General features: G+C 60.0%; 52 protein-coding genes, 1 tRNA gene and 1 rRNA gene (1 of these 54 running past the window's edge). 43 read left to right on the forward strand and 11 right to left on the reverse strand.

Annotated features, from left to right (window positions below):
• Window positions 1-163 precede the first annotated feature (163 nt).
• Window positions 164-279, forward strand: a 5S ribosomal RNA gene (gene rrf / locus HX823_RS00715).
• A gap of 356 nt (window positions 280-635) precedes the next feature.
• Here the strand turns inward: rrf and HX823_RS00720 are convergent.
• Window positions 636-720: transfer RNA gene (locus HX823_RS00720), tRNA-Leu, on the reverse strand.
• Window positions 721-828: 108 nt separating this feature from the next.
• On the opposite strand from HX823_RS00720, the gene queA reads away from it, so the two are divergent.
• The 6 genes from queA to HX823_RS00750 all read left to right on the forward strand — a co-directional run bounded on the left by queA (window position 829) and on the right by HX823_RS00750 (window position 6,902).
• Complete coding sequence (gene queA, locus HX823_RS00725) at window positions 829-1,878, forward strand: tRNA preQ1(34) S-adenosylmethionine ribosyltransferase-isomerase QueA (protein WP_033898643.1); 1,050 nt, start codon at window positions 829-831, stop codon at window positions 1,876-1,878.
• A 5-nt stretch (window positions 1,879-1,883) separates the two neighbouring features.
• A complete protein-coding gene (tgt, locus tag HX823_RS00730) occupies window positions 1,884-2,999 on the forward strand; it encodes a tRNA guanosine(34) transglycosylase Tgt (RefSeq protein WP_003175976.1) in 1,116 nt (371 codons plus the stop codon).
• Window positions 3,000-3,042: 43 nt separating this feature from the next.
• A complete protein-coding gene (gene yajC, locus HX823_RS00735; protein WP_003175975.1) occupies window positions 3,043-3,381 on the forward strand; it encodes a preprotein translocase subunit YajC in 339 nt (112 codons plus the stop codon).
• A gap of 62 nt (window positions 3,382-3,443) precedes the next feature.
• Entirely contained in the window at window positions 3,444-5,312 is a 1,869-nt protein-coding gene (secD, locus tag HX823_RS00740) for a protein translocase subunit SecD (RefSeq protein WP_038848819.1), read from the forward strand.
• 9 nt (window positions 5,313-5,321) lie between these two features.
• A complete protein-coding gene (secF, locus tag HX823_RS00745; RefSeq protein WP_038848816.1) occupies window positions 5,322-6,236 on the forward strand; it encodes a protein translocase subunit SecF in 915 nt (304 codons plus the stop codon).
• A gap of 123 nt (window positions 6,237-6,359) precedes the next feature.
• Window positions 6,360-6,902: a glycine zipper 2TM domain-containing protein gene (locus HX823_RS00750; RefSeq protein ID WP_010207894.1), complete on the forward strand. Its 543-nt coding sequence runs from the start codon at window positions 6,360-6,362 to the stop codon at window positions 6,900-6,902.
• A gap of 57 nt (window positions 6,903-6,959) precedes the next feature.
• Here the strand turns inward: HX823_RS00750 and suhB are convergent, their stop codons facing one another.
• The gene (gene suhB, locus HX823_RS00755) at window positions 6,960-7,775 is read right to left on the reverse strand and encodes an inositol-phosphate phosphatase (protein ID WP_003175971.1); all 816 of its coding nucleotides are present in this window, start codon (window positions 7,773-7,775) and stop codon (window positions 6,960-6,962) included.
• A gap of 145 nt (window positions 7,776-7,920) precedes the next feature.
• Here suhB and trmJ point away from each other — a divergent pair, with 145 nt between their 5' ends.
• The 21 genes from trmJ (at window position 7,921) to HX823_RS00860 (ending at window position 26,620) form a co-directional block, all read left to right on the forward strand.
• Window positions 7,921-8,691 (forward strand): tRNA (cytosine(32)/uridine(32)-2'-O)-methyltransferase TrmJ, encoded by a 771-nt coding sequence (gene trmJ / locus HX823_RS00760; RefSeq protein ID WP_092249224.1) that lies wholly within the window; start codon window positions 7,921-7,923, stop codon window positions 8,689-8,691.
• Between the two features lie 2 nt (window positions 8,692-8,693).
• Window positions 8,694-9,476 (forward strand): serine O-acetyltransferase, encoded by a 783-nt coding sequence (cysE, locus tag HX823_RS00765; RefSeq protein WP_033898636.1) that lies wholly within the window; start codon window positions 8,694-8,696, stop codon window positions 9,474-9,476.
• 176 nt (window positions 9,477-9,652) lie between these two features.
• Window positions 9,653-10,144 carry a Fe-S cluster assembly transcriptional regulator IscR gene (iscR, locus tag HX823_RS00770; RefSeq protein WP_003194020.1) on the forward strand — a complete coding sequence of 164 codons (492 nt, stop codon included), beginning with the start codon at window positions 9,653-9,655 and terminating at the stop codon, window positions 10,142-10,144.
• A gap of 50 nt (window positions 10,145-10,194) precedes the next feature.
• Entirely contained in the window at window positions 10,195-11,409 is a 1,215-nt protein-coding gene (locus HX823_RS00775) for an IscS subfamily cysteine desulfurase (protein WP_016971998.1), read from the forward strand.
• Between the two features lie 99 nt (window positions 11,410-11,508).
• Window positions 11,509-11,895 carry a Fe-S cluster assembly scaffold IscU gene (gene iscU / locus HX823_RS00780; protein ID WP_028617851.1) on the forward strand — a complete coding sequence of 129 codons (387 nt, stop codon included), beginning with the start codon at window positions 11,509-11,511 and terminating at the stop codon, window positions 11,893-11,895.
• A 28-nt stretch (window positions 11,896-11,923) separates the two neighbouring features.
• Window positions 11,924-12,247, forward strand: coding sequence for an iron-sulfur cluster assembly protein IscA (gene iscA, locus HX823_RS00785; protein ID WP_003175963.1), 324 nt, complete (start codon window positions 11,924-11,926; stop codon window positions 12,245-12,247).
• Window positions 12,248-12,255: 8 nt separating this feature from the next.
• Window positions 12,256-12,777, forward strand: a complete 522-nt coding sequence (gene hscB / locus HX823_RS00790; RefSeq protein WP_095013455.1) for a co-chaperone HscB — start codon at window positions 12,256-12,258, stop codon at window positions 12,775-12,777.
• A 53-nt stretch (window positions 12,778-12,830) separates the two neighbouring features.
• Window positions 12,831-14,693: a Fe-S protein assembly chaperone HscA gene (gene hscA, locus HX823_RS00795; protein ID WP_177073910.1), complete on the forward strand. Its 1,863-nt coding sequence runs from the start codon at window positions 12,831-12,833 to the stop codon at window positions 14,691-14,693.
• 3 nt (window positions 14,694-14,696) lie between these two features.
• Window positions 14,697-15,038 (forward strand): ISC system 2Fe-2S type ferredoxin, encoded by a 342-nt coding sequence (gene fdx, locus HX823_RS00800; RefSeq protein ID WP_015885743.1) that lies wholly within the window; start codon window positions 14,697-14,699, stop codon window positions 15,036-15,038.
• 14 nt (window positions 15,039-15,052) lie between these two features.
• The gene (gene iscX, locus HX823_RS00805) at window positions 15,053-15,253 is read left to right on the forward strand and encodes a Fe-S cluster assembly protein IscX (RefSeq protein WP_016977667.1); all 201 of its coding nucleotides are present in this window, start codon (window positions 15,053-15,055) and stop codon (window positions 15,251-15,253) included.
• Between the two features lie 92 nt (window positions 15,254-15,345).
• Window positions 15,346-15,771 (forward strand): nucleoside-diphosphate kinase, encoded by a 426-nt coding sequence (gene ndk / locus HX823_RS00810; protein WP_003175956.1) that lies wholly within the window; start codon window positions 15,346-15,348, stop codon window positions 15,769-15,771.
• Window positions 15,772-15,800: 29 nt separating this feature from the next.
• On the forward strand, window positions 15,801-16,949 hold the full coding sequence (rlmN, locus tag HX823_RS00815; RefSeq protein WP_177073911.1) for a 23S rRNA (adenine(2503)-C(2))-methyltransferase RlmN: 1,149 nt from the start codon (window positions 15,801-15,803) through the stop codon (window positions 16,947-16,949).
• Window positions 16,950-16,961: 12 nt separating this feature from the next.
• Window positions 16,962-17,720 (forward strand): type IV pilus biogenesis/stability protein PilW, encoded by a 759-nt coding sequence (gene pilW / locus HX823_RS00820; RefSeq protein ID WP_177073912.1) that lies wholly within the window; start codon window positions 16,962-16,964, stop codon window positions 17,718-17,720.
• Window positions 17,720-18,715, forward strand: a complete 996-nt coding sequence (locus HX823_RS00825; protein WP_177073913.1) for a RodZ family helix-turn-helix domain-containing protein — start codon at window positions 17,720-17,722, stop codon at window positions 18,713-18,715. Before pilW ends, HX823_RS00825 begins: the two co-directional genes overlap by 1 nt.
• A gap of 2 nt (window positions 18,716-18,717) precedes the next feature.
• Window positions 18,718-19,827 carry a flavodoxin-dependent (E)-4-hydroxy-3-methylbut-2-enyl-diphosphate synthase gene (gene ispG / locus HX823_RS00830; RefSeq protein WP_003175952.1) on the forward strand — a complete coding sequence of 370 codons (1,110 nt, stop codon included), beginning with the start codon at window positions 18,718-18,720 and terminating at the stop codon, window positions 19,825-19,827.
• Between the two features lie 23 nt (window positions 19,828-19,850).
• A complete protein-coding gene (hisS, locus tag HX823_RS00835) occupies window positions 19,851-21,140 on the forward strand; it encodes a histidine--tRNA ligase (RefSeq protein WP_038848797.1) in 1,290 nt (429 codons plus the stop codon).
• 41 nt (window positions 21,141-21,181) lie between these two features.
• Window positions 21,182-21,823: a tetratricopeptide repeat protein gene (locus HX823_RS00840; protein ID WP_016977673.1), complete on the forward strand. Its 642-nt coding sequence runs from the start codon at window positions 21,182-21,184 to the stop codon at window positions 21,821-21,823.
• A complete protein-coding gene (bamB, locus tag HX823_RS00845) occupies window positions 21,816-22,967 on the forward strand; it encodes an outer membrane protein assembly factor BamB (protein ID WP_033898622.1) in 1,152 nt (383 codons plus the stop codon). Before HX823_RS00840 ends, bamB begins: the two co-directional genes overlap by 8 nt.
• Window positions 22,968-23,101: 134 nt before the next feature.
• On the forward strand, window positions 23,102-24,571 hold the full coding sequence (gene der / locus HX823_RS00850; protein ID WP_016977675.1) for a ribosome biogenesis GTPase Der: 1,470 nt from the start codon (window positions 23,102-23,104) through the stop codon (window positions 24,569-24,571).
• Between the two features lie 121 nt (window positions 24,572-24,692).
• Window positions 24,693-25,841, forward strand: coding sequence for a pyridoxal phosphate-dependent aminotransferase (locus HX823_RS00855; RefSeq protein ID WP_177073914.1), 1,149 nt, complete (start codon window positions 24,693-24,695; stop codon window positions 25,839-25,841).
• Complete coding sequence (locus HX823_RS00860) at window positions 25,829-26,620, forward strand: amidohydrolase (protein ID WP_177073915.1); 792 nt, start codon at window positions 25,829-25,831, stop codon at window positions 26,618-26,620. Before HX823_RS00855 ends, HX823_RS00860 begins: the two co-directional genes overlap by 13 nt.
• Before the next feature lie 176 nt (window positions 26,621-26,796).
• Here the strand turns inward: HX823_RS00860 and leuA are convergent, their stop codons facing one another.
• The 4 genes from leuA to HX823_RS00880 form a co-directional block, all read right to left on the reverse strand.
• On the reverse strand, window positions 26,797-28,476 hold the full coding sequence (gene leuA / locus HX823_RS00865; RefSeq protein WP_016977678.1) for a 2-isopropylmalate synthase: 1,680 nt from the start codon (window positions 28,474-28,476) through the stop codon (window positions 26,797-26,799).
• A gap of 324 nt (window positions 28,477-28,800) precedes the next feature.
• Window positions 28,801-29,622: a M23 family metallopeptidase gene (locus HX823_RS00870; RefSeq protein WP_061433992.1), complete on the reverse strand. Its 822-nt coding sequence runs from the start codon at window positions 29,620-29,622 to the stop codon at window positions 28,801-28,803.
• A gap of 3 nt (window positions 29,623-29,625) precedes the next feature.
• Window positions 29,626-31,005 (reverse strand): exodeoxyribonuclease VII large subunit, encoded by a 1,380-nt coding sequence (xseA, locus tag HX823_RS00875; protein ID WP_177073916.1) that lies wholly within the window; start codon window positions 31,003-31,005, stop codon window positions 29,626-29,628.
• A gap of 9 nt (window positions 31,006-31,014) precedes the next feature.
• Complete coding sequence (locus HX823_RS00880) at window positions 31,015-31,905, reverse strand: LysR family transcriptional regulator (protein WP_177073917.1); 891 nt, start codon at window positions 31,903-31,905, stop codon at window positions 31,015-31,017.
• Between the two features lie 99 nt (window positions 31,906-32,004).
• On the opposite strand from HX823_RS00880, the gene HX823_RS00885 reads away from it, so the two are divergent.
• The 4 genes from HX823_RS00885 to guaA all read left to right on the forward strand — a co-directional run bounded on the left by HX823_RS00885 (window position 32,005) and on the right by guaA (window position 36,707).
• A complete protein-coding gene (locus HX823_RS00885; RefSeq protein ID WP_177073918.1) occupies window positions 32,005-32,772 on the forward strand; it encodes a sulfite exporter TauE/SafE family protein in 768 nt (255 codons plus the stop codon).
• 154 nt (window positions 32,773-32,926) lie between these two features.
• A complete protein-coding gene (locus tag HX823_RS00890; protein ID WP_021492272.1) occupies window positions 32,927-33,475 on the forward strand; it encodes a hypothetical protein in 549 nt (182 codons plus the stop codon).
• Window positions 33,476-33,579: 104 nt separating this feature from the next.
• Window positions 33,580-35,049, forward strand: coding sequence for an IMP dehydrogenase (guaB, locus tag HX823_RS00895; RefSeq protein ID WP_016977684.1), 1,470 nt, complete (start codon window positions 33,580-33,582; stop codon window positions 35,047-35,049).
• 80 nt (window positions 35,050-35,129) lie between these two features.
• Window positions 35,130-36,707, forward strand: a complete 1,578-nt coding sequence (guaA, locus tag HX823_RS00900) for a glutamine-hydrolyzing GMP synthase (RefSeq protein WP_016977685.1) — start codon at window positions 35,130-35,132, stop codon at window positions 36,705-36,707.
• A 64-nt stretch (window positions 36,708-36,771) separates the two neighbouring features.
• On the opposite strand, the gene HX823_RS00905 is transcribed toward guaA, so the two are convergent.
• Together HX823_RS00905 and HX823_RS00910 are read right to left on the reverse strand one after the other, a co-directional pair.
• A complete protein-coding gene (locus HX823_RS00905; RefSeq protein WP_177073919.1) occupies window positions 36,772-39,075 on the reverse strand; it encodes an autotransporter outer membrane beta-barrel domain-containing protein in 2,304 nt (767 codons plus the stop codon).
• Between the two features lie 269 nt (window positions 39,076-39,344).
• Entirely contained in the window at window positions 39,345-40,244 is a 900-nt protein-coding gene (locus HX823_RS00910) for an alpha/beta hydrolase (protein ID WP_256349942.1), read from the reverse strand.
• Window positions 40,245-40,441: 197 nt separating this feature from the next.
• On the opposite strand from HX823_RS00910, the gene HX823_RS00915 reads away from it, so the two are divergent.
• Together HX823_RS00915 and HX823_RS00920 are read left to right on the forward strand one after the other, a co-directional pair.
• Complete coding sequence (locus HX823_RS00915) at window positions 40,442-40,696, forward strand: helix-turn-helix transcriptional regulator (RefSeq protein ID WP_016977688.1); 255 nt, start codon at window positions 40,442-40,444, stop codon at window positions 40,694-40,696.
• The gene (locus HX823_RS00920; RefSeq protein WP_177073920.1) at window positions 40,680-41,915 is read left to right on the forward strand and encodes a type II toxin-antitoxin system HipA family toxin; all 1,236 of its coding nucleotides are present in this window, start codon (window positions 40,680-40,682) and stop codon (window positions 41,913-41,915) included. The genes HX823_RS00915 and HX823_RS00920 overlap by 17 nt, the downstream gene beginning before the upstream one ends.
• 16 nt (window positions 41,916-41,931) lie before the next feature.
• Here HX823_RS00920 and treR read toward each other — a convergent pair whose 3' ends face one another.
• Window positions 41,932-42,636 (reverse strand): trehalose operon repressor, encoded by a 705-nt coding sequence (gene treR / locus HX823_RS00925; RefSeq protein ID WP_033898611.1) that lies wholly within the window; start codon window positions 42,634-42,636, stop codon window positions 41,932-41,934.
• Between the two features lie 238 nt (window positions 42,637-42,874).
• On the opposite strand from treR, the gene treP reads away from it, so the two are divergent.
• The 5 genes from treP to HX823_RS00950 all read left to right on the forward strand — a co-directional run bounded on the left by treP (window position 42,875) and on the right by HX823_RS00950 (window position 50,216).
• A complete protein-coding gene (treP, locus tag HX823_RS00930) occupies window positions 42,875-44,317 on the forward strand; it encodes a PTS system trehalose-specific EIIBC component (RefSeq protein ID WP_038848771.1) in 1,443 nt (480 codons plus the stop codon).
• 115 nt (window positions 44,318-44,432) lie between these two features.
• Window positions 44,433-46,079 carry an alpha,alpha-phosphotrehalase gene (gene treC, locus HX823_RS00935; RefSeq protein WP_177073921.1) on the forward strand — a complete coding sequence of 549 codons (1,647 nt, stop codon included), beginning with the start codon at window positions 44,433-44,435 and terminating at the stop codon, window positions 46,077-46,079.
• Window positions 46,080-46,148: 69 nt separating this feature from the next.
• Window positions 46,149-47,369, forward strand: a complete 1,221-nt coding sequence (locus HX823_RS00940) for a carbohydrate porin (RefSeq protein WP_177073922.1) — start codon at window positions 46,149-46,151, stop codon at window positions 47,367-47,369.
• A gap of 49 nt (window positions 47,370-47,418) precedes the next feature.
• Window positions 47,419-49,935 (forward strand): phosphoenolpyruvate--protein phosphotransferase, encoded by a 2,517-nt coding sequence (gene ptsP, locus HX823_RS00945; RefSeq protein ID WP_177073923.1) that lies wholly within the window; start codon window positions 47,419-47,421, stop codon window positions 49,933-49,935.
• A gap of 2 nt (window positions 49,936-49,937) precedes the next feature.
• Window positions 49,938-50,216, forward strand: a complete 279-nt coding sequence (locus tag HX823_RS00950; protein WP_177073924.1) for a PTS transporter subunit EIIB — start codon at window positions 49,938-49,940, stop codon at window positions 50,214-50,216.
• A 122-nt stretch (window positions 50,217-50,338) separates the two neighbouring features.
• On the opposite strand, the gene mltF is transcribed toward HX823_RS00950, so the two are convergent.
• Complete coding sequence (gene mltF / locus HX823_RS00955; protein WP_033898602.1) at window positions 50,339-51,799, reverse strand: membrane-bound lytic murein transglycosylase MltF; 1,461 nt, start codon at window positions 51,797-51,799, stop codon at window positions 50,339-50,341.
• A 286-nt stretch (window positions 51,800-52,085) separates the two neighbouring features.
• Here mltF and purL point away from each other — a divergent pair, with 286 nt between their 5' ends.
• From purL to HX823_RS00970, 3 genes are all read left to right on the forward strand, one after another.
• Window positions 52,086-55,982 carry a phosphoribosylformylglycinamidine synthase gene (gene purL, locus HX823_RS00960; protein ID WP_038848646.1) on the forward strand — a complete coding sequence of 1,299 codons (3,897 nt, stop codon included), beginning with the start codon at window positions 52,086-52,088 and terminating at the stop codon, window positions 55,980-55,982.
• A gap of 4 nt (window positions 55,983-55,986) precedes the next feature.
• On the forward strand, window positions 55,987-56,298 hold the full coding sequence (locus HX823_RS00965; protein WP_177073925.1) for an NGG1p interacting factor NIF3: 312 nt from the start codon (window positions 55,987-55,989) through the stop codon (window positions 56,296-56,298).
• Between the two features lie 311 nt (window positions 56,299-56,609).
• Window positions 56,610-56,918, forward strand: coding sequence for a DUF6124 family protein (locus tag HX823_RS00970; protein ID WP_256349943.1), 309 nt, complete (start codon window positions 56,610-56,612; stop codon window positions 56,916-56,918).
• Window positions 56,919-57,016: 98 nt separating this feature from the next.
• Here HX823_RS00970 and HX823_RS00975 read toward each other — a convergent pair whose 3' ends face one another.
• Window positions 57,017-57,265 carry an EF-hand domain-containing protein gene (locus HX823_RS00975; RefSeq protein WP_177073926.1) on the reverse strand — a complete coding sequence of 83 codons (249 nt, stop codon included), beginning with the start codon at window positions 57,263-57,265 and terminating at the stop codon, window positions 57,017-57,019.
• A gap of 339 nt (window positions 57,266-57,604) precedes the next feature.
• On the opposite strand from HX823_RS00975, the gene HX823_RS00980 reads away from it, so the two are divergent.
• Window positions 57,605-57,671, forward strand: the start of a protein-coding gene (locus HX823_RS00980; protein ID WP_177073927.1) for a hypothetical protein. 221 nt of this gene lie beyond the right edge of the window; only the first 67 of its 288 coding nucleotides appear in the window; the start codon lies at window positions 57,605-57,607; its stop codon lies beyond the right edge, outside the window.

Below are 57,671 nucleotides of genomic sequence, written 5' to 3' on the forward strand. Positions count from 1 at the left end.
CCTGACCATATAACACCCAAGCAATTTGACTACTCTAACGAGCATCAGATTGCGGTGTGTGAAGACGATAGAACCGAAAGTTCGAATCTCACAAAACACCGAAAGCTGTCACATACCTAATTTGCTGAAGCGAGGCACATGCCGCGACTCAGTACCCGAATTTCTTGACGACCATAGAGCATTGGAACCACCTGATCCCATCCCGAACTCAGCAGTGAAACGATGCATCGCCGATGGTAGTGTGGGGTTTCCCCATGTGAGAGTAGGTCATCGTCAAGATTAAATTCCGAAACCCCATTTGCGAAAGCAGATGGGGTTTTGTTTTGGGCGGTCGAAAAGTCCTGAAAAGCCCGGAATGACCGCTTCCATAGGCGTTTTCAGCTCTGCATTAGTAAGGGTTTTTTATAAGGGGCAGCAGCGCTGGCACTCAAATACGCTGAGCGCTCTCCAGTAGCTTCTAGAGGCACATGGGCGCGCGATGAATGGTAAGCGAGCATTGCGCTGACAGGGCGCGTCAGAGCGCGCCTGGAGAGGGGCTTGGAATGGTGCACCGCTCACAAAAGAGCAACTTTGCAGGTGACGCACTTTTCTACAGACGAAAAAAAAGACCTTGAATTTCAAGGTCTTTTTTAAGATGGTGCCCCGAGGGAGACTCGAACTCCCACTCCTTTCGAAAACGGATTTTGAATCCGCCGCGTCTACCAATTCCGCCATCAGGGCTCAATGGCGGCGAAGTATAGAGATGAGATTACCGTTGGTCAATCACCTTTCATGGTCAATTTTCACTATTTCCGCTAGACTTCCCGGCCCTGCTAGACGAACTCCATCATGCGCGTTGCTGACTTTACTTTTGAACTCCCTGATTCGCTGATCGCTCGCCATCCTTTGGCCGAGCGTCGCGCCAGTCGACTGCTGACCCTGGACGGGGTGAGTGGCGCCCTCGCACACCGTCAATTCACTGATTTGCTTGAGCATTTGCGCCCAGGCGATCTGATGGTGTTCAACAATACCCGGGTGATTCCGGCGCGGCTGTTTGGCCAGAAAGCTTCCGGCGGCAAGCTGGAAATTCTGGTGGAGCGGGTGCTGGACAGTCATCGCGTACTGGCTCACGTGCGCTCCAGCAAGTCGCCGAAGCCGGGTTCCAGCATCCTCATCGATGGCGGTGGCGAAGCCGAGATGGTTGCGCGTCATGATGCGCTGTTCGAACTCAAGTTTGCCGAAGAGGTATTGCCGCTGCTGGAGCGCGTCGGCCATATGCCGTTGCCGCCCTATATAGACCGCCCCGACGAAGACTCGGACCGCGAACGCTATCAGACGGTGTACTCCCAGCGCCTCGGCGCCGTTGCCGCGCCGACTGCGGGCCTGCACTTCGATCAGCCGCTGCTGGATGCGATTGCCGCCAAGGGCGTCGAGACCGCCTATGTGACCCTGCACGTGGGGGCCGGTACGTTTCAGCCGGTACGTGTGGATAACATCGAAGACCACCATATGCACAGCGAGTGGTTGGAGGTCAGCCAGGACGTCGTGGACGCTGTCGCGGCGTGCAAGGCGCGTGGTGGGCGAGTAGTCGCCGTGGGAACCACCAGCGTGCGCTCGTTGGAAAGCGCGGCGCGTGACGGCGTGCTCAAGCCGTTCAGCGGCGACACCGATATCTTTATCTTCCCAGGCCGGCCCTTCCATGTGGTCGATTGCCTGGTGACCAACTTCCATTTGCCCGAATCCACGCTGTTGATGCTGGTATCGGCATTTGCCGGTTACCCGGAAACCATGGCCGCTTATCAAGCCGCCATCGCCAACGAGTACCGTTTTTTCAGCTACGGTGATGCGATGTTTATCACCCGTAACCCGGCGCCACGCGGCCCAGAGGGAACCTTATGAGTCGTATGTCGTTTGAACTGCTTGCCACTGACGGCAAGGCCCGACGCGGTCGCCTGACCTTTCCGCGCGGCACCGTCGAGACCCCGGCTTTCATGCCGGTCGGCACCTACGGCACCGTCAAGGGCATGCTGCCGCGCGACATCGTCGCCACCGGCGCCGAGATCATCCTCGGCAACACCTTCCACCTGTGGCTGCGCCCGGGCACGGAAGTGATCAAGAAGCACGGCGACCTGCATGACTTCATGAAGTGGCAAGGCCCGATCCTGACCGATTCGGGTGGTTTCCAGGTGTTCAGCCTGGGCGCCATGCGCAAGATCAAGGAGGAGGGCGTGACCTTCGCCTCGCCGGTGGACGGTTCCAAGGTGTTCATGGGGCCGGAAGAGTCGATGCAGGTGCAGCGCGACCTGGGTTCCGACATCGTGATGATTTTCGACGAGTGCACGCCTTACCCGGCTGACGAAGACGTCGCACGAATTTCCATGGAGTTGTCCCTGCGTTGGGCCCAGCGTTCGAAGAATGCCCACGGCGACAACACCGCTGCGCTGTTCGGTATTGTCCAGGGCGGCATGCACGAAAGCCTGCGCAAACGCTCGCTGGAAGGCCTCGACAAAATCGGCTTTGACGGCCTGGCCATCGGCGGTTTGTCGGTGGGCGAGCCCAAGCACGAAATGATCAAGGTGCTGGATTACCTGCCGGGCCTGATGCCGGCTGACAAACCTCGTTACCTTATGGGCGTTGGCAAACCGGAAGATCTCGTAGAGGGTGTGCGCCGCGGTGTGGACATGTTCGATTGCGTGATGCCAACCCGTAATGCCCGCAATGGGCATCTGTTCATCGATACAGGCGTGCTGAAGATCCGTAACGCGTTCCATCGCCATGATGATTCGCCGCTGGATCCCACCTGTGATTGCTACACCTGCCAGAACTTCTCCCGTGCTTATCTGCACCATCTGGACAAGTGTGGGGAAATGCTGGGTAGCATGTTGAATACCATCCACAATTTGCGTCACTACCAAGTCCTGATGGCTGGTTTGCGCGAGGCTATTCAACAGGGTACATTGGCCGCCTTCGTCGATGCCTTCTATGCCAAGCGCGGGCTTCCTGTGCCGCCCTTGGACTGAGTTTTCCGACCCTAAGATTCACTATTTGCAACTGGAGTGCTAAATGAGCTTTTTTATCTCTAACGCCATGGCTGATGCCGCTGCGCCTGCTGCCGCCGGCCCTATGGGCGGTGGTTTCGAGTGGATTTTCCTGGTCGGCTTCCTGGTCATCTTCTACCTGATGATCTGGCGACCACAGGCCAAGCGTGCCAAAGAGCAGAAAAATCTGCTGGGCAGCCTGCAGAAAGGTGACGAAGTTGTGACCACCGGCGGCATCGCTGGCAAGATCACCAAGGTTTCCGATGCTTTCGTGGTACTGGAAGTTTCCGACACCGTAGAAATGAAGTTCCAGAAGGGCGCCATCGCCGCCACGCTGCCAAAAGGCACGCTCAAAGCGATCTGAGTAACAACCTTTACCAATCGACGGGGCGCGCAAGGCGCCCCGCGTTATAAGCGGGCGGCGTGATGCTGAACAAATACCCTCTGTGGAAATACGTACTGATCCTGGCGGTGCTGGCGATCGGTTTTATTTATTCCGCTCCCAATCTCTATCCTGATGACCCGGCGATCCAGATCACTGGCGCCAGCACTTCGCTGCAGGTCAATCAGGCCGATCTGGAACGCGCGAGCAAAGCGCTCACTGACGCGGGTATCCAGGTCAAGGCGGCAACATTGGCTGCTGATGCGAAAGGCGGTTTGTTGCGCCTGACCAAGCAAGAAGACCAATTGCCGGCCAAAGACGTCGTGCGCAAGGCCATGGGTGACGACTACGTCGTCGCACTCAACCTGGCACAGACCACGCCACAATGGCTGCGCAGCATTGGCGCGCATCCGATGAAGCTGGGTCTGGACTTGTCCGGTGGTGTGCACTTCCTGTTGGAAGTCGACATGGACAAAGCCCTCGACGCCCGCCTGAAAGTCTACGAAGGCGATGTGAAGAGCCTGCTGCGTAAAGAGCGCCTGCGTTATCGCAGCCTGCCGCAGCTCAACGGTGCCATTCAGTTGGGTTTCTCTGATGAGGCTTCTCGTGAACAGGCCCGTGCGCTGATCCGTAAAAATTTCAACGATTTCGATATCGTACCGGCTGACCTGAATGGCCAGGCTGTGCTGCGTCTGGCGATGAGCCCGGCGAAGATTGCGGAAATCCGCGAATACTCCATCAAGCAGAACTTGACCACGGTACGTAACCGCGTCAACGAACTGGGTGTAGCCGAGCCGATCGTTCAGCGCCAGGGTGCCAACCGCATCGTGGTTGAGCTGCCGGGCGTACAGGACACTGCTGAAGCCAAGCGTATCCTGGGTAAAACCGCCAACCTGGAATTCCGTCTGGCGGCTGAGCCGGGTGCTACCCGTGCGACTGCCGAAGAATTCGAGTTCCGTGAAGGCAACCGTCCTCCAGCGCTGATCGAGCGTGGCTTGATCATCACCGGTGACCAGGTGACTGACGCCAAGGCTGGTTTCGGCGAGCACGGTACCCCTGAAGTGAACATCCGCCTGGATGGCCATGGCGGCGAACTGATGAGCCGCGCCACGCGCAGCAACGTCGGTCGCAGCATGGCGGTGATCTTCATCGAGCAACGCCCGGTGACCACCTACACCAAGCAAATGGTCAACGGTGTCGAGAAAGACGTGCCGGTACAGACCTTCAAGGAAGAGAAGAAGATCATCAGCCTGGCGACCATCCAGTCGCCGCTGGGTGCTCAATTCCGTATCACCGGCCTGAACGGCCAGGGCGAATCCTCGGAACTGGCCCTGCTGCTGCGTGCCGGTGGCCTGGCTGCCCCGATGTACTTCGCTGAAGAACGTACCATCGGTCCGAGCCTGGGCGCCGACAACATTACCAAGGGTATCGACGCGGCCTTGTGGGGCATGCTGTTCGTGTCCCTGTTCATCATCGCCATCTACCGCTTCTTCGGCATCATCGCCACCGTGGCCCTGGCGGGCAACATGGTCATGTTGCTGGCCCTGATGTCGCTGCTGGGCGCTACGCTGACCCTGCCAGGTATCGCCGGTATCGTACTCACCATGGGTATGGCGGTAGACGCCAACGTACTGATCTTCTCGCGGATCCGTGAAGAGATCGCGGCGGGCATGACCGTACAGCGTGCAATCAACGAAGGCTTCGGCCGGGCATTTACCGCGATTCTCGACTCCAACCTGACCACACTGTTGGTCGGCGGGATTCTCTTTGCCATGGGCACCGGCCCGGTCAAAGGTTTTGCGGTGACCATGTCCCTCGGTATCTTTACCTCGATGTTCACGGCCATCATGGTGACCCGCGCAATGGTCAACCTGATCTTTGGCGGGCGTGACTTCAAGAAGTTGTGGATTTAAGGGGCTGCCATGTTACGTACAATCAACTTCATGGGCGTTCGCAACGTTGCGTTCGGCGTCACCGTGCTCCTTACCGTTCTGGCGTTGTTCAGCTGGTTCCATAAGGGCCTGAACTACGGTCTGGACTTCACTGGCGGTACGCTCATCGAGCTGACCTACGAGAAGCCGGCCGATGTGACCCTGGTGCGCAATGAGCTGGTCAAGGCCGGCTATCACGAAGCCGTCGTGCAGAGTTTTGGTGCGACCACCGACCTGCTGGTGCGTATGCCAGGGGAAGACCCGCAACTGGGTCACCAGGTAGCCGAGGCCTTGCAGAAGGTCGGCGGCGACAACCCGGCATCGGTCAAGCGCGTCGAGTTCGTAGGCCCGCAGGTCGGTGAAGAGCTGCGCGACCAGGGCGGCCTCGGCATGCTTCTGGCGCTGGTCGGCATCATGATCTACCTGGCGTTCCGCTTTCAGTGGAAGTTCGGTGTCGGCGCCATCGTGTCGCTGATCCACGACGTGATCGTGACCGTGGGCATCCTGGCGTACTTCCAGGTGACCTTCGACCTGACCGTACTGGCGGCCGTGCTGGCGATCATTGGTTACTCCCTCAACGACACCATCGTGGTATTTGACCGGGTTCGTGAGAACTTCCGTGTACTGCGCAAGGCGTCGCTGATCGAGAACATCAACATCTCCACCACCCAGACTCTGCTGCGGACCATGGCCACATCGATCTCCACCTTGCTGGCGATCGCAGCGCTTATGATCTTCGGTGGTGACAACCTGTGGGGCTTCTCCCTGGCGCTGTTCATCGGCGTTCTGGCGGGTACCTACTCGTCGATCTACATCGCCAACGTGGTACTGATCTGGCTGAACCTGAACAGCGAAGACCTGATCCCTCCGGCCAGCACTGGCAAGGAGGTCGACGACCGTCCTTGATGGGCGTTTGTTGATCCGCTGAGACAAGAAAGGCGCGAGTATTGAACTCGCGCCTTTTTTTTTGCTCCAAGGCTGGGTATAGCGCGGACGTTTCGGTCCGCTTGTGATGGTCAGGAGGTTCACGTGAACAAGTCGTTGCTGGTTGGTGCGGTATTGGGTGCTGTCGGTGTGACTGCCGGGGGTGCTGTTGCCACCTACAGCCTGGTAAAAAGCGGCCCTGAGTATGCGCAAGTGCTGGCGGTGCAGCCGGTTAAAACCCAGATAAAAACTCCCCGTGAGGTCTGCAAGGACGTCACCGTGACCCGGCAGCGTCCGGTGCAGGATCAGCATCAAATCGCTGGTACGGTCGTAGGTGCCCTGGCGGGTGGCTTGCTGGGCAACCAGATCGGTGGTGGTAACGGTAAGAAGCTGGCCACAGTGGCCGGTGCTGTCGGTGGTGGTTATGCCGGTAACAAGGTTCAGGAAGGCATGCAGAACCGTGACACCTACACCACCACGCAAACCCGTTGTAACACCGTTAACGACATCAGTGACAAGGTGGTCGGGTATGACGTGCGTTACAACCTGGATGGCAAGGAAGGTTCGGTGCGTATGGAGCGCGACCCAGGCAGCCAGATTCCAGTCGACAAAGAAGGTCGTTTGATCCTGGGTCAGAACCAGCAGTAACCGGTTCTACAGGCATAAAAAAAGCACCCCTTGGGGTGCTTTTTTGTGCTCGCTCGCTTAGCGCTTCAGCGAAGCCGGCAGGTGCGGCTGGATCGCCGTCAGGACTGCCTTGAAGCATTTGGTGTTGCCCGCAACCACGTGGCCTTTCTCAAGGAAATCGTGACCGCCGGTGAAGTCGCTCACCAAACCGCCCGCTTCCTGGATCAGTAGCGCGCCCGCAGCCATGTCCCACTCGGACAGGCCCGACTCCCAGAACGCATCGAAGCGACCAGCGGCAACGTAAGCCAGGTCCAGGCTCGCTGCGCCCGCGCGACGGATGCCGGCAGTCTGGCCAACCAGGGCGCGGAACATGCCCAGGTAGTTTTCCAGGTTGTCCATCTGATCGTCCCGGAACGGGAAGCCGGTGCCCAGCAGGGCGCCGTCCAGGCTGGTGCGACCGCTGACGCGCAGGCGACGACCATTCAGCTGGGCGCCACGGCCACGGCTTGCGGTGAATTCTTCCTGGCGAACTGGGTCCAGAACCACGGCGTGTTCCAGGCGACCACGGTATTTGCACGCAATGCTCACGGCAAAGTGCGGGATGCCGCGCAGGAAGTTGGTGGTGCCATCCAGTGGGTCGATGATCCACAGATAGTCTTCGCCTTCACCGCTCCCTTTGTGCAAACCGGTTTCTTCGCCGAGGATGCCGTGGGTAGGGTAGGCCTTGCGCAGCGCGTCGATGATTTTCTGTTCGGCGGCGCGATCCACCTCGGATACATAATCCTTGGCGTCTTTTTCGTCGACCTTGATGGTATCCAGGCGCTCGATGGAGCGGAAGATCAATTCACTGGCGCTGCGGGCGGCGCGCAGCGCGATATTCAGCATGGGCTGCATGGATGTGTCACCTAAGGTTGTTAAAGAAAGCCGAGCATTCTAGCAGAAACTTTCTTCAGGTGAAGGACGACGTTAGCTTTCATGGCATAACCTTAGGCTGTTCTGTAAGATTTGCTCCCCTTTCCCGTGTCCGAGAGCGCCTCCCTTGCTGCAAAACATTCGTGTCGTCTTGGTCAATACCAGTCATCCCGGCAACATCGGCGGGGTGGCGCGAGCCATGAAAAACATGGGGCTGACGCGTCTGGTGCTGGTAGACCCGCGCGTGTTCCCGCACCACGAGGCCGATGCCCGCGCATCCGGCGCCAATGACCTCCTTGAAAAAGCCCAGGTCGTCGCCACCCTGGAAGATGCCTTGGTCGGCTGCAACCTGGTGCTCGGCACCAGTGCCCGCGACCGTCGTATCCCCTGGCCCTTGCTGGATCCGCGTGAGTGCGGCACCAAAGTGGTCGAGGAGGCTGCCGGCGGCGCTGAAATCGCCTTGGTATTTGGCCGTGAAGACTCCGGCCTGACCAATGAAGAGCTGCAGCGATGTCATTACCACGTGCACATCCCATCAGACCCTGAATTCAGCTCGCTGAACCTCGGGGCGGCGGTGCAGGTATTGACCTACGAAGTGCGCATGGCTTGGCTGGCCGCTGCGGGTCAGCCGAGCAAGGTTGAGAAGGACGAGGTCGCGTCGACCAAAAGTGGCGAGTTGGCCACCATGGACGAGCTGGAGCGGTTTTATGAGCACCTGGAGCAAACCCTGGTGGCCATTGAGTTCCTCGATCCGGAAAAGCCACGGCACTTGATGGCACGCCTGCGTCGTCTTTACGGACGTAGCTCGGTCAGCCGGGCTGAAATGAATATATTGCGTGGCATCCTCACGGAAACCCAGAAAGCGGCCCGTGGCGAGCTTCTTAAGCGGAAGGATTAAAAATGTTCGAGCGTTTGCGAGAAGATATCCAGAGTGTTTTCCACCGTGACCCGGCGGCGCGCAACGCCTTTGAAGTGCTGACCTGCTACCCAGGCATGCACGCCATCTGGATCCATCGCCTGTCCGGTGCTTTGTGGGGCATGGGCTGGAAATGGCTGGCGCGGTTAGTGTCGAACTTCGGTCGCTGGCTGACTGGGATCGAGATTCATCCAGGCGCCAAGGTCGGCCGTCGCTTCTTCATCGACCATGGCATGGGCATCGTGATTGGCGAGACTGCCGAGATCGGCGATGACGTGACCCTTTACCAGGGCGTGACGCTTGGCGGCACCAGTTGGAACAAGGGCAAGCGCCACCCAACCTTGGGTGATGGCGTGGTGGTCGGGGCGGGGGCCAAGGTGCTTGGCCCGTTCACCGTCGGCGCGGGCGCCAAGGTCGGCTCCAATGCGGTAGTAACCAAAGCTGTGCCGCCGGGTGCAACCGTTGTGGGTATTCCTGGGCGGATCATCGTCAAGCCGGAAGTTGGCGACGAGCAGGAAGCCAAGCGCAAGGCCATGGCTGAGAAGATTGGCTTCGATGCCTATGGCGTCAGCGAAGACATGCCCGACCCCGTGGCGCGCGCCATTGGCCAGTTGCTGGATCACCTGCAGGCAGTAGATGGCAAGCTGGACGGCATGTGCGGCGCGTTGAAGGACTTGGGCAGCCCCTACTGTGCGAAAGATCTGCCGGAGCTTCGCGAAGAAGACTTCGCCGAAATCAAGGACGAAGCCTCCACCAAGGCAGGCTAAGTGTTTGCTGTTGATCGGCGCAGCCCCGGTTGCGCTGGTCGATCCCACCCCATCCTGCTATGATTCGCGCGCCCTTTTTACGGGTAATCCTGACTAAAGTACTAGGTCTTATAGTTGACTTAAATACTCGGGAATCGCATACTTGCCCCCATTCTGAAACACCTTGGTACTTGTCCATGAGACTGACTACAAAAGGCCGATACGCGGTGACTGCCATGCTCGACCTGGCTTTGCACGCGCAAACTGGGCCGGTGTCCCTGGCCGATATCTCCGAGCGCCAAGGCATTTCCCTGTCCTATCTCGAGCAACTGTTCGCCAAATTGCGTCGTAGCAACCTGGTTTCCAGTGTTCGCGGTCCAGGCGGCGGCTATCAGTTGTCCCGCGACATGCAGGGTATCCAAGTGGCTCAGGTGATCGACGCGGTCAACGAATCCGTCGACGCTACCAAATGCCAGGGCCTGGGTGACTGCCACGCCGGCGACACCTGCCTCACACACCACCTGTGGTGTGACTTGAGCCTGCAGATCCATGAGTTTTTGAGTGGTATCAGCTTGGCTGATCTTGTGACTCGCCGTGAGGTGCAAGAAGTAGCCCAGCGTCAGGACCAGCGCCGTTGCAACACCAAGGCGCCGCGTCTGGACAAGATCGAAGCGTCCGCCGTCGAGTGACAGCCGAAGAGCTAACGGCACGCCAGCCAGCCTGATTTAGGAGAAAGTCCATGAAATTGCCGATTTACCTTGATTACTCAGCGACCACCCCGGTTGATCCGCGTGTCGCGCAAAAGATGAGCGAATGCCTGCTGGTTGACGGAAACTTCGGTAACCCGGCCTCCCGTTCCCACGTATTCGGCTGGAAAGCCGAGGAAGCGGTCGAAAACGCTCGTCGCCAGGTCGCTGACCTGGTTGGCGCAGACCCGCGTGAAATCGTCTGGACCTCCGGTGCTACCGAGTCCGACAACCTGGCTATCAAGGGCGCGGCGCATTTCTACGCGACCAAGGGCAAACACCTGATCACCACCAAGATTGAGCACAAGGCTGTCCTCGACACCATGCGCCAACTGGAACGTGAAGGTTTCGAGGTCACCTACCTTGAGCCAACCACCGACGGTATCGTCACCCCGGCCATGATCGAAGCGGCCCTGCGTGAAGACACCATTCTGGTTTCCGTGATCCACGTGAACAACGAAATCGGCACCATCAACGACATCGCGGCCATCGGCGAGCTGACTCGCTCGAAGGGCATCCTGCTGCACGTCGACGCTGCTCAGTCCACCGGCAAGGTCGACATCGACCTGTCGAAGCTGAAAGTCGACCTGATGTCGTTCTCTGCCCACAAGACCTACGGTCCTAAAGGCATCGGCGCCCTGTACGTGAGCCGCAAGCCTCGCGTGCGCATCGAAGCCACCATGCACGGCGGCGGTCACGAGCGCGGCATGCGTTCGGGCACCCTGGCGACCCACCAGATCGTCGGCATGGGCGAAGCCTTCCGCGTAGCCAAGGAAGACATGGCTGCCGAAAACATCCGCATCAAAGCCCTGAGCGACCGCTTCTACAAGCAGGTCGAGGGTCTTGAAGAGCTGTACATCAACGGCAGCATGACCGCCCGTGTACCGCACAACCTGAATTTGAGCTTCAACTACGTTGAAGGCGAGTCGCTGATCATGGCGCTTAAGGACCTGGCGGTTTCGTCCGGTTCGGCCTGCACCTCGGCGTCCCTTGAGCCTTCGTACGTACTGCGCGCCCTGGGCCGCAACGACGAACTGGCGCACAGCTCGATCCGCTTTACGTTCGGCCGCTTCACCACCGAAGAACAAGTCGACTACGCCGCGCAAAAAGTCTGCGAAGCCGTCAACAAGCTGCGCGTTCTGTCGCCGCTGTGGGACATGTACAAAGACGGCGTCGATATTTCCAAGATCGAGTGGGCGGCACACTAACTATAGAAGCCGCCACCCCAGCTCTGTAGCAACGTGGCGGAAAACGCAGGCGTTTCTACAGGGTTCCAGAGCGGCCCTGATGAGTGAGGATTCAGTACCATGGCTTACAGCGAAAAGGTCATCGACCACTACGAAAACCCGCGCAACGTCGGCAAGATGGACGCGGAAGACCCAGATGTCGGCACCGGCATGGTCGGCGCCCCGGCGTGCGGCGATGTGATGCGCCTGCAGATCAAGGTCAACGACGCTGGCGTTATCGAAGATGCCAAGTTCAAGACCTACGGCTGCGGTTCCGCCATCGCCTCCAGCTCCCTGGCGACCGAATGGATGAAAGGCAAGACCCTGGATGAGGCTGTCACCATCAGCAACACCCAGCTGGCCGAAGAACTGGCCCTGCCGCCAGTGAAAATCCACTGCTCGGTACTCGCAGAAGACGCCATCAAGGCGGCCGTTCGCGACTACAAGCAGAAGAAAGGCTTGATCTAAGCATTTGGCGACGAGTAAGGAGTCAACGATGGCTATCAGCATGACAGAAGCGGCTGCACAGCACATTCGCCGCTCCCTGAATGGGCGCGGTAAAGGTGAGGGGATTCGCCTGGGTGTTCGCACCACAGGCTGCTCCGGCCTTGCCTACGTGCTGGAGTTTGTCGACGAGGTGGTTGCGGAAGACCAGGTGTTCGAAAGTCACGGCGAGAAAGTGATCATCGACCCTAAAAGCCTGACTTACCTGGACGGCACCGAACTCGATTTCGTCAAGGAAGGGTTGAACGAAGGCTTCAAGTTCAACAACCCCAACGTACGCGGTGAATGTGGCTGCGGCGAAAGCTTCAACATCTGAGGCTATTCGTGGGTACTCCTTGTCATTTCGCTTTATTCGAGCTGCAGCCGAGTTTTCGCCTGGACCTTGAGCAGCTTGCCACGCGCTACCGAGAATTGGCGCGTGGGGTGCATCCGGACCGCTTCGCTGACGCTTCCGAGCGTGAGCAGCGCCTGGCGCTGGAGCGGTCGGCCAGCCTCAACGAAGCCTATCAGACCCTGAAAAACCCGCCCAAGCGCGCACGCTACCTGCTTGCGATGAACGGTGGCGAGTTGCCGCTTGAAGTGACGGTGCACGACCCGGACTTCCTGATGCAGCAGATGCAGTGGCGCGAAGAGCTCGAAGAGTTGCAGGACGAAGCCGATCTGGCTGGCGTCGCAGTCTTCAAGCGTCGTCTGAAAACGGCCCAGGATGAGCTCAACGAAAGCTTCGCAGCCTGTTGGGATGATGCAGCGCAACGTGAACAGGCCGAACGCCTGATGCGGCGCATGCAGTTCCTCGACAAGCTCACCTACGAAGTGCGCCAGCTAGAAGAGCGCCTCGACGATTAACCCCGTGTGCTGCCCGTGATGCACGCCTGATAGACAGATAAGACCTGATTACCATGGCCCTACTGCAAATCGCCGAACCCGGCCAAAGCCCTCAACCGCACCAGCGTCGCCTGGCGGTCGGGATTGACCTGGGCACCACCAATTCCCTGGTTGCTGCCTTGCGCAGCGGCCTGTCCGAGCCGTTGCCCGACGCTGACGGCCAGGTGATCCTGCCGTCTGCCGTGCGCTACCACGCTGATCGCACTGAAGTCGGTGACTCGGCCAAGTTGGCCGCGTCTACTGATCCTCTGAATACTGTGTTGTCGGTCAAGCGCTTGATGGGTCGTGGTCTGTCCGACGTCAAGCAACTGGGCGACCAGCTGCCGTATCGCTTTGTCGGCGGTGAATCCCACATGCCGTTCATCGACACTATCCAGGGCCCGAAAAGCCCGGTGGAAGTGTCGGCCGATATCCTAAAGGTGCTGCGCCAGCGCGCGGAAAAAACCCTGGGTGGCGAACTGGTTGGTGCGGTGATCACCGTTCCGGCTTATTTCGATGATGCACAGCGCCAAGCCACCAAGGATGCGGCGAAACTCGCCGGCTTGAACGTGCTGCGCCTGCTCAATGAGCCGACTGCGGCGGCCGTGGCTTATGGCCTCGACCAGCACGCAGAAGGCCTTGTCGCTATTTACGACCTGGGCGGCGGCACCTTTGATATTTCTATCCTGCGCCTGACCGGCGGCGTCTTCGAAGTGCTGGCCACCGGTGGTGACAGCGCCCTGGGCGGCGATGACTTCGACCACGCCATTGCGGGCTGGATCATCAGCAGCGCCGGCTTGTCGGCCGATCTGGATCCGGGCGCGCAGCGTAACCTGCTGCAAACCGCCTGCGCCGCCAAGGAAGCGCTGACGGAGGCTGCAACCGTTGGAGTTTCCTACGGCACCTGGTCGGCCCAACTGACGCGCGAAGCCTTTGATGCGTTGATCGAACCGATGGTTGCCCGCAGCCTGAAAGCTTGCCGCCGTGCCGTGCGTGACTCCGGTATCGAGCTGGAAGATGTCGGCGCCGTGGTCATGGTCGGTGGCTCCACCCGTGTGCCGCGCGTGCGTGAAGCCGTCGCCGAAGCCTTCGGTCGCCAGCCGCTGACGGAAATCGACCCGGATCAAGTGGTCGCCATTGGCGCTGCAATCCAGGCCGATACCCTGGCGGGCAACAAGCGCGACGGCGGCGAATTGCTGCTGCTCGACGTGATTCCGCTGTCCCTGGGGCTGGAAACCATGGGCGGCTTGATGGAGAAGGTGATTCCACGCAACACCACCATTCCCGTCGCCCGCGCCCAGGACTTCACCACGTACAAAGATGGCCAGACGGCCATGATGATCCACGTGCTGCAAGGTGAGCGCGAGCTGATCAGCGACTGCCGCTCCCTGGCGCGTTTTGAATTGCGCGGTATCCCGGCGATGGTCGCGGGTGCGGCGAAGATCCGCGTGACCTTCCAGGTCGACGCCGATGGCCTGTTGAATGTGGCCGCGCGTGAGCTGGGTTCAGGCGTTGAGGCGAGCATCCAGGTCAAGCCGTCCTACGGCCTCACCGACGGTGAAATCGCCAAGATGCTCAAGGACTCGTTCCAATATGCCGGTGACGACAAGGTCGCCCGTGTATTGCGTGAGCAGCAAGTCGACGCCCAGCGCCTGCTCGAAGCGGTGCAGGGCGCCCTGGAAGCTGACGGCGAGCGCCTGTTGGATGCCGAAGAGCGCATGGTCATTGACCTGCAGATGCAGGAACTGGCCGAACTGATGAAAGGCGACGATGGTTATGCCATCGAGCAACAGACCAAGCGCCTGTCGCAAGTGACCGATGCTTTTGCCGCCCGTCGTATGGACCAGACGGTCAAAGCCGCCCTGGCGGGACGCAACCTGAATGAAATCGAGGAATAATTAATGCCGCAGGTCATTTTTCTGCCACACGCCGAGCATTGCCCGGACGGTATGGTCGTGGAGGCTGAGACCGGCAAGTCCATCCTCGAAGTTGCCCATGACAACCACATCGAGATCGAAAGCGCCTGCGGCGGTGTGTGCGCTTGCACCACGTGCCACTGCGTCATCCGCGAGGGCTTCAACAGCCTTGAAGAGGCTGATGAGCTGGAGGAGGACTTTCTCGACCGCGCATGGGGCCTGGAGGCGACTTCGCGTCTAAGCTGTCAGGCAAAGGTCGGCACGGAAGACATCACTGTCGAAATTCCGAAATATTCCCTCAACCACGCCGCCGAAGCGCCGCATTGATTCAAGGAAGTGTCATGAGTCTTAAATGGGTTGATGTGCAAGAGATCGCTATCCTGTTGGCGGATGCCAACCCGGATCTGGATCCTTACTCCCTGAACTTTGTAGCTTTGCGTGACATGGTCATGGCGTTGCCAGGGTTCGAAGATGAGCGTGATCGCGGCGGTGAGAAGGTTCTGGAAGCTATCCAGACTGCCTGGAAAGAAGAACAGGACTGACGCCTCCCTTTACGCAGTTAGGCAATACCCAATAACCCGCGTATAATTCGCGGGTTTAATTTTTCGTAAATTACCGTTTCTGGAGTTACACCATGGCTGTTCAACGTACTTTCTCCATCATCAAGCCTGACGCTGTTGCAAAAAACGTCATCGGCGAGATCACCACTCGTTTCGAAAAAGCCGGCCTGAAGGTTGTAGCTTCGAAACTCAAGCAACTGTCCAAGGCTGAAGCTGAAGGCTTCTACGCTGAGCACAGCGCTCGTGGTTTCTTCGGCGACCTGGTTGCCTTCATGATCTCCGGTCCTGTTGTTGTTCAGGTTCTGGAAGGCGAAAACGCTATCGCTCTGAACCGTGAGCTGATGGGCGCTACCAACCCTAAAGAAGCGGCTGCCGGCACCATCCGTGCTGACTTCGCTGAATCCATCGACGCCAACGCTGTACACGGCTCGGATTCCGAAGCTGCCGCTGCTCGCGAAATCTCGTACTTTTTCGCTGCTACTGAAGTAACCGCTCGCTAAGCATCGGCTTAAAGAGTGAGGGTGAATCCATGACTACATCGACTGTTAAAACCAACCTGCTGGGTCTGACTCAGCCGGAAATGGAGAAATTCTTCGACTCAATCGGGGAGAAGCGTTTCCGTGCCGGTCAGGTAATGAAATGGATTCACCATTTTGGTGTCGATGATTTCGACGCCATGACGAACGTCAGCAAGGCCCTGCGCGACAAGCTCAAGGCCATTGCTGAAGTGCGTGGTCCCGAAGTGGTCAGCGAGGACATCTCCAGCGACGGCACCCGTAAGTGGGTGGTGCGCGTGGCGTCCGGCAGCTGCGTCGAGACCGTGTACATTCCCCAGGGCAAACGCGGCACCTTGTGCGTTTCGTCCCAGGCAGGCTGTGCCCTGGACTGCAGTTTCTGCTCCACCGGCAAGCAAGGCTTCAATAGCAACCTCACCGCCGCCGAAGTCATCGGCCAGGTGTGGATTGCCAACAAATCGTTTGGCAGCGTCCCGGCGACCGTCGACCGTGCCATCACCAACGTGGTGATGATGGGCATGGGTGAGCCGCTGCTGAACTTCGACAACGTCATTGCGGCCATGCACCTGATGATGGACGACCTGGGCTACGGCATCTCCAAGCGCCGTGTAACCCTGTCGACCTCCGGCGTGGTACCGATGATCGATGAGCTGGCCAAGCACATCGACGTCTCCCTGGCGTTGTCGCTGCATGCACCGAATGACGCATTGCGTAACCAATTGGTGCCAATCAACAAGAAGTATCCGCTTAAGATGCTGCTCGAATCTTGCCAGCGTTACATGGCGACCCTGGGCGAAAAACGCGTGTTGACCATTGAGTACACCATGCTCAAGGACATCAACGACAAGGTCGAACACGCGGTCGAGATGATCGAATTGCTCAAGAACACCCCGTGCAAGATCAACCTGATTCCGTTTAACCCGTTTCCCCATTCTGGCTACGAGCGGCCGAGCAACAACGCCATCCGCCGTTTCCAGGATCAACTGCACCAGGCCGGCTACAACGTCACCGTCCGCACCACCCGTGGTGAAGACATCGATGCCGCCTGTGGTCAATTGGTCGGGCAGGTGATGGACCGTACCCGCCGCAGCGAACGTTATATCGCCGGGCGTGAGTTGAAAGCCGCTGACGATTTACCGCTGATTGCTGTGAATCGAATCTGAGAGAGGATCTCTATGCCCTTGCGCCTTGCGCTGCTCTTGCTTGTTACCGGTCTTGCGGCCGGTTGTGTTTCATCGGGCCATGAGAGCCCTTTGCAAACCGGTAAAGGCCGTGACGAGGCGCGGGTTGCCTATGTGCAACTGGGCTTGGGTTACCTGCAACAAGGCATGAGCGAGCAAGCCAAGGTGCCGTTGAAAAAGGCGCTGGAGCTGGACGGCGACGATGCCGACGCCAATGGCGCACTGGCCCTGGTGTTCCAGGCCCAGGCCGAGCCTGAACTGGCCGAACAGTATTTCCACAAGGCCCTGGCCTCCCGTCCTGCCGACCCGCGGCTGCTGAACAATTACGGCAGCTTTCTGTCCGAGCAGAAACGTTATGACCAGGCTGCCCTTTATTTCCAGCAAGCCAGCGCCGATACCCTCTATCCTGAGCGTTCACGGGTGTTCGAGAACCTTGGGGTGACCTCGATGCGCCTCGGTCAGCGCGACAGCGCCCGCCAGCAACTGGAAAAAGCCCTGCATTTGAACGGTCGCCAGCCTCGGGCGTTGCTCGAAATGGCTGAGTTATCCTTTGATGACAGGCATTATGTGCCGGCACGTGACTATTACGAGCGTTTTAGCCTGCTCAGCGGGCAAAATGCACGTAGTCTATTGCTCGGTGTGCGCCTGGCGACGGTTCATGAAGAACGCGACACGGCCGCACGTTTTGGCCAGCAACTCGAACGACTCTATCCCGGTACGCCGGAATATCAGCAATACCTGTCGGAGCAATGATGAAAGCGGCGCACCCGGAAGTTGTAGCAGCTAATCGCGTAAACCCAGGCGACACCTTGCGTCAGGCCCGCGAAAGCAATGGTTGGTCGCTGGCGGAAGTGGCCCTCAAGCTCAATTTGACCACGACGTCCCTGGGCAACCTGGAAGCTGGCGCGTTCGATAAGCTGCCTGGGCACACCTTTGCCCGCGGCTATATCCGCGCCTACGCCAAATTGCTGGGGATCGACCAGGCCATACTGGTCCAGGAGTTCGACCAATTCACCGGCACCGACTCCCAGGGCAGCAATGTCCACGGCCTGGGGCGTATCGAAGAGCCAGTGCGGGTTTCCCACACGATTTTGCGCATTGTCAGCCTGTTGCTGCTGATCGCGGTCATTGGTGGCGGTTTCGTCTGGTGGCAAGACCAGACCTCCCAGCGCACCAAGGACCTGACCAGCAACGCCATGGAGCACGTTGAGGTCGAAAGCGCTGACGGCACCACCCAGATTCATCCGCTGGACGAGCCGGAAGACCAGGCTGTTGCCGAAAGCCAGGCTGCGCCTGAAGCACCGGCGGCCACCGATCAGCCAGCACCGGAAACTGCGCCAGCCGCGACTGCTGCGGTACCGGCCCCTGCGACACCCGCTACGCCGGTCCACACTCCGGCTGCCCCGGTTGCTCAGGCCCATACCCCGGCCGCACCCGTGCAGACGCCGACAACTACGCCGACAGCCCCTGCGATATCCCCGCCCACCACCCCTGCGTTGATCGCCGGTGATGGCCGTGTACAGATTACCTTCGTCGCTGACTGCTGGACGCAAGTCACCGATGGCAACGGCAAAGTGCTGTTCAGCGGTCTGAAGCGTAAGGGAGATACGCTCGACCAGGGCGGCAAGCCTCCTTTGACGCTGCGTCTGGGCTTTGCCCGTGGCGCGCAAGTGGCCTACAACGGCCAGCCTGTGGACGTGGCGCCGTTCACCAGTGGCGAGACCGCTCGCCTGAAGTTGGGACAATAGTCATGCACGGCGAATCTCCAATCAAACGTCGCGTATCGCGCAAGATCTGGGTCGGCTCGGTGCCGGTGGGTGGCGATGCCCCCATCGCGGTACAAAGCATGACCAACAGCGACACCAATGACGTGGCCGCCACCGTTGCCCAGATCAACCGTCTGGAAGCTGCGGGCGTCGACATCGTGCGCGTCTCCGTGCCGGACATGGACGCTGCCGAAGCTTTCGGCCGCATCAAGCAACTGGTCAAGGTGCCATTGGTTGCCGACATTCACTTCGACTACAAGATCGCTTTGCGCGTGGCCGAGCTGGGTGTGGACTGCCTGCGCATCAATCCGGGCAACATCGGTCGCGAAGACCGTGTGCGCGCCGTGGTGGATGCTGCCCGTGACCGTGGCATTCCGATCCGTATCGGCGTCAACGCCGGTTCCCTGGAAAAAGACCTGCAAAAGAAATACGGCGAACCGACTCCGGCGGCGCTGGTTGAATCGGCGCTGCGCCACGTTGAACACCTTGAACGCCTGAATTTCCAGGACTTCAAGGTCAGCGTAAAGGCCTCCGACGTGTTCATGGCGGTAGAAGCCTACCGCCTGTTGGCCAAGGAAATCGTGCAGCCGCTGCACCTGGGTATCACTGAAGCAGGCGGTTTACGCTCAGGCACAGTGAAATCTGCGGTGGGTCTCGGTATGCTGCTCGCCGAAGGGATTGGCGATACCATCCGCATCTCGCTGGCAGCAGACCCTGTAGAGGAAGTGAAAGTCGGTTACGACATTCTCAAATCCCTGCGTTTGCGTTCCCGTGGCATCAATTTCATTGCCTGCCCGAGCTGCTCGCGGCAGAACTTCGACGTGGTGAAAACCATGAACGATCTGGAATTGCGCCTTGAAGACCTGCTGGTGCCGCTGGATGTTGCGGTGATCGGCTGTGTGGTCAACGGGCCGGGCGAGGCCAAAGAGGCCCATGTGGGCCTGACCGGTGGTACGCCGAACCTGATCTACATCGACGGCAAGCCGTCGCAGAAGTTGACGAATGACAATCTGGTGGATGAGCTGGAAAAGCTGATCCGCGAGAAAGCGGCCGAAAAGGTCGCGGCTGACGCAGCGCTGATCGCGCGCGGCTGATTGAACGAATTTAAGGATTTGATGTGAGCAAGTCTCTGCAAGCCATTCGTGGCATGAACGACATCCTGCCGGAACAGACGCCGCTGTGGCGCTATTTCGAGGGCACTGTCGCGCGCCTGCTGGATAACTACGGTTACAAGCAGATCCGCATGCCGATCGTCGAGTTCACCGAGCTGTTCAAGCGCTCCATCGGTGAAGTGACCGACATCGTCGAAAAAGAGATGTACACCTTTGAAGACCGCAACGGCGACTCCCTGACCCTGCGTCCGGAAGGCACCGCTGCGTGCGTGCGTGCCGTGCTTGAGCATGGTCTCACCGGTGCTGGCCAGCCACAGAAATTGTGGTACATCGGCCCGATGTTCCGTCACGAACGCCCACAGAAAGGCCGTTATCGCCAGTTTCACCAGATCGGCCTGGAAGTGTTCAACATCGACGGCCCGGACATCGACGCCGAGCTGATCGTGCTGACCTGGCGCCTGTGGGGCCTGCTGGGCATCCGCGACGCGGTCAAGCTTGAACTCAACAGCCTGGGCACCAGCGAATCCCGTGGTCGCTACAAAGTGGCCCTGGTCGAGTACCTGTCCGCCCACCTGGACAAGTTGGACGAAGACAGCCAGCGCCGTCTGAAGACCAACCCGTTGCGCGTCCTCGATACCAAGAACGCCGACACCCAGGCCGTGCTGGTCAACGCGCCGAAAATGGCTGATTACCTGGACGACGAGTCCCGTATCCACTTCGAGGGCCTCAAGGCTCGTCTGGAAGCGGCCGGTATTCCGTTTGTGATCAACACCAAGCTGGTGCGTGGCCTCGATTACTACAGCAAGACCGTATTCGAATGGGTCACCGATAAACTCGGCGCCCAGGGCACCGTGTGTGCCGGTGGCCGTTACGACGGCCTGGTCGAGCAGATGGGCGGCAAACCGACCACCGGCGTGGGCTTCGCCATGGGCATCGAGCGGCTGATCCTGCTGCTGGAAACCCTGGAGCAGGTCCCGGAAGAGATCGCCCGTCAGGTGGACGTGTACCTCTGCGCCTTTGGCGAGGCCGCCGAACTGGCTGCCCTGGCCCTGAGCGAAAAGGTCCGCGACCAACTGCCAAACCTGCGCCTGCAGGTCAATGCCGGTGCCGGCAGCTTCAAGAGCCAGTTCAAGAAGGCCGACAAGAGCGGTGCGCTGTATGCGCTGATCCTCGGCGAAGACGAACTGGCCCAGCAAGTGATAGGTTTCAAACCCCTGCGTGGCCAGGGCGAGCAACAGAACATTGCCTTTGATGCGCTCGCTGCGCACTTGGCCACCTGCGTTGTGCAGGGTTGAAGCTGTCGAACAGCCGAATTTAGCGATTAAGGAGTATTGGGGTGTCGAGTTCTGATGATGATCAACTGGCCGAGTTCAAGGACTGGTGGCAGCGTAACGGCAAGCCCCTGGTTACTGGCGGTCTGCTGGCTTTAGTGGTGGTGTTCGGCTGGCAAGCCTGGACCAAGTATCAGGCCAACCAGTCCCAAGGCGCCTCGATCCTCTATCAGCAATTGCTGGAAACCACCCTGACGCCGGACGGTAAGCCCGATCCTGCGCAGGTTGCAGACCTGGCCGGCAAGCTGAAGAACGAATTCGGCGGTAGCACCTACGCCCAATACGGCAGCCTGTTCGTCGCGAAAGTCGCGGTCGACACCGGCAAGCTGGACGACGCCGCTGCAGAGCTGAAGGCTATCGCCGACAAGCCGACCAACCCGACCCTGGGTGAAATCGCACGTCAGCGCCTGGCTCAGGTATTGGCGGCACAGAACAAGGCTGACGAAGCACTCAAACTGCTCGACGGCGATGCTGACAAGGCATTTGTAGCCACTCGCGAAGAGCTCAAGGGCGACCTGTTGGTCCAATTGGGTCGTACCGACGAAGCCAATGCTGCGTACCAAAAAGCCAAGGCGGCGCTGTCTGATGAAGCGGCGGTCGGTGGCTTACAAATCAAGCTGGACGACTTGGCCAAAGGGGATGCGTGACGTGATCCGTTGGAAACATGCAGCATTGCTGGCTCTGGCCGTTCTGGCCGCGGGTTGCAGCAGCAACAGTAAAAAAGAACTGCCTCCGGCCGAGCTGACCAGCTTCAAGGAAGAAGTGGTCCTGCAAAAGCAGTGGAGCCGCTCCATCGGTGACGGTCAGGGCGAAACCTACAACATGTTGGTGCCGGCAATCGACGGTGACAACATTGTGGCCGCTGACGTGACTGGCGTGGTGATCTCCATGGATCGCATGAACGGTGACGTGAAGTGGAAGAAAGACCTCGAGTTGCCAGTCTCCGGCGCCGTCGGCGTGGGTTACGGCATGGTGATGCTCGGCACGCTGAAAGGCGAAGTCGTGGCCCTGGACTCCAGCACCGGTGAAGAGAAATGGCGCGCTCGCGTGACCAGTGAAGTCCTCGCACCGCCTGCTACCAACGGCGATATCGTCGTGGTGCAAACCCAGGACGATCGTGTAATCGGCCTCGACGCCAGCACCGGCGAACAGCGTTGGTTGTATGACAGCACTCCAGCGGTGCTGACCTTGCGCGGTACCAGTGGTCCGATTGTGACCAACAATCTGGCCGTTGCAGGTCTGTCGACCGGTAAAGTGGTCGCTCTGGATACCCAGAACGGCGTGCCGGCCTGGGAAACCCGTGTGGCCATCCCGCAAGGTCGTTCCGAGCTGGACCGTGTAGTGGACATCGACGGCGGCCTGCTGCTGTCCGGTGAAACCCTCTACGTCGCTACCTACCAGGGCCGTGTTGCGGCACTGGACCTGCAGAGCGGCCGTGTGAACTGGCAGCGTGATGCTTCCAGCTACGCCGGTGTCGCCCAAGGGTTTGGCAGCGTCTATGTAAGCCTGGCGTCCGGCACCGTTGAAAGTGTCGACGAACGCTCTACTACCGCGCTGTGGAGCAACGACTCCCTGGCTCGCCGTCAGCTGTCGGCACCGGAAGTGTTCTCCAGCTACGTCGCAGTCGGTGACTTCGAAGGCTACCTGCACCTGCTGAGCCAGGTGGACGGTCGCTTCGTAGGTCGCGAGCGTATCGACAGCGACGGCCTGCGTGCGCGTCCGCTGGTCGTGGGTAACATGCTTTATGTGTTTGGCAACAGCGGCAAGCTGGAAGCCCTGACCATCAAGTAAGAACTATGCTTGGGGTAACACCCAGGCGGCCCCGCTTCGGCGGGGCATGCGGCATTTGATTATGCTGCCCCGAGCACCAGCCGCTGCCCTGCAGCGGCTTTTGTATTTTCTGAAATAACGAAGTGGAGAGCCGCATGGTTCCCGTAATCGCCCTGGTGGGCCGACCTAACGTCGGCAAGTCCACCTTGTTCAACCGCCTGACCAGGACTCGCGACGCCATCGTCGGCGACTTGTCCGGTCTGACCCGTGATCGCCAATACGGTGAGGCAAAGTGGCAAGGGCGCTCCTACATTATTGTCGACACCGGTGGTATCTCCGGTGACGAGCATGGCATGGACGAAAAGATGGCCGAGCAGTCGCTGCTGGCCATTGAAGAAGCCGATGTCGTGTTGTTCCTGGTGGACGCCCGTGCGGGCTACACCGCTGCTGACCAAATGATTGGCGAGCACCTGCGCAAGCGCAACAAACGTTCCTATCTGGTCGCGAACAAGATCGACAACATCGATCCTGAAGCGGCCCGTGCCGAATTCAGCCCGATGGGCCTGGGCGATGCAATTCCGGTCGCCGGTGCCCACGGTCGCGGTATCACCCAGATGCTGGAAATTGCCCTGCGCGATTTCCCTAAGGATGATGTCGAGGAAGAAGAGGGCGAAGAGGAAATCGTTGCCGAAGGTGAGGAAGCCAAGCGCATTCCTGGCCCGAGCGAAAAAGACGGTATCAAGATCGCCATCATCGGCCGCCCTAACGTCGGCAAGTCGACCCTGGTCAACCGCATGCTCGGTGAAGACCGGGTTATCGTGTACGACCAACCCGGCACCACCCGCGACAGCATCTACATCCCGTTCGAACGCAACGAGGAAAAGTACACGCTGATCGACACCGCTGGTGTGCGCAAGCGCGGCAAGATCCACGAGGAAGTTGAAAAGTTCTCGGTGGTGAAAACCCTGCAGGCGATCAAAGACGCCAACGTGGTGATCTTCGTGATGGACGCCCGCGAAGGCGTGGTGGACCACGACCTCAACCTGTTGGGCTTTGCCCTGGAGGCCGGTCGGGCACTGGTGATCGCGATCAACAAGTGGGACGGCATGACGCCAAGCGAGCGCGATTTCGTCAAGATCGAGCTGCAACGTCGCCTGTTCTTCGTCGAGTTCGCCGATATCCACTTTATCTCGGCACTGCACGGCACCGGCGTGGGCAACCTCTACGCGTCCGTCCAGAACTCGTTCAAGTCCGCGGTCACCCGCTGGCCGACCAACCGTCTCACCCAGATCCTGGAAGACGCTGTTGGCGAGCACGCGCCGCCGATGGTCAACAACCGCCGGATCAAACTGCGTTACGCCCACTTGGGTGGTGCCAACCCGCCGATTATCGTGATCCACGGTAACCAGATCGAGAAGGTGCCGAAGTCCTATGTGCGTTACCTGGAAAACACCTACCGCCGTGTCTTGAAACTGGTCGGTACGCCGATCCGTATCGAGTTCAAGGGTGGTGAGAACCCATACGAAGGCAACAAGAACACACTGACTGACCGTCAGGTGAACAAGAAGCGTCGTTTGATGACTCACCATAAGAAGGCCGACAAGAAGCGCCGTGACAAGAAATAACGGCGGCTTCGAGTTGTGAGAGAGGGCTCCTTTGGAGCCCTTTTTTGTGCGCGGTGGTTTGTGCCTTGACCCGGTGCAGTTGGCAGCTTAAAACTTGGGGCTCACCTGCAGGGGCCTTTCGATGATCACCAGTAAGCTGCCGAATGTCGGCACGACCATTTTCACCACCATGTCGCAACTCGCTGCTGAAACCGGCGCGCTCAACCTGTCCCAGGGCTTCCCGGACTTCAATGGCCCCCAGGCTTTGCTCGACGCGGTGGGCAAGCACATCGCCCTCGGGCATAACCAATATGCGCCTATGACCGGCCTGCCGGTGCTGCGTCAGCAAGTGGCCGCCAAGATCGCCCGCAGTTATGGCGCCACGGTCAATGCCGACAGTGAAGTGACCATCACCCCTGGCGCCACCGAGGCGATCTTCTGCGCAATCCAGGCGGTGATTCGCACTGGCGATGAAGTCATCGTGTTCGACCCCAGCTACGACAGCTATGAGCCTTCGGTGGAGTTGGCGGGCGGTCGCTGCGTGCATGTGCAACTGACCCTGGACGGCTTTGCCCTCGACTTCGAGAAGATCAAGGCGGCGCTGTCACCGCGCACGCGCATGATCATTCTCAATACCCCGCACAACCCGACAGGTGCCTTGATCAGCCACGCCGAGCTGGACCAATTGGCCGAACTGATCCGTGACCGTGATATCTACCTGGTCAGCGACGAAGTCTACGAACATCTGGTCTTTGACGGCGTGGCCCATGTCAGCGTGTTGGCCCATGAAGAGCTTTATCAGCGCGCGTTCGTGGTCAGCTCTTTCGGCAAGACCTACCACGTCACCGGCTGGAAAACCGGCTATGTCGTCGCACCGCCAGCCCTCACCGCCGAACTGCGCAAGGTGCACCAATACGTCAATTTCTGCGGCGTGACCCCACTGCAACACGCGCTGGCCGACTTCATGGCTGAACACCCGGAGCATGTCGACGAGCTGCCGGCCTTCTACCAGGCCAAGCGTGACCTGTTCTGCGATCTGCTGGCGCCGTCCCGTTTCAGCTTTACCCGAGTGACCGGTACCTACTTCCAACTGGTGGATTACTCACAGATCCGCCCGGACCTGGATGACGTCGCCATGTCCCTGTGGATGACCCGCGAACACGGCGTGGCCACCATCCCGGTCTCGGTGTTCTACCAGACCCCACCGCAAGGCCAGCGCCTGGTACGCCTGTGCTTTGCCAAACGCGAGGAGACGCTGCGCCAAGCGGCGGAAAAACTATGCGTGATCTGAGTGCACTGCCGAACCTGAACATCGCCCTGGTCCAGACCAGCCTGGCCTGGCATGACCGCCAGGCCAACCTCGAGCATTTCGAACTGCTGTTGGAGCAAGCCAAAGGCGCCGATTTGATTGTGTTGCCGGAGATGTTCACCACCGGCTTCTCGATGGAGTCGCAAGCCCTGGCAGAGCCTGAAAACGGCCCGACCCATCATTGGCTCCAGGCCCAGGCGGCGAAGTACAACGCGGTGATTACCGGCAGTGTGATCATCCAGGCCGCCGACGGCAGTCACCGCAATCGCCTGCTGTGGGCGCGGCCGGATGGCGAGGTGTTGCATTACGACAAGCGCCATCTGTTCCGCATGGCCGGTGAACAAAATCACTACACGCCGGGCGAACGCCAGGTGCAGTTCGAATTGAAGGGCTGGCGTATTCGCCCGTTGATTTGCTACGACCTGCGTTTCCCGGTGTGGAGCCGCGACGCCCAGGACACCGACCTGCTGCTGTACACCGCCAACTGGCCGGGGGCGCGGCGTTCACACTGGAACCGGTTGCTGCCGGCGCGGGCTATTGAAAACCTGTGCTATGTGGCGGCAGTGAATCGGGTGGGCACGGATGGGAAGGGCTTTGCCTACACCGGGGATAGCCAGGTGCTGGACTTCCAGGGTGAGACCTTGCTGAGTGCGGGCGAGGCGGATGGGGTGTTTCAGGTGAGCCTGGATGCGGCGGAACTGGCTGCGTATCGCAGCCGGTTTCCAGCCAACCTGGATGCCGATATTTTTCAGTTTGTCTGAAGCACCGCCTTCGCGAGCAAGCCCGCTCCCACACTTGACCGCGTTTATCCTGTAGGAATGCGGTCAAAATGTGGGAGCGGGCTTGCCCGCGAAGAGGCCATCAGCATCACCCACAACCCAAAGCAAAAAAGGCCCCAGGATTCTCATCCAGGGGCCTTTCGCATTTCAGCAGCCAGTTACGCCGCTTTGGCTTCCTGCTGGCTCAGCGACCGGTTCAGCGCACTGAACAGCGCCTTGAAGCTGGCCGTGGTGATGTTTTCATCAATACCCACGCCATGCACCGGACGCTCACCGTTCACACGCAGCTCGATGTAGGCCGCTGCCTTGGCGTTGGTACCTGCACCGATTGCATGTTCGTTGTAGTCCATGATCTCCACGCCAATCGGCAGGCCAGCCACCAGCGCTTCCAGCGCGCCGTTGCCTTTGCCTTTCCAGTGCAGGTTGGTTTCGCCCTGGCCCTTGCCCGAGACTTCCACCTCGACAAAGCTGTTGCCGTTTTCTTCCTGCAGACGATGGCTGACCAGCGCGTACGGGGTGTTGGCTTGCAGGTATTCACGCTGCAGCAAGGCGTAGATCTGCGGCGCCGTCATCTCCAGGCCCACGCGGTCGGTTTCGGCCTGTACTACCTGGCTGAACTCGATCTGCATGCGACGCGGCAAGCTGATGTCGTATTCCTGCTCCAGCAGGTAGGCGATGCCGCCTTTGCCCGACTGGCTGTTCACGCGAATCACCGCCTCGTAGCTGCGGCCGATGTCGGCCGGGTCAATCGGCAAGTACGGTACTTCCCACAGTGCGTCGTCTTTCTGCTGGCTGAAGCCCTTGCGGATGGCGTCTTGGTGGGAGCCAGAGAACGCGGTGTGCACCAGGTCGCCAACGTACGGGTGACGCGGGTGAACCTGGATCTGGTTGCACTCCTCGACGACCTTGCGCACGCCGTCGATGTCGGAGAAGTCCAGCTGCGGGTCGAGGCCCTGGGTGTACATGTTCAGGGCCACGGTGACCAGGTCGACGTTACCGGTACGCTCGCCGTTGCCGAACAGGCAGCCTTCGACACGGTCGGCACCGGCCATCAGGCCCAGCTCGGTGGCGGCTACGCCAGTGCCACGGTCGTTGTGGGTGTGCAGGCTGATGATCACGCTGTCACGACGGTTGATATGGCGACCGAACCACTCGATCTGGTCGGCATAGATGTTCGGCGTGGCGCATTCCACGGTAGCCGGCAGGTTGAGGATCATCTTGTGCTCAGGCGTCGGGTTCCACACCTCGATCACCGCGTCACACACTTCCTTGGCGAACTCCAGCTCAGTGGCGCTGAAGGTCTCCGGAGAGTATTCGAAGGTCCACTGGGTTTCCGGCTGCTGGGCGGCGTACTTGACGAACAGCTTGGCCGCGTTGACCGCGATGGCCTTGATGCCGTCCTTGTCCTGGTTGAACACGATGCGGCGGAAGGACGGCGAGGTCGCGTTGTACAGGTGCACGATGGCCTTCTTGGCGCCGCGCAGGGATTCGAAGGTGCGTGCGATCAAGTCTTCACGGCCCTGGGTCAGCACCTGGATGGTGGTGTCCTCGGGGATGTGGTTGTCTTCGATCAGGGTACGTACGAAGTCGAAGTCGGTTTGCGAGGCGGCTGGGAACGATGCTTCGATTTCCTTCACGCCGACGGCAACCAGGGTCTTCCAGAAACGCAGCTTTTTCACCGCGTCCATCGGCTCGATCAGCGACTGGTTGCCATCACGCAGGTCGGAGCTGCACCAGATCGGCGCTTCGGTGATGGTCTTCGACGGCCAGGTGCGGTCCGGGATGTCGATGGTCGGGAACGCGCGGTACTTCGAAGACGGGTCTTTGAGCATGCTCATCGGGAAATCCTTTGTTGTAGGGGCCGAGAAAAGGCGGCCTGCCGTAGAACTGTTTTTGGGGATAAAACGTAAAAACGAGGCAGATCGATTCAGCCTGGCAGTCGTGCGCTGACAAGGCACAGGCTGCGGTGCTGGCGGAGCTGAATGAGGGTGTGAGAGGTTTTCATAAGCCCAACCCTAACCGTCGGGGTGAAAGATGGCAAGCAGTCGCTAAAAATTGAGAGAAGTTCTGCTATCTACGTAGGAAACGAGATTTTGTGCCTAAAGATGTGTCGAGGGCTTGTTTTAATTGCGCGCCCATTATCAGGCGCGCAATCGAGCGTTTCAGGGTTGGAATGCGCCGATAAAGATCGCCGGGTCGACCCGTGCGTCGTTCAGGCTGACGTTCCAGTGCATGTGCGGCCCGGTCGCGCGGCCCGTGGCACCGACTTTACCCACCACCGCCCCACGCGTGAGCTGGTCACCGACTTTCACGTCTATCTTCGACATGTGGCAGAACATGCTGATAAAGCCCTGGCCGTGGTCGACGAACACGGTATTGCCGTTGAAGAAGTAGTTGCCCACCAGAATCACTTTGCCGTTGGCCGGCGTCTTGATCGGCGTACCGGCCGGCACGGCAAAGTCCAGGCCCGAATGGGGATTGCGCTCTTCACCGTTGAAGAACCGTCGCACCCCGAACTTGCTCGACAGTGGCCCGTTTACCGGTTTGTCCAACACCAGGTTGCTCGGCAGGTTAGGGCTGAAACTGCGATAAGCCTTGATCTGCACCGCCAGCTCCGCCTCGATGCGTTTCAGCTGTGCTGGGTCGGGGTTCACCTGGCTTTTGTTCTTCAGGGTGATGCGCTGTTCCGGGTACTTCTTGTAGCCGACGATAAACGGCAGGTTGCGCCCGCCGCTGCTGATGCGTTCGTTGCCGGGCTTGACCGTCAACGGGATGCCAACAATCGCCAGCCAGTTGTCCGCTTCCTTCACCACCAGCACTGGCTTGCCCAGGTACGTGGCCTTGGGCGCGGCGGCGGAAGGGCCCAGTTCGACCACGGCAACGCCGCCCGGCACCGGCTTGTTCAAGGTGCGGGTGATGTAGCTATCGGCATGGGCATTAAAGGCAAGGCACAGCAGCATCAACACACTAAAGAGACGTGGCATCAATCAATCCAATAACGAAAGGGTGACGGGTGTCAGGTGGTTGTCTTCCACCCGCACTTGCAATTGGCCCTCACCGAGACGCGCGGTGAGGCGCTGTCCGGTGTGGGTCTGCGCGGCATTGCGAATGGCCTGGCCGCGCTCGTCCAGCAGGATGCTGTAGCCACGGCCCAGGGTCGCCAATGGGCTGACCACGTGCAGCGTCTGCATCTGGCTTTGCAGTTGCAGGCGTCGCGCCTTGAGGCCTTCGCGCATGGCACGGGGCAGACGTTCGGCAAGGCTGTCCAGGCGTTGGCGCAGCAGCGCCAGTTGGCGGCCGGGGTGTTGGCCGGCGAGGCGGGTTTCCAGGCGGATCAGGCGCTCGCGGCGGGTATTGAGGCTACGTTCGAAGGCGCGGCGCAGGCGCATGTCCAGGTCGTCCAGGCGCTGGGCTCGCTGGCGCAGACGTTCGCCAGGATGACGCAGACGTCGCGCCATGCCTTCCAGGCGCAGGCGGTCATGGCTCAGGCGATTGCGCATCAGCATCACCAGGCGGCGGTGCAGGTTTTCAACCTGACGCACCAGATGACTGGCGTCCGGCGCGAGCAATTCGGCTGCGGCGGAGGGCGTAGGGGCGCGCACGTCGGCCACGAAGTCGCTGATGGACACATCGGTCTCATGCCCGACGGCGCTGACGATTGGCGTGACGCACGCATCCACCGCACGGGCCACGGCTTCTTCGTTGAAGCACCAGAGGTCTTCAAGCGAACCGCCGCCACGGGCCAGGATCAGCGCATCGAAGCCGCGTGCATCGGCCAGTTTCAGTGCGCGCACAATCTGTGGGATGGCTTCGCGGCCTTGCACGGCGGTGGGGATGAGGGTCAGTTCAATGTTTGGCGCGCGGCGACGGAACACGCTGATGATGTCGCGGATCACCGCGCCGGTCGGCGAACTGATGATGCCGATGCGCCGAGGGTGCGCTGGCAGTGGCACTTTGCGTTCAGCGCTGAACAGGCCTTCGGCGCTGAGCTTTTCCTTCAGCGCGTCGAACGCCAGGCGCAATGCCCCATCACCGGCCGGCTCCACGGTATCGAGGATCAGCTGGTAATCACCCCGGCCCTCAAACAAAGAGACTTTGCCGCGCACCTTCACCGCCAGGCCATCTTTCAACGCCTGCCGCACCCGCGCGGCGTTGTTGCGAAACAGCGCGCAACGCACTTGGGCGCCGCTGTCCTTGAGGGTGAAATACACATGGCCGGAAGCCGGGCGGGCGAGGTTGGAGATCTCGCCTTCGACCCAGATATTGGTGAACACGTCTTCCAGCAACACCCGCGCACGGCCGTTGAGCTGGCTGACAGTCAGGACTTCGCGGTCCAGGCCCAGACGGGCAAAAGGATCTTTAATCATGGCGGCAGTTTATAGGCATTCGTGCAAGGTTTGGCAGAATTGCTCCACCAGCGCGCTCGGCTTCTGCGCGTAGGCCAGGGCCACGGTGCTGAGGCAGTCCGGGTCGGCCAGGGGCAAAAAGTGCACAGTGGCAGGGGCGATGTCCTGCATGGATTTTGGTAACAAGGCAATACCAAAGCCGGCCTGGATCAACTGCAACTGGGTGGTCTTGCGCGACATCACCCGCGCGGCCTTGGGGAAAAATCCCGCGCGCATGCACAGCTCGGCTGACAGATAACTCAAGCCGCCCCGCTGGGGATGGGGGATCGAGATAAACGCTTCGTCCTTCAATTGCTCCAATTCGACAGGCGCATTGCTGCGCGCCAGCCCATGATTCGGCGGCACCGCCAGCAACAATTGCTCGCGATATAAAGGCACGACTCGCACGCCCTCGCGCTGGCGCAAGACGGGCAGGCGCAACAGCCCGACCTCCAGGCGACCGTCGGCGATTTCTTCCAACTGCGCTTCGGAGGACAGTTTGACGATGTCCATCGACACCCCAGGGCAGCGTTCCAGCCAGGTGCTGATGCCTTGCAGCAACGGGCCGCTCATCGGCACAGTGCTTGAATGGCTCAGGCGCAGCGTGCCCAATTCGCCGTTGCCCACTTGCGTTGCCATTTCACTGGCCCTGAGCAGCTCGTTCAGCAGGTTGCGCGCTCGCGGGTAGAAGGCTTCACCCGCGGCGGTGAGTCGGGGTTGGCGTGCGGTGCGTTCGAACAGTGGCGTTTGCAACTGGGTTTCCAGCTCCTTGATCTGTCGGCTCAAGGCGGACTGCGCCACAAACAGGCGCTCGGCGGCGGCGCTGAAGCTGCCGCTGTCGGCGATTTCGACGAAGTAACGCAGTTGGCGGGTGGAAATCACACGTCATGCCTTTTCGAGATGGGTGGAGGGCTTTGAAGATATTAGTCGCATCCCTCGCCGCTGGCTAAAGTGATGGCTATCTCGAATAAGGAATCACCCATGAGCCCGGTTGAGCTGATGAGCCAATGGTCGTTTGGCGGTGTGGATTGGCTGGTAATCGGCCTGGGCATTGTCGTGGCCTATATCGTGTTCGGTATCGCGGGATTTGGCACCGCATTGGTGGCGGGGCCGCTGCTGATCCTGTTCATGCCGCTGTCGAAGATCATCCCACTGTTGGTACTGCTGGATTTTGTCGCGGCATTTGGCAATCTGCTGCAATCGCGGCAGGACGTAAATAAGCCGGAATTGCTGCGCTTGCTGCCGTGCATGGCGATTGGTTGCACATTGGGCGTGGTGTTTTTGCTCAACCTGCATTCGGATTTGTTGCTGTTGCTGATGGGCTTGTTCATCAGTGCCTACGCCCTCTACAGCCTGGCGGTAAAGGCTCGGCCGACGCAGATGGCGGCGGGTTGGTCGGTTCCCATGGGCACCGTCGGTGGTTTATTCGGCGCATTGTTTGGCAGTGGCGGCTTTCTCTATGCGATCTATCTGAACAGCCGCCTGCCCAAGGACGCGGCGCGCGCCACCCAAAGTGCGTTGATCAGTTGCAGCACGGTGGTGCGCCTGAGCCTGTTTTTGATCGCTGGGGTGTATGCGGATTTGCCGTTGTTGATGTTGGCGCTGTGTCTGTTGCCAGCGATGGCCCTCGGGCTGTGGTGTGGGCGCAGGCTGACGATGCGCATGTCCCGTGAGGCGTTTGTAAGGTTGGTGACGTGGTTGGTGCTGGCGAGTGGGATTGCGTTGATTGGGCGTTACTTGAGCACTTGACCTGATTTCTTCAGGGATTAAGCTGCCAGCCTTCAGGGCCTCTTCGCGAGCAAGCCCGCTCCCACATTCGAGCGCATTTCTCCTGTAGGAATGCGGCCACCTGTGGGAGCGGGCTTGCCCGCGAAGGCGTCAGACGCCACACCGCAGGATTCTCATGAACTCCCAAAGCATCCTTGTCCCGAAAATCTCCACCTTGCCCGTCCACGAACCCCGCGCCCGGGCAATCGTGCGTTGGCTGGTGCGCAAGAACATCATCAAGGAAGAACTCACCACCTGCGGCCGCACCGGCAACCGCATGGGCTATGCCCTGGCCGATGGCGCCCGCGCCGTGGTGTTGTACCCCGAGGCGCTGCCGTTCAATGAGCCGATCAACGGCCTTGAGATCATCTACAAACGCTGCATCTACACACCCGCCAAGGGGTTTCTCGAAGAAGCCGGTTGCCCGGAATGCCGCAAGGAAGTCGGCGAAGCCCTGTTCGAAAGCCTCGAAGACTGGATGCCTGGCCACACCGACAACTTCACCTGCCCTCTGTGTGGGCATGAAGACGACATCAACGGGTTCCTGTTCCTACAGGAATGCGGGTTTTCCAACCTGGGATTCATCTTCAACAACTGGGCTGAGGCCGGGTTCAAGCAGAGTTTTATCGACGAATTTGCCGATTGGCTGGACCAGAAGATGAGTTGGGTCAAAGTCGAGTTGTAACCCATCTATCAGTATTCCCAAGTTTGTCAGAGTTTTACATTGAGCCCGGCAGGGTGCATGTATATAATGGCGCGCTTCCATTTTCCCGCTCGGGAGCCCCCGCGATGCTGCGTATCAGCCAAGAAGCTCTGACATTCGACGACATTCTCCTAGTGCCCGGTTATTCCGAGGTGCTTCCTAACGAAGTCAGTCTCAAGACCCGCCTAACCCGTGGCATCGAGCTGAATATTCCCCTTGTTTCCGCTGCCATGGACACTGTCACTGAAGCCCGTCTGGCCATCGCCATGGCTCAGGAAGGCGGCATCGGCATCATCCACAAGAACATGACCATCGAGCAGCAAGCTGCCGAAGTGCGCAAGGTCAAGCGTTACGAAGCCGGTGTGGTGAAAGATCCGATCACCATCGAAGCCGACGCCACCGTGCGTGACCTGTTCGACCTGACCCGCCTGCACAACATCTCCGGCGTTCCGGTGCTGCACGATGGCGACCTGGTCGGCATCGTCACTTCCCGTGACGTGCGTTTCGAGAACCGTCTTGAAGTTACCGTCCGTGAAGTGATGACGCCCAAAGAGCGTCTGGTCACTGTCAAGGAAGGCGCCGACAAGAACGATGTGCGCGAACTGCTGCACAAGCACCGTATCGAGCGCGTGCTGATCGTCGACGACAAATTCGCCCTCAAAGGCATGATGACCGTCAACGACATCGAAAAAGCCAAGGCTTACCCGCTGGCCAGCAAGGATGACCAAGGTCGTCTGCGTGTTGGCGCGGCAGTCGGCACCGGTAAAGACACCGGCGACCGTGTTTCGGCCCTGGTCGCTGCCGGCGTTGACGTGGTGGTGGTCGATACCGCCCACGGTCACTCCAAAGGCGTGATCGACCGCGTGCGTTGGGTCAAACAGAATTTCCCTGACGTGCAAGTGATCGGCGGCAACATCGCAACCGGCGCTGCCGCCAAGGCCCTGGCCGAAGCGGGCGCGGATGCGGTCAAGGTCGGTATCGGCCCTGGCTCGATCTGCACCACCCGTATCGTTGCCGGTGTAGGCGTGCCGCAAATCAGCGCCATCGCCAACGTCGCCGCTGCCCTTGAAGGCACCGGTGTTCCGTTGATCGCCGATGGCGGTATCCGTTTCTCCGGTGACCTGTCCAAGGCCATCGTCGCCGGTGCTTCCTGCGTGATGATGGGCTCGATGTTCGCCGGTACTGAAGAAGCGCCAGGCGAGATCGAACTGTTCCAGGGCCGTTCCTACAAGGCTTACCGCGGCATGGGTTCGCTGGGCGCCATGTCCCAGGCGCAAGGCTCCTCCGATCGTTACTTCCAGGACTCCTCGGCAGGCGCCGAGAAGCTCGTTCCGGAAGGCATCGAAGGCCGTGTGCCGTACAAAGGCACCCTGAGCGCGATCATCCATCAACTGATGGGCGGCCTGCGTTCCTCGATGGGCTACACCGGCAGCGCCGACATCGAAGAAATGCGCACCAAGCCAGAGTTCGTACGGATCACCGGCGCCGGCATGGCTGAATCCCATGTCCACGACGTGCAGATCACCAAGGAAGCGCCAAACTACCGCGTAGGTTGATGCTTCCAGCAAAATGTTAAGTAACCGGGGCTGTTCTTCAGCCCCGAGTTGTTTCTGATTCATTAGACGAGACTGACTTCATGGCCCTCGACATTCACGCCCACCGTATCCTGATCCTCGATTTCGGTTCCCAGTACACCCAGCTGATCGCCCGCCGCGTGCGTGAAATCGGCGTGTACTGCGAACTGCATCCGTTCGACATGGACGACGAAGCGATCCGCGAATTCGCACCGAAAGGCGTCATCCTCGCCGGTGGTCCAGAGTCCGTGCACGAAGCCAACAGCCCACGCTGCCCGCAAGCCGTATTCGACCTGGGCGTCCCGGTCTTCGGCATCTGCTACGGCATGCAGACCATGGCCGAGCAACTGGGCGGCAAGGTTGAAGGTTCCGAACTGCGTGAATTCGGTTATGCCCGTGTGGATGTGGTCGGTAAGAGCCGCCTGCTGGACGGCATCGAAGACCACGTCGACGCCGACGGCCTGTTCGGCCTCGACGTGTGGATGAGCCACGGTGACAAGGTCACCAAGATGCCGGAAGACTTCCACATCCTGGCCAGCACCCCGAGCTGCCCGATCGCCGGCATGTTCAGCGACGAGCGTCGTTACTACGGCGTGCAGTTCCACCCGGAAGTGACCCACACCAAGCAAGGCGGCCGCATCCTGTCGCGCTTCATCCTCGACATCTGCGAGTGTGAAGCCCTGTGGACCCCGTCGAAAATCGCTGAAGACGCCATCGCCCAGGTGCGCGCTCAGGTCGGCACCGACAACGTACTGCTCGGCTTGTCCGGCGGCGTTGACTCCTCCGTGGTAGCGGCCCTGCTGCACAAAGCCATCGGCGACCAACTGACCTGCGTCTTCGTCGACAACGGCCTGCTGCGCCTGCACGAAGGTGAGCAAGTGATGGCCATGTTCGCCGAGAACATGGGCGTCAAGGTGATCCGCGCCAACGCTGAAGATCAGTTCCTGAACAACCTGGCCGGCGAGTCCGACCCAGAGAAGAAGCGCAAGATCATCGGCCGCACCTTCATCGACGTGTTCGATGCCCAGTCCAACAAACTGGACAACATCAAGTACCTCGCCCAGGGCACCATCTACCCTGACGTGATCGAGTCGGCTGGCGCCAAGAGCGGCAAGGCCCACGTGATCAAGTCCCACCACAACGTGGGTGGCCTGCCTGAGGAAATGAACCTCAAGCTGGTAGAACCGCTGCGCGAACTGTTCAAGGACGAAGTCCGCCGCCTGGGCCTGGAGCTCGGCCTGCCGTACGACATGGTCTACCGCCACCCATTCCCAGGCCCAGGCCTGGGCGTGCGGATCCTGGGTGAAGTGAAGAAGGAATACGCCGACCTGCTGCGTCGCGCCGACCACATCTTCATCGAAGAACTGCGCAAGGCCGACTGGTACCACAAAGTCAGCCAGGCATTCGTGGTATTCCAACCGGTGAAATCGGTGGGCGTGGTTGGCGATGGCCGTCGTTACGCCTGGGTTGTGGCCCTGCGTGCGGTAGAAACCATCGACTTCATGACTGCCCGCTGGGCGCACCTGCCGTACGAGCTGCTGGAAACCGTCAGCGGTCGTATCATCAATGAGATCGAAGGTATCTCGCGCGTTACTTACGACGTGTCGAGCAAGCCGCCGGCGACGATTGAGTGGGAGTGATCCCGCAGCGCTGTATGAAAAAACCGGCCTAGGCCGGTTTTTTCATTTCAGGCGAAGGCGTTGATCAGAAGTCGTAACGCACGTTCGCGGTGAAGGTGTCGGCGTCGAAACCGCTGCTGGTCAGGTAGTTGTACGACCCTCCCACGCTCCAGGCGCCGACGCGGTAGTTAGCGCCCAGTCCCAGCTCGTAGCTATCGCGCGCCGGCGTTGCGCCGGTGGTGGTGAAGGGGGTGCCGCCGAGCACAAAGGTGGAGGTGGTGCTGGCCTTGTCGCCGATGAAGTCGTGCCAGGCCATCAGCTTGGCTTCCGGTTCGAAGCTGCCCACACCCACATCGAAAGCGGCCGCCAGACGGGCGCCCAGGCCCATTTCGCCGATTTCATAGCGCTGGCTGCCGACCTTGAGGGCCGCCGAGCTGCCTTTTTCACGGTACGAATCAATCGAGATGTTGGCATAGCGCGCACCGACCTGCGGTTCCAGCAGCCACTGCTTGTCGAGCTGGAACGTATAGCCTGCCAGGGCGTTGACGCCGAAGATCTCGCTGTCGTAGTCGGCCTTGGCACGGGTGCCGGCGATGTAGCGTTTGGACTCGTTGTCGTTCCAGCCGTACATCAGCGAGGTGTCGACAAAGAAGTTGTCGCGGGCCCAGTTGCCGTAAAGGGTCAGTGCATGGCCGCTGACGTCGGTCTTGCTACCCAGGTCGGATTTGACGTCGCTGGTCATGTAGCTGTAGGCCAGGCCCACGGTTGTCTGGGCATTGAGCTTGCCGTCGGCACCCACGGCAATGCCGTTGGTGTTGGCGTCGTAGCCGTCGACACCGTGGCGGCTGTCTTGGTTGGCATCGCTGGACAGCGCTTGCAGCCATACGCCTTGTTCTGCCAGGACGTCACCGGAGGACAGACCGCTACGCGCTTTGCTGGCGCGGCGGTTGATGGCACCAGCGACCAGGTTCTGGCTATTGGTGGCGGCGTTGATCGCCCCGCGGCTGACGTCCGGGGTCAGGCTTTCGGCCAGTTTGGCCAGCTCTTCGCTGGTGGCGGCGTTGGCGAACTGCTGGAATACCGGGTCGCTTTCGTCCATCAGGCCCATGACCGTGTTCTTGAACGGCTTGATGGTGTTCACCGCGTTGCGCGAGCCACTGGCACCCAGCAGGTCTTGCGTGATCACCTCATCACTGCGGGTGGCTACCAGTGCTTTCACGTCCTGGCCTTCAATGCCGAAGTTCTTTACCTCGAGCAGTGCCGAGGAGGACACCACGGACAGGTTCTGCGGGTCTTCCCAGGTACCGGAGTTGATGAGGGTGTAGCGTGTGCCCCCGGCCGATGTGCGGAAGTCGTCGGAGCGCGCCTGCAGTTCGATCTGGCTGCCGGGAGAGAAGAAGGTGTTGCCAGTGACTTTCAGGATCGGCGTGTTGGGCAGTGTGTTGTTATCCAGCAGCAGGCGCAGGCGCGCAGTGTCGCTGTCCATGTCGAGGTCGCCCACAATCGTGGTCTGCGGGCGAAGGAGGGTCAAGCGGCCGCCGTCGATATCGACGAAACCGGCGCGGATGGTCGAGCCATCGAACATCGCGTCCCCTTGCACCAGCACACCGCTGAGGCCCAGCAGGTCACCCTTGACCTGGCCACCCTGCCAGTAGAAATACGACGGGGAGCTATTGTCGTCCGCCAGAATGGCGGCGGTGCCGCCTTCGATCAGGCCACCTGTCTGCCTGACCGAGAAGATCCTGAAGCCGTCGGAGGTGTCGAGACTGCGAAAGCGGATACCGATCCCGTCGGCGGAGATAGTCCCGCTGTTGTTGATATCACTCAGGAAGGGCGCGCCTGTCATCTGCCCCGTAAAGACTGCCTTCTCGATGTCGATCCCCTCAGAGTCGATACCCCGCGCGATGATAGTGCCCGAGTTATTGATGCGCGCCTGGGTCGAGGTGATCAGCATGCCTTCGGCATTTGCGCCCGTCACAGTGATGTTGCCGTTATTGCTCACTTCACCCGCGATCTTCGCCTGGTACAGGTCCAGCCCGACGACGGCGTTGCCGCTCACCGTAATGTCGCCGTTATTGATCAGGTCGCCACCGACGATGGAGTTGAGGGTCATGGCGATACCCGACGGGAACTCGGTGGGGTTCGCCGCCGTTCGGTTGATTTGGCCCTGGTTGATCAGGTTGCCCGCCAAGGTCACGTTGGTCAGCTCTACACCTGCGTTTTGCGACGTTCCGGTGAAGGTGGCGTTATTGAACACACCACCGAAGCTGCTGTAGGCCCCTGTGCTCAGGTCGTAGTTGAAGTCGGGTGCGGGTGCGGCATGGGCCGTGGCAGTGGTCGCCGCGACGGACAGCGCCAACAACGAGCGGCGCAGGTGGGAAGTGTTCAAGGCAGTATCCTTACAGGGCAGAAACTGGCAGGGAACAACCCACGCGTCAGCGTCTGTTTTAGGCATCCCTGCCAGCTTGTCAGTGAATGGCTGATTCAAGCGCGTGCGAATCTACACGATGCTTGTAGGACAATTCATCATAAAAAGCGTCGCTGAAGAGAAAAAAGCTAAGAAATGCGACGTTGCCGTTATTTTTTGCGGTTATACGAGGCTGATCAGCAATAAATGGAACTTTTAGCTCGTCGTTGTGGTCACGCAAGGATTGGGCGCTAGTGGGAAAGGTATTCGGATGTTTTCAAGCGGCCCTGCTTGTCCTCAATCTCAGTATTTTCATGGATCAATGGGGTTTTAACCCATCGACTCCAAGCCGCTTCCCACCCTTTATCATGGCTTGCTCCCCGTATATGCACGTATTCGGAGAAGGGCGAATCAAGCGCCTGTTGGTATCTATCCGCCAGCCCACTTGGAATAATCGGGTCTGCTTCGCCGATGAGGTGACGCTGGGGTAACAAGGCGAGCCGCTCCCGGTAGTCCAGCGGATCCAGTGAACCGTCGAGTGGCGACAGCCCTTTCATTGTCGCCCACAGACGTGGACTGAGATTGCCAGCCAGGGTTTGCACCTGGGTCACATCATTGCGTTGCGCCGCTAACAATAGGGCGAGAGCGGCGCCACCTGAATACCCCACGAGTTCGAACTCGCTATTCCCGTACCGTTGTTTTAATTGGTCCAGCGCCTGGCTGAGGCGAGTGACCACTCCCTGAGAAAATCGGCGATGGGTCCAGAGTGCCGACTGACAGGCTGCAGCCATGACGAACTGGCAGGGGCGTGCCAGGTACGCATTCGGTGTCGGGTCATCGACTGCCAGCCGTGGTACCAACAGATTGTGCGGGCTCGGATCCAGGCTGGGTTGGGTGGCCGTCGACCAGGCATGGCCATCACCCTCCAGGTAGACCCGCAGGCGAGTTGTCTTTTCTGCGGTTTGCGGCGCAAGTATGAGGAGGGGAAAGTCCTGCCCCGGCAGGACCTCCACTTGCCGGCCGTGCGCTTGCGCCAGTTGTTGCAGTGCCTCGCGCGGCGACTGGCAGGCGATAAGAAGCGCAGAGACCATCACCACCCAGGTTTTGTAGAAACCAGCCAATATCTGTCGATAGCGCAAGTGTCTACTCATCATAGGGAGCTGTCGGCATTGGCGGCGTAGTTCCAGGTTAAGTCTGAGCGGAGGCGGCAGCAGGTTTGTATTTCTGGTGTGTGAACGCTCAGCTAAGAACCACGTGCGCATAAAGCGCTATTCACAATGAAGTGCATCATATATGGTGCATTTGTGCGGCATTATTAATTTTTGCATTGTATTGGATGCAATTTGGTATGAACGATTTAGGATTGCTGATCAAAAGCCTCCGCAAAGCCGCAGGCCTCTCACAAACCCAGCTCGCGCTACGGCATGGTATGAGTCGCGCCACTATCTCCGGGATTGAGAACAATACCATCCCGGAAGTGGGAATTCGCAAGGTCGCAGCCATTCTTGAGGGCTTGGGATATGAGTTGACCGCCATTCCCAAACGTCGGCGCATGACCCTTGATGAGCTGAAATCGGAGAACATCCATGACCCGTCAAAGTGAGCGGCTCTATATCGGTGCTGGCGGCGTGCCTGCTGGGACGCTCGGGCGGGGCGGGGAGAACCGGCGCGATACGGTTTTCTCGTATAACGAAACGGTCGGCGAAGAGAATGCCGTTTCTCTGACGATGCCGGTGCGCCTGGAGAGTTACAACTGGGAGTACGGGATCCATCCTCTGTTCGAGATGCACATCCCCGAGGGGTATCTCAAGGATGAGCTGGTGCGACGCTTCAGCAAGTCAGTGCGCGGCTTTGACGACTTCGCTTTGCTGGGGATTGTAGGTCCACACCAGTTGGGACGTATCAGCGTTGCTCATGACGCGGGTGGTGAGTCATTGCCTGAGATCAAGCTCTCCGAGCTGTTGGTCTATGACGGGGCGAAAGACCTGTTTGACGACCTTCTGAAAACCTACGCAGCCTACTCGGGAGTGTCGGGTGTTCAACCCAAGGTTTTGGTGCGTGATGTTGACGACATGGCCCCCGGTATTGAGCGTCTGACCCATCGGGGCGCGACTCACCTAGTGAAGGCGTTCAATGAATCTGACTTTCCACAATTGGCGGCCAATGAGTTTTTCTGCATGCGTGCGGCATTCCATTGTGGCCTCGACGTGCCTGAGTTTCAGCTCAGCCAGCACGGGAAATTCCTGGTGGTAAAACGGTTCGACATCAGTGAAAGCGCCTACCTCGGGTTTGAGGACATGTGCGTTTTATCGGGATGGGGAACTGCCAAAAAGTACGACGGAAGCTACCAGGGATGCGCGAAGCTGATCAGGTCATATGTTACGCCCAGCCGTGTCGCCAGAACGCTGGAAGACTTCTTCTTGATGGTGGCGCTTTCTGCCGGCATCCAGAACGGTGACGCACACCTGAAAAACTACGGCTTGTTGTACGAGAATTGCGCAGAGGACGCGGACGTTTGGCTGGCACCTGCTTACGATCTGGTGACCACTACCGTGTACAGCAGCAATGACATCATGGGCTTGCTGCTCGGCGGTTCGAAGGCCTGGCCGAAGCGCAAGATGCTGGTCCAGTTCGGACGCAGTGCGTGCAGCTTTACTGAATCGCGCTGCAACGAACTGCTTGCCAGAGTGCAAGACGGCATGACCCGCGCGATGACGGAGCTTTCAGAATACCGAAGTACTCACCCAGAGTTCGAGGTGGTTGGGGAGAAGATGACCGCAGCCTGGTCGGCAGGGCTGGCGAAAAGCATCGCAGTACAATGATCTTCCCGACGGATGCTTACCGTCGCGCAATATCCGAAAAGTAAAACTTATCCAACGTATGCCGCGACTCGGTGTACTCGAACTGCCGCCCATCCTGCAAGAATGTCTGGTTACTCACCACGATCACATGGCTCTGACCTTCGAGGTCGAGGTGTGTCTGGTCGTCCTTGCCGCGGGGCAGGGCTTCGATGGTGCGTTGGGCGTAGGCGATTTGCAGCTGCAAGGTCTGTTCGATAAATGCGTAGATCGACTGTTCGGCAATCGAGCGGTCCAACCCCGGGATCACCTCGGCCACGAAGTGGTTGATGTCGAGGATTACGCGCTTGCCGCCGATGCGCCGTACCCGTTTGATGCGGGTGATCAGGGTGCCGGGTTCGGCTTCGATGTGTTGCAGCAGCGAGCCTTCCAGCGGGAACTGTGTGAATTCGACCACTTCGGTGCGTACGTCATCGCCCAGGTCGGCGTGGGTTTCGTGGAAGCTGACGATGCCGCCCAGTTGGAACTCGATCGGGTTGGGCGACAACACGAAGGTGCCCTTGCCGTGGATCTTTTGCGCAAACCCACGCTCCTGCAACTGCTCGATGGCCCGGCGCACGGTGCCTCGGCTGGCCTGGTAGCTGTCCATCAATTCGGTTTCGGAGGGAAGGCGTGTGCCGCGCTGCAGGCGTTCGGTGGTGATGCTGGCAAGCAGATCCGTGTAGATCTGGTTGTATTTGCTCATGGGGATGGCTCTGTGCCGGGGTTGCGGTCAAGGCAGGAACCTTAGTGGCAGAGCGGCTGTTTGTCCATTAGACCCTTGGATTTATGCGGGTTGTAGGGATGCGCTTGCCTACAAAAAATAAACAATGTGTAACTCGTACAGACGAGTTGTTGCTTTAACTCGTACAGACGAGTACTTTTGCCCTCGGCGTGCTGCCAATGACTGCCCCCAAATAAAAAAATCAAAGTGGAAACCAAGCATGAGCCACGACTATTCGACTATCGCCCGCGAGATTCTCGAGAACCTCGGGGGCACAGACAACCTTGAGCAAGCTGCCCACTGCGTCACCCGCCTGCGCCTGGCGCTCAAGGACCCGAGCCTGGTCAACGGCAGCGCGTTGAACCAGGTGGATCTGGTCAAGGGCTCGTTCTTTACCGGCGGCCTGTTCCAGGTGGTGATCGGCCCCGGTGAAGTGGAGAAGGTCTACGCCGCCCTGCGCGAGCAGACCGGCCTCGCCGCCGCCACCATCGCCGACGTGAAGAAGAAGGGCGCCGACAAGACCAACGCCATGCAGCGTCTGGTGCGGGTGTTCTCCGACGTGTTCATGCCGATCCTGCCCGCGCTGATCATCGCCGGCCTGTTGATGGGCGTGAACAACCTGATGGGCGCCAAGGGCATGTTCATCGAAGGCAAGACGCTGCTGGAGGCCTATCCGAACCTGGATGGCCTGTGGAGCCTGATCAACCTGATGGCCAACACCTCGTTCGTGTTCCTGCCGGCGCTGGTGGGTTGGTCGGCGGCCAAGCGCTTTGGCGGCAGTGAAATCCTCGGCATCGTGCTTGGCCTGATGCTGGTGCATCCAGACCTGCTCAACGCCTGGAACTACGGCAAGGCGGTCGCGGGTCTCGACGGCCAGAGCCTGCCGTACTTCGATATTTTCGGTTGGTTCAAGATTGAGAAAGTGGGGTACCAGGGGCAGATCCTGCCGATCCTGATGGCCGCCTATGTGATGAGCGTGATCGAGAAATGGTTGCGGGCGCGAGTGCCCAATGCGATTCAATTGCTGGTCGTGCCGATCACCACCATCGTCGTTACCGGCGTGCTCGCCCTGGCGATCATCGGCCCGGTGACCCGTCACCTGGGCATCCTGATCACTGAAGGCGTGGTCACCTTGTTCGACCTGGCCCCCATGGTCGGCGGCGCGATTTTCGGCCTGCTGTATGCACCGTTGGTCATCACCGGCATGCACCACATGTTCCTCGCCGTGGACCTTCAGCTTATTTCTACTCAGGGCGGCACTTTCATCTGGCCGATGATCGTCATGTCCAACCTGGCCCAGGGCAGCGCCGCGCTTGGCGTGTTCTACATGACCCGCAATGCGCGGGACAAAAGCATGGCGTCCACTTCCGCGATTTCTGCGTACTTCGGCATCACCGAGCCGGCGATGTTCGGCGTGAACCTGCGCTTCAAGTTCCCGTTCTATGCCGCGCTGCTGGGCTCGGCACTGGGCAGCATTTTCCTCTCGCTGAACAAGGTGCAGGCGTCGGCAATCGGCGTCGGTGGCTTGCCTGGCTTCATCTCGATCATTCCGCAGTACATCCCGAGTTTTGTGATCGGGATGGTCATCGCGATCGTGGTGCCATTTGTTCTGACCTGTGCGTTGAGCATGAAGATCGTGCGGCCTGGGTACAGGGTTGCCTGATCCATCGCATTCGCGAGCAAGCCCGCACACATGGGAATGCATTTCAAATGTGGGAGCGGGCTTGCTCGCGAAGAGGCCCGCAAAGCCAGCACAAAACATTATTGAAGGAATCCCCATGCAAAACTGGCAACACTCGGTGATCTACCAGATCTACCCCAAAAGCTTCCACAGCCACGCGGGTAACGCCACCGGTGACCTGCTGGGCATCGTGGACAAACTCGACTACCTCAAATGGCTGGGCGTCGACTGCCTGTGGATCACCCCGTTCCTGCGCTCGCCGCAACGCGACAACGGCTACGACATCAGCGACTACTACGCCATCGACCCCAGCTACGGGACCATGGCCGATTGCGACCTGCTGATCAGCGAAGCCGGCAAGCGCGGCATCAAGTTGATGCTGGATATCGTGGTCAACCACACGTCCATCGAACACGAATGGTTCCAGCAGGCACGCAGCAGCCTCGACAACCCCTACCGCGACTTCTACATCTGGCGCGACCAGCCCAACAACTGGGAATCCAAGTTCGGCGGTTCGGCCTGGGAGTACGAGGCGCAAACCGGTCAGTACTTCCTGCACCTGTTCGACCACACCCAGGCCGACCTCAATTGGAACAACCCCAAGGTGCGCGCCGAAGTGTTCAAGCTGATGCGCTTCTGGCGCGACAAGGGCGTGGGCGGTTTCCGCCTGGATGTGATCAACCTGATCTCCAAACCCGCCGATTTTCCCGAGGACAACACCGACGGCCGCCGCTTCTACACCGACGGCCCGAACGTGCACGAATACCTGCAGGAAATGCACCGTGAAGTCTTCGAAGGGCATGACCTGATCAACGTCGGCGAGATGTCGTCCACCAGCCTGGAACACTGCATCCGCTACTCGCGGCCGGAGTCGAAAGAACTGTCGATGACCTTCAACTTTCATCACCTGAAAGTCGATTACCCGAACCTGCAGAAGTGGGTGAAAGCCGATTTCGACTTCCTGCAACTCAAGCAGATCTTCTCTGACTGGCAGTTGGGCATGCAGGCCGGTGGCGGCTGGAATGCGCTGTTCTGGTGTAACCACGACCAGCCACGGGTGGTCTCGCGTTTCGGCAATGACGGCGAGCATCGGGTGGTCTCGGCCAAGATGCTCGCGACGGCGCTGCACTTTCTCCAGGGCACACCGTATGTGTACCAGGGCGAAGAGTTGGGCATGACCAATCCGGGCTTCGACAGCATCTCGCAGTATCGCGATGTGGAGACCTTGAACATCTTCCGCCTCAAGCGCGATGCGGGGGAGTCCGAGGCGTCTAGCATGGCGGCGATCATGCAGAAGTCCCGCGACAACGGCCGTACGCCGATGCAGTGGAGTGCCGGGGAACACGCCGGTTTCAGCAGCGGTGAGCCGTGGATCGGCATTCCGGCCAACGCGGCGCAGATCAACGTCGAAAGCCAATTGGATGACCCGGATTCAGTGCTGCATCACTACCGCGCGCTGATCGCCTTGCGTCGTCACGAACCGCTGATCCAGGAAGGCGTGTACCGCCAACTGCTGCAAGACCATTTGCAGGTCTGGGCCTACCTGCGCGAGGGCCACGGCGAGCGCCTGCTGGTGCTGAACAACTTCTACGGCACGCCCTGCGAAATCCAGCTGCCGGACAACCTGATCAACCCGGCCAGCGAACAGCGCTTGCTGATCAGCAACTACCCCGACTGCCCGCAACGCACCGCCACGGTAACGCTGCGCCCCTACGAATCGTTTGTGCTGCACCTCAAGGACTGAGACCTGCTGCAACCCCGTGTGGGAGCACGGGGCGCTTCAAAAACCATAATAAAAATATCGGAGTGCTTCATGAAAACAACTATAAAGCTGGGCCTCGTTGCGTCTTGTCTAAGCCTGCCGTTTGGCGCTCAAGCCCTGGAATTTGCCGGTTACCTGCGCAGCGGCGCAGGCACCTCGACGGGCAGCGGTCCACAGCAATGTTTCCAATTGCCGGGGGCGCAATCCAAATACCGCCTGGGTAACGAATGCGAACAGTACGCCGAGCTGGAGCTGCGCCAGGACTTGCTCACCCTGGATGACGGTTCGGTACTCAGCGTCGATGCCATGGCGTCGCTCTACAACAAGTACGACCGTGCGCTGAAGTTCCAGGGCGAGAACAACGGCTCGGCGCGCATGCCGCAGATGTATGCGCAGTGGTCCAACCTGCCCAGCCTCAATGGCGGTTCGCTGTGGGCCGGCCGGCGTTACTACAAACGAAACGACATCCATATCTCCGACTTCTACTACTGGAACCAGAGCGCCACGGGCGGCGGTATCGAGGACGTGCTGATCGGCGACCTCAAGTACAGCTACGCGATTTCCCGTAAGGACAACCTGTACCAGAAAGAATACGCCACCCGTCACGACTTCAACGTCGCGGGCTTCAAGACCAACCCCGGCGGCGAGCTGGAACTGGGCTTGAGCTATATCGAAAAAGCCGGCGGGCGTGACACCAACAGCGGTTGGGCGATCACCGCGCAGCACGTGCAAAAACCTTTCCTCGGTGGCAAGAACAAGTTCGCCTTGCAGTACGGCGAAGGGCCCGGCACCGGCCTGGGCTACACCGGCAATACCTTCCTCGACAACAGCAGCAAAAGTTACCGCGCCGTGGAGTTTTTCGACTGGCAGGTGACCCCGCGTTTTGGCGGGCAGATCGAAGCGGTGTACCAGAAGGACATCCGTCCTGGCAGCCAGGACCAGACCTGGATGTCCATCGGCGTGCGCCCGGCGTATGCCATCAGCGAGCAATTCAAACTGGTCACCGAGCTTGGGCATGACCAGGTCGATGCCACGGGCGGAACGCGCAAGCTGAGCAAATTTACCTTCGCTCCCACATGGTCGCCCAAAGGCCCGGATTTCTGGGCGCGGCCGGAAGTGCGCTTGTACTACACCTATGCAACCTGGAACGAAGCGGCCAAGCGTGCGGCGAATGAATTGGCGGCGGGGTCGGCGTTGTCCGATACCGGCTCCTATGGCACGGCGCGGCATGGGTCGAACGTTGGTGTGCAGGTTGAGTACTGGTGGAAGTAATCCTTCCTCCGCTCAATGATATCTACAGAACAAAACAGCAGGTGAAGTCATGACCACAACTCAACCCCTGGAATTGCTGGCGCCCTTGTCGGGTGTGCTGCTGGCGCTGGACAAGGTGCCGGACCCGGTGTTCTCCAGCCGCCTGATCGGCGATGGCCTGTGCATCGACCCCACGTCGCAGACGCTGTGCGCGCCGCTGGCCGGGGTGATCAGCAACATCCAGGACAGTGGGCATGCGGTCAGTGTTACCGACGATTACGGCGTTCAGGTGCTGATGCATATCGGCCTGGACACCGTGAACCTGGCAGGCCAGGGCTTCACCCGGCTGGTGCAGGAAGGCCAGCGGGTGGAGGCCGGGCAGCCGTTGATCGAATTCGATGCCGACTACGTGGCGCTCAACGCACGCAGTTTGCTGACCTTGATGCTGGTGGTCAGCGGCGAGCCCTTCAGCCTGTTGGCGGACGGCCTGGTGGAAACGGGCCAGCCGCTGTTGCAGTTATCCCCAGGTGAGGCCGTGCAAGCAGCGGACGAAGAGGAGGGCGATGCACTGTTCTCCAAGCCGCTGACCTTGCCCAACGTCAACGGCCTGCACGCGCGCCCAGCCGCGGTATTTGCCCAGGCTGCGAAAGGTTTCAACGCCAGCATCTACCTGCACAAGCAAACCCAGAGCGCCAACGCCAAATCGCTGGTGGCGATCATGGCGTTGCAAACCGTACAGGGCGATACCTTGCAAGTGAGCGCGGCGGGCGATGAGGCTGAGGCGGCAATCACTGCGCTGGTTGCTTTGTTGGCTGAAGGCTGTGGCGAGGTCGTGACGGCGGTTGCTGAACCGGTCGCAACGGTGTTGTCGGCGTCGGTGCTAAAAGGCGTGTGTGCATCGCCGGGTTCGGCGTTTGGTCAGGTCGTTCAAGTGACCGAGCCCGAGCTGGTCGTCACGCAGCAAGGCACGGGCGAAGCTGCCGAACGTGCGGCTTTGACCCGTGGCCTGCTCGCCGCCACTGAAGCGTTGCAGGTGTTGCAGGACAAAGCGGCTGGCAGCGCCCAGGCCGAGATTTTCCGCGCCCATCAGGAACTGCTCGAAGACCCGACCTTGCTGGAACACGCCCACCGCCTGCTGGCGGAAGGCAAGAGCGCGGCCTTTGCCTGGAACAGTGCAACGCTTGCGACCGTCAAACTCTTCGAGGGCTTGGGCAATGCGTTGATCGCCGAGCGTGCGGCAGACCTGGCCGACGTCGGCCAGCGCGTGCTGAAACTGATCCTGGGTATTCAGGACAGCGCCTGGGACTTGCCGGAGCGCGCGATCCTCATCGCCGAGCAACTCACGCCGTCGCAGACGGCCAGCCTGGATACCCGCAAGGTGCTGGGGTTTGTCACTGTCGGGGGCGGCGCGACCAGCCACGTCGCAATCCTCGCGCGCGCCCTGGGCCTGCCGGCTATTTGTGGTGTTCCGGCCGAGGTGTTGGCGTTGGCCAATGGCAAGCAGGTGCTGCTCGACGCCGACAAAGGCGAGCTGCACCTGGAGCCGAACCTGGCCGAAATCGAGCAACTGGACGCTGCGCGTCAACAACAGGGGCTGCGCCATCAGCGCGATGTGGCGCAGGCGTCGTTACCCGCCACGACCCGTGACGGCCACCATGTTGAAGTCACTGCCAACGTGGCGTCGTTGCAGGAAGTCGAGCAGTCCCTGACCCTCGGTGGTGAAGGCGTCGGCCTGTTGCGCTCGGAGTTCCTCTATCTGGATCGCAACCGTGCCCCAAGTCCCGACGAACAGGCAGCGACCTACACCTCGATCGCCCGTGCCCTGGGCACCGAACGCAACCTGGTGGTGCGCACCCTCGACGTCGGTGGCGACAAACCCTTGGCCTATGTGCCGATGGACGCCGAGACCAACCCCTTCCTCGGTCTGCGCGGCATTCGTTTGTGCCTGGAGCGTCCGGAACTGTTGCGCGAACAATTTCGCGCGATCCTTGCCAGCGCCGGTTTTGCGCGGCTGCATATCATGTTGCCGATGGTCAGCCTGCTCTCGGAGCTGCACCTGGCGCGCAAAATCCTTGAAGAGGAAGCGCTGGCGCTGGGGCTCACCGAGTTGCCAAAGCTGGGCATCATGATTGAAGTACCGTCCGCCGCGCTGATGGCGGATGTGTTCGCGCCCCATGTGGATTTCTTCTCCATCGGCACCAACGACCTGACCCAGTACACGCTGGCGATGGACCGCGACCACCCGCGCCTGGCCAGCCAGGCCGACAGTTTCCACCCGGCGGTGCTGCGCCTGATCGCCACCACGGTCAAGGCCGCCCACGCCCATGGCAAGTGGGTAGGCGTGTGCGGCGCGTTGGCGTCCGAAGCGTTGGCCGTGCCCGTGCTGATCGGGCTGGGTGTGGACGAGTTGTCGGTCAGCGTGCCGTTGATCCCCACCATCAAGGCCACCGTGCGCGAGCTGGACCTGGCCGACTGCCAGATCATCGCCCGCCAGGTCCTGGGCCTGGAAGAAGCCGCCCAGGTGCGTGAGGCCTTGCGCCAGTATCACGCGGCTACCGTTGAAACCTCACCTGTCGTGGAGCACTGAGTATGTTCGAGAAATTACAGCGGGCGTTCTGGAAAGCCCTGACGCCGGATTTGATTGCCGAGACGGTCGTTGCGCCAACGCAGAACCTGCTGTCGGCCGAGGTGCTGAATGCGTTGGGTGGGGCGGATAACCTCAAGTCGCAGCAGCGGGTGGCGCTGACGCGGGTGAGGGTGCAGTTGCAGGATGCGGCGAAGGTGGATGCTGCGGCGTTAAAGATGGCTGGCGTGGCGGGCGTGATGGTGTTGTCAGGCGGCGTGGTGCATCTGCTCACCGGCCTCTAAGCCCAATGGAGATTCAAATGTGGGAGCGGGCTTGCTCGCGAATACGGTGTATCAGAAACAGATGAGCTGACTGACCCACCGCTTTCGCGAGCAAGCCCGCACACATAGGTTCGGTAGTACTCTTACAGTTTCGGGTTGTCTTCTGGCGGCTTGGTCTTATCCACACCCGGCACATGCAGATTGCCTTCGACCACCTGGTTACCTTCCAGCTGCGGCTGGGTCACCCAGGTGAGAATGTCGTAGTAACGCCGGATGTTCGCCACGAAGTGCACCGGCTCACCGCCACGGGCGTAACCGTAGCGGGTCTTGCTGTACCACTGCTTCTGCGACAGACGCGGCAGCATCTTCTTCACGTCCAGCCACTTGTTCGGGTTCAGGCCTTCACGCTTGGCCAAGGTGCGCGCATCTTCCAGGTGTCCGGTGCCGACGTTGTAGGCGGCCAGGGCAAACCAGGTGCGATCCGGCTCGGCAATGCTGTCGTCCAGCTCATCCTTGATCTTGGCCAGGTACTTGGCGCCACCCATGATGCTTTGCTTAGGGTCCAGGCGGTTGGACACGCCCATCGCCTGGGCGGTGTTCTGGGTCAGCATCATCAGGCCGCGCACGCCGGTCTTGGAAGTGACGGCCGGTTGCCACAGTGATTCCTGATAGCCGATGGCGGCCAGCAGGCGCCAATCGACCTTTTCTTCCTTGGCATAGGCGCGGAAGTGTTTCTCGTACTTGGGCAAACGCTGTTGCAGGTGCTGGGCGAAGGTGTAGGCGCCTACATAACCCAGAACATCGACGTGCCCGTAGTAGCGGTCTTTCAGACGCTGCAACGTGCCGTTCTTCTCGACTTTATCCAGGTAACTGTTGATCTCGTTGAGCAGGCTGTTGTCTTCGCCAGCGGCCACGGCCCAGCTCTGGTTGCTGGCATTGCCGAGGTCGAACGCCACGCGCACGTTGGGGAAGTACACCTGGTTCATCGCCACTTCGTTGGAGTCCACCAGGGTCAGGTCGATTTGCCCTTCGTCCACCATGCGCAACAGGTCGACCACCTCAACGGCGTCGGATTCTTCGTATTCAATCGCAGGGTTCTGCTTTTTAAGCTCAGCCAGTTGCTCGGCGTGAGTGCTGCCCTTGAGCACCATGATCTTCTTGCCCACCAGATCGGCCGCGTTGGTCGGACGCGACTGGCCGTTGCGGTAGATGATCTGCGGGGTGACTTCTAAATAAGGGTGGGAGAAACGCACCTGCGTCTGGCGCTGCTCGCTGCTGACCAGGCCGGCGGCTGCGAGAACCGGGCCATTGGGCTTGCCCAGTTGGCCGAACAGGTCGTCGAGATTGTCGGCGGTCTCGATCTCAAGCTTCACGCCCAGGTCATCGGCAAAGCGCTTGACCAGTTCGTATTCGAAACCGGTTTCGCCGTTGCGGTCCTGGAAATAGGTCGCCGGACTGTTCCGGGTGACCACCCGCAATACGCCATCCTCCTTGATTCGCTCGAGCGTGCTGGGTTTATCAACACAGGCGCTGAGCATCAGGAAGAGTCCGGTGGCGATGAGCCATTTGGCGCATCGCGGGCGCAAAGCAGTTGGGGAGAACATCTGCGCAGTATACGCAAACGGCCCACGGCGCCATATCTCGACAGCGCGGGTCTTGTCTGCTAGCGCCGGCAAAACTGTGCTGAAGCCCGCAGAAACGGGGCTTGGCGCGCGATTGTGACGGTTAAAATAACTGCGCCGAATGCCCGGCATGCCCCCTCGAAAGGGGTGTAATCCGGCCAACTGACGTCCGGCAGCAGCCACCGGTAGCGTTTCGGGTGCCGTTGGCGGCGGTTTACGCTAGAATGCACGGCCTCAAAGCACACCCCTTCCCGAGGCTGTCCCGAAGATGTTGATCCTGCGCGGCGCTCCTGCCCTTTCTGCCTTTCGCCACAGCAAACTCCTTGAGCAACTGAGCCAAAAGGTTCCAGCTGTTACAGGCCTGTACGCTGAATTTGCTCACTTCGCCGACGTTACCGGCGTGTTGACCGCCGACGAACAGCAAGTGCTGGCACGCCTTCTGAAGTACGGCCCAAGCGTTCCGGTTCAAGAACCTAATGGCCGCTTGTTCCTGGTTCTGCCGCGGTTCGGCACCATCTCGCCCTGGTCGAGCAAGGCCAGCGATATCGCCCGCAACTGCGGCCTGGAAAAAATCCAGCGCCTGGAGCGTGGTATCGCGTTCTACGTCGCCGGCCAGTTCAGCGATGCCGAAGCCGAGCTGATCGCCAGCAGCCTGCACGACCGCATGACCCAGATCATCGTCAGCCAGCTGGAACAGGCTGCCGGCCTGTTCAGCCACGCCGAACCCAAGCCGCTCACCGCGATTGACGTGCTCGGCGGTGGCCGCGCCGCCCTCGAGAAGGCCAACACCGAACTGGGCCTGGCCCTGGCCGAAGACGAGATCGACTACCTGGTCAACGCCTTCAACGGCTTGAAGCGCAACCCGCACGACATCGAACTGATGATGTTTGCCCAGGCCAACTCCGAGCACTGCCGTCACAAGATCTTCAACGCCAGTTGGGACATCGACGGCGAAAGCCAGGAAAAAAGCCTGTTCGGCATGATCAAGAACACCTACGTGATGCACAGCGAAGGCGTTCTGTCGGCTTATAAGGACAACGCCTCGGTGATCGTCGGCTCCGTCGCCGGCCGTTTCTTCCCGGACCCTGAAACCCGCCAGTACGGCGCGGTGCAGGAGCCGGTGCACATCCTGATGAAGGTCGAGACCCACAACCACCCGACCGCGATTGCCCCGTTCCCTGGCGCAGCCACCGGTTCCGGCGGTGAAATCCGTGACGAAGGTGCGACCGGCCGTGGCGCCAAGCCAAAGGCGGGCCTCACCGGTTTCACCGTGTCCAACCTGCAGATCCCAGGCTTCGAACAGCCATGGGAAGTGCCGTACGGCAAGCCTGAGCGCATCGTCACCGCGCTGGACATCATGATCGAGGGCCCGCTGGGCGGCGCCGCGTTCAACAACGAATTCGGCCGTCCTGCGCTGACCGGCTACTTCCGTACCTTCGAACAGTCCATCACCACCCCGCGTGGCGATGAAGTGCGTGGTTACCACAAGCCGATCATGTTGGCCGGCGGTATGGGCAACATCCGTGAAGAACACGTCAAGAAAGGCGAGATCCTGGTCGGCTCCAAGCTGATCGTGCTCGGCGGCCCGGCGATGCTGATCGGCCTGGGCGGCGGCGCGGCTTCCTCCATGGCCACCGGCACCAGCTCGGCAGACCTGGACTTCGCTTCCGTACAGCGCGAAAACCCAGAGATGGAGCGTCGCTGCCAGGAAGTCATCGACCGATGCTGGCAGTTGGGTGACAAGAACCCGATCAGCTTCATCCACGACGTCGGCGCCGGTGGCTTGTCCAACGCCTTCCCGGAACTGGTCAATGATGGCGACCGTGGTGGCCGTTTCGAACTGCGCAACATTCCAAACGACGAGCCGGGCATGGCCCCGCACGAAATCTGGAGCAACGAATCCCAGGAACGCTACGTACTGGCCGTTGGCGCAGAAGACTTCGCACGCTTCCAGGCCATCTGCGAACGCGAGCGTTGCCCGTTTGCAGTAGTTGGCGAAGCCACTGCCGAGCCACAGCTGACGGTTACCGACAGCCACTTCGGCAACAGCCCGGTGGACATGCCGCTTGAAGTGCTGCTGGGCAAAGCCCCGCGCATGCACCGTTCGGCCGTGCGTGAAGCCGAGCTGGGCGATGATTTCGACCCAAGCAAGCTGGAACTGGCCGACAGCATCGAACGCGTGCTGCATCACCCGGCCGTGGCGAGCAAAAGCTTCCTGATCACCATCGGCGACCGCACCATCACTGGCCTCGTGGCCCGTGACCAAATGGTCGGCCCGTGGCAGGTTCCAGTGGCTGACGTTGCCGTCACCGCCACCAGCTTCGACGTCTACACCGGCGAAGCCATGGCTATGGGCGAGCGCACACCGCTGGCCCTGCTCGACGCCCCGGCGTCGGGCCGCATGGCCATTGGTGAAACCCTCACCAACATCGCCGCCTCGCGCATCGGTAAATTGTCCGACATCAAACTGTCGGCCAACTGGATGTCCGCTGCCGGTCACCCCGGTGAAGACGCGCGTCTGTACGACACTGTTAAAGCAGTCGGTATGGAGCTGTGCCCTGAGCTGGGCATCACCATTCCGGTGGGCAAGGACTCCATGTCCATGGCCACCCGTTGGAACGAAGACGGCGTCGACAAGACGGTCACCTCGCCGCTGTCGCTGATCGTCACCGGTTTTGCACCGGTCACCGACATCCGCCAGACCCTGACCCCGCAACTGCGAATGGACAAAGGCACCACCGATCTGATCCTGATCGACCTGGGCCGTGGCCAGAACCGCATGGGCGCGTCCATCTTGGCGCAAACCCATGGCAAGCTCGGCAGCCAGGCACCGGACGTCGACGACGCCGAAGACCTGAAAGCCTTCTTCGCCGTGATCCAGGGCCTCAATGCCGACGGCCACCTGCTGTCCTACCACGACCGTTCCGACGGTGGTTTGCTGACCAGCGTTGTCGAGATGGCCTTCGCCGGTCACTGCGGCCTGAACATCGTGCTCGACAGCGTTGCCGAGGATGCATCCGAAATCAACGGCATCCTGTTCAACGAAGAGTTGGGTGCGGTGATCCAGGTTCGCCAGGACGCTACCCCGGACGTACTCGCCCAATTCAGCGCTGCTGGCCTGGACGACTGCGTAGCCGTGATCGGCCAGCCGATCAACAACGGCGAGATCAACATCTCGTTCAACGGTGACACGGTGTTTGCCGGTCAGCGCCGCTTGCTGCAACGCCAGTGGGCCGAGACCAGCTACCAGATCCAACGCCTGCGTGACAACGCCGACTGCGCCGAGCAGGAATTCGACGTGATCCTGGAAGAAGACAATCCGGGCCTGAGCACCAAGCTCAGCTTCGACGTCAACCAGGACATCGCCGCGCCTTACATCAAGAAAGGCATCCGCCCACAGGTTGCCGTACTGCGTGAGCAGGGCGTCAACGGTCAGGTGGAAATGGCGGCCGCGTTCGACCGCGCCGGCTTCAATGCGATCGACGTGCACATGAGCGACATCCTCGCCGGTCGCGTTGACCTCAACGAGTTCAAAGGCCTGGTGGCCTGCGGCGGTTTCTCCTACGGCGACGTGCTGGGTGCCGGTGAAGGCTGGGCCAAGTCGGCCCTGTTCAACAGCCGTGCCCGCGATGCATTCCAAGGCTTCTTCGAACGCAACGACAGCTTCACCCTGGGTGTGTGCAACGGTTGCCAGATGATGTCCAACCTCAGCGAACTGATCCCGGGCAGCGAGTTCTGGCCGCACTTCGTGCGTAACCGTTCCGAGCAGTTCGAAGCCCGTGTCGCCATGGTGCAGGTGCAAGAGTCCAACTCGATCTTCCTGCAAGGCATGGCCGGTTCGCGCATGCCAATCGCCATCGCCCACGGTGAAGGCCATGCCGAGTTCGAAAGCGAAGAAGCCTTGCTCGAAGCCGACCTGTCCGGTTGCGTGGCCATGCGTTTCGTCGACAACCACGGCAAGGTCACCGAGAGCTACCCGGCCAACCCGAACGGCTCGCCGCGCGGGATCACCGGCCTCACCAGCCGCGACGGCCGCGTGACCATCATGATGCCGCACCCGGAGCGTGTATTCCGCGCCGTGCAGAACTCGTGGCGCCCGGAAGAGTGGAACGAAGACGGCGCCTGGATGCGCATGTTCCGCAACGCCCGCGTGTGGGTGAACTAAGACGGTGTACAAGCTCGCCTTCTTTGTACCCGCAAGCCATGTGGAGACGGTGAAAACCGCCGTCTTCGCAGCCGGCGGCGGGCGCATCGGCAACTACGACAGCTGCGCCTGGCAAGTGCTGGGCCAGGGCCAATTCCGCGCGTTGGACGGCAGTCAGCCGTTTCTCGGGCAGGTGGGCCAGGTTGAAGTGGTTGAAGAATGGAAGGTGGAGCTGGTGGTGACGGATGAATTGATTGTGGCTGTTGTGGCTGCGCTCAAACTCAGTCACCCGTATGAGACACCGGCGTATGAGGTGTGGCAGTTGGCGGATTTTTGATTCGCTCGCTGTAAAAACAAGAAACCCGCTGGGCCAGTTTGGTCAGCGGGTTTTTTGTTGGCTGTGAGGGCCCATTCGCGAGCAAGCCCGCTCCCACATTAGGCCGCGGTTATCCTGAAAAAATGCAGTCGAATGTGGGAGCGGGCTTGCTCGCGAAGACGTCGGCACAGGCGCCTCAGATCTTTCCGACAAGCCTTTCAGGTTGTCCCTCGGAACTCGCCTCAATAATCTTCGCCAGTCGCTGCCAATTCAGTGACCGGGACTGCAAGCCTGAAAAATCACCAGGAGCCAATTCCATCTGGAGTTTAATGATGATCAACGACAACTTGCTAACCGGTTCAATCTCATCTCAAACCGAGTCCCGCCACGCTGGTGATTCACCGTCCGACCAAATATTCACTGTATTACCCAATCTGAATACCGAAGCCCTGCTCGCCAATGCTTCCCAGGACCTTGCTTCAGTGCAGGCGCTGACGGGCCATTTGGCCTTTGAAGTCGACGGTGCCCAGCGAGACATCGCCCTGGCAGTTCACCGGATGCTCGAAGGTATCCAGTTGATGGTGGATCGGGTGTTGGACTTGAATGAGATTCCTGGTCTCAACACTCCGGTCGCCAGTTAAGGCCAATCGCAGGTAAGCCAGCTCCCACATTTTTAATGTATTCACAGATCAAAAATGTGGGAGCCGGACTTGCCCGCTATGGAGCCAGCCCAGGCGCCTCAATTATCAGCATTCAGGTCATGGATATAGTCAGCCAGAAACTCCTTCCAACTGATGGTGCTGTTGCCGCCAGGATTGATTTCTTTCAACAACTTCTTGAAATCCTCCGGCGTGAAATAAGGCTCCATCGCCTGGCGGAACTCGGCGACGGTCAGGGTGCCATCGCCATTGGCGTCGTAGCGTTTAAAGTCTGCGCGCACGCGCTCCAATTGCTCCGATGTCAGTTGCTTCTCTAGGGCTTTGCTCATGATTGCCTCGGTTTCTTCAAGTCAGTGAAAAAACATCAGGGCGACCGCAACGTCCGTGTTCTGCCGTGTCGACTGACACTAGGGCGGAAATCTTTAGCCGTCTACTGTCAACTTTGACAGCCTCCTAATGATCGTTCCCACACTCCTGCGTGGGAACGATCAATTGGGTGCTGGATTTGTATGAGGTGCCTGAGCTCAGGTCAATGGGCGCCAATCCCTGCAATGAGGTGAATGGACCGTTTGTCGGTCTAGGGGCAAGACCTGTGAGTTCTGACAGTTATGTCAGCGATTGAGTCGGGGTTCACTTGAGATTCCACTCATCGCTTCAGGATAGACACCATGCCGAACACAATTGATAGGGTTGCGACGACGGGCGGGACTGCGATCCCTGATGGCGGCTCAACAG

It is taken from the genome of Pseudomonas sp. P7759 (assembly GCF_013386445.1).
GTDB classification, from domain to species: domain Bacteria; phylum Pseudomonadota; class Gammaproteobacteria; order Pseudomonadales; family Pseudomonadaceae; genus Aquipseudomonas; species Aquipseudomonas azotoformans_A.

Coding starts and splice junctions, on each gene's coding strand:
- queA (WP_033898643.1), top strand. CDS start 829: ATGCGCGTTGCTGACTTTACTTTTGAACTCCCTGATTCGCTGATCGCT.
- tgt (WP_003175976.1), top strand. CDS start 1,884: ATGTCGTTTGAACTGCTTGCCACTGACGGCAAGGCCCGACGCGGTCGC.
- yajC (WP_003175975.1), top strand. CDS start 3,043: ATGAGCTTTTTTATCTCTAACGCCATGGCTGATGCCGCTGCGCCTGCT.
- secD (WP_038848819.1), top strand. CDS start 3,444: ATGCTGAACAAATACCCTCTGTGGAAATACGTACTGATCCTGGCGGTG.
- secF (WP_038848816.1), top strand. CDS start 5,322: ATGTTACGTACAATCAACTTCATGGGCGTTCGCAACGTTGCGTTCGGC.
- suhB (WP_003175971.1), bottom strand. CDS start 7,775: ATGCAGCCCATGCTGAATATCGCGCTGCGCGCCGCCCGCAGCGCCAGT.
- cysE (WP_033898636.1), top strand. CDS start 8,694: ATGTTCGAGCGTTTGCGAGAAGATATCCAGAGTGTTTTCCACCGTGAC.
- iscR (WP_003194020.1), top strand. CDS start 9,653: ATGAGACTGACTACAAAAGGCCGATACGCGGTGACTGCCATGCTCGAC.
- HX823_RS00775 (WP_016971998.1), top strand. CDS start 10,195: ATGAAATTGCCGATTTACCTTGATTACTCAGCGACCACCCCGGTTGAT.
- iscU (WP_028617851.1), top strand. CDS start 11,509: ATGGCTTACAGCGAAAAGGTCATCGACCACTACGAAAACCCGCGCAAC.
- iscA (WP_003175963.1), top strand. CDS start 11,924: ATGGCTATCAGCATGACAGAAGCGGCTGCACAGCACATTCGCCGCTCC.
- hscA (WP_177073910.1), top strand. CDS start 12,831: ATGGCCCTACTGCAAATCGCCGAACCCGGCCAAAGCCCTCAACCGCAC.
- fdx (WP_015885743.1), top strand. CDS start 14,697: ATGCCGCAGGTCATTTTTCTGCCACACGCCGAGCATTGCCCGGACGGT.
- iscX (WP_016977667.1), top strand. CDS start 15,053: ATGAGTCTTAAATGGGTTGATGTGCAAGAGATCGCTATCCTGTTGGCG.
- ndk (WP_003175956.1), top strand. CDS start 15,346: ATGGCTGTTCAACGTACTTTCTCCATCATCAAGCCTGACGCTGTTGCA.
- rlmN (WP_177073911.1), top strand. CDS start 15,801: ATGACTACATCGACTGTTAAAACCAACCTGCTGGGTCTGACTCAGCCG.
- pilW (WP_177073912.1), top strand. CDS start 16,962: ATGCCCTTGCGCCTTGCGCTGCTCTTGCTTGTTACCGGTCTTGCGGCC.
- HX823_RS00825 (WP_177073913.1), top strand. CDS start 17,720: ATGAAAGCGGCGCACCCGGAAGTTGTAGCAGCTAATCGCGTAAACCCA.
- ispG (WP_003175952.1), top strand. CDS start 18,718: ATGCACGGCGAATCTCCAATCAAACGTCGCGTATCGCGCAAGATCTGG.
- bamB (WP_033898622.1), top strand. CDS start 21,816: ATGCGTGACGTGATCCGTTGGAAACATGCAGCATTGCTGGCTCTGGCC.
- der (WP_016977675.1), top strand. CDS start 23,102: ATGGTTCCCGTAATCGCCCTGGTGGGCCGACCTAACGTCGGCAAGTCC.
- HX823_RS00855 (WP_177073914.1), top strand. CDS start 24,693: ATGATCACCAGTAAGCTGCCGAATGTCGGCACGACCATTTTCACCACC.
- HX823_RS00860 (WP_177073915.1), top strand. CDS start 25,829: ATGCGTGATCTGAGTGCACTGCCGAACCTGAACATCGCCCTGGTCCAG.
- leuA (WP_016977678.1), bottom strand. CDS start 28,476: ATGAGCATGCTCAAAGACCCGTCTTCGAAGTACCGCGCGTTCCCGACC.
- HX823_RS00870 (WP_061433992.1), bottom strand. CDS start 29,622: ATGCCACGTCTCTTTAGTGTGTTGATGCTGCTGTGCCTTGCCTTTAAT.
- xseA (WP_177073916.1), bottom strand. CDS start 31,005: ATGATTAAAGATCCTTTTGCCCGTCTGGGCCTGGACCGCGAAGTCCTG.
- HX823_RS00885 (WP_177073918.1), top strand. CDS start 32,005: ATGAGCCCGGTTGAGCTGATGAGCCAATGGTCGTTTGGCGGTGTGGAT.
- HX823_RS00890 (WP_021492272.1), top strand. CDS start 32,927: ATGAACTCCCAAAGCATCCTTGTCCCGAAAATCTCCACCTTGCCCGTC.
- guaB (WP_016977684.1), top strand. CDS start 33,580: ATGCTGCGTATCAGCCAAGAAGCTCTGACATTCGACGACATTCTCCTA.
- guaA (WP_016977685.1), top strand. CDS start 35,130: ATGGCCCTCGACATTCACGCCCACCGTATCCTGATCCTCGATTTCGGT.
- HX823_RS00910 (WP_256349942.1), bottom strand. CDS start 40,244: ATGAGTAGACACTTGCGCTATCGACAGATATTGGCTGGTTTCTACAAA.
- HX823_RS00915 (WP_016977688.1), top strand. CDS start 40,442: ATGAACGATTTAGGATTGCTGATCAAAAGCCTCCGCAAAGCCGCAGGC.
- HX823_RS00920 (WP_177073920.1), top strand. CDS start 40,680: ATGACCCGTCAAAGTGAGCGGCTCTATATCGGTGCTGGCGGCGTGCCT.
- treR (WP_033898611.1), bottom strand. CDS start 42,636: ATGAGCAAATACAACCAGATCTACACGGATCTGCTTGCCAGCATCACC.
- treP (WP_038848771.1), top strand. CDS start 42,875: ATGAGCCACGACTATTCGACTATCGCCCGCGAGATTCTCGAGAACCTC.
- treC (WP_177073921.1), top strand. CDS start 44,433: ATGCAAAACTGGCAACACTCGGTGATCTACCAGATCTACCCCAAAAGC.
- HX823_RS00940 (WP_177073922.1), top strand. CDS start 46,149: ATGAAAACAACTATAAAGCTGGGCCTCGTTGCGTCTTGTCTAAGCCTG.
- ptsP (WP_177073923.1), top strand. CDS start 47,419: ATGACCACAACTCAACCCCTGGAATTGCTGGCGCCCTTGTCGGGTGTG.
- HX823_RS00950 (WP_177073924.1), top strand. CDS start 49,938: ATGTTCGAGAAATTACAGCGGGCGTTCTGGAAAGCCCTGACGCCGGAT.
- mltF (WP_033898602.1), bottom strand. CDS start 51,799: ATGTTCTCCCCAACTGCTTTGCGCCCGCGATGCGCCAAATGGCTCATC.
- purL (WP_038848646.1), top strand. CDS start 52,086: ATGTTGATCCTGCGCGGCGCTCCTGCCCTTTCTGCCTTTCGCCACAGC.
- HX823_RS00970 (WP_256349943.1), top strand. CDS start 56,610: ATGATCAACGACAACTTGCTAACCGGTTCAATCTCATCTCAAACCGAG.
- HX823_RS00975 (WP_177073926.1), bottom strand. CDS start 57,265: ATGAGCAAAGCCCTAGAGAAGCAACTGACATCGGAGCAATTGGAGCGC.